The following is a 57,553-nucleotide window of genomic DNA, read 5'->3' on the forward strand; positions in this document are numbered from 1 at the left end:
AACAATCTCAAGTAGATGAGTGTCCTTCTGTCCCTGTCAAAATGATCAAGGCAGACAAATAAATGTAGTGACGGTCTGCAGTACGGGTACACTTCGCGAGCGATAGCGTCCGGCACATTCATTATAGACCATGAACCCGTTTCCATCAATCATTCCAAACCGCGATCTCGGCAGAGTAGATCGGCTCGACCGCTCCTTCATGTTCGAGCAGGAGCGCCCCTTCCTCTGAAATGCCGCGCATCGTCCCGCGTCGTGGTTTCCCAGACGCCGTCAACGTCACCGGTTCGTTCAAATAGGCGGCATGTTCGAGCCAATGAGTGCGCACTGGGCCAAACCCCGACGCGAGGAACAAGTCGTATTCGGTCTCGAGCTCGGCGAGCAAGTGCGCGAGCAACTCGCTTCTTCGATACGTCTGGTTCGTTTCGAGCTTGATGGACGTCGCGCGATGGGCGAGCTCGTCCGGGATGACGTCGCTGTTGACGTTCAACCCGAACCCGAGGATGACGGCTTGAATCCGGTCGCCCTCCGTCTGCATCTCGGTCAGGATGCCCCCGATTTTTTTCCCGTTGAGCAACAAGTCGTTCGGCCATTTTATTGTGGCCGGGATGCCTTGTGCGTGCAAGGCGCGCGCGAACGCGCTCGCCGCCATGAGCGTCAGCTTCGAGGCATCACGAATCGGCAACGCCGGACGCAAGATGACGCTCGCCGCGATATTGACCTGGCTCGGATTATACCAGTTCCGGCCGAGTTGTCCTCGGCCCGCCGTCTGTTCCTCACTGATGACGAGCGTCCCTTCAAGCACGCCCTTTTGCGCCAATTCATGGGCGATGCGTTGGGTCGTGTCGACTTGATCATACGCATGGACGACTTGTCCGAACCGCCCTTTTCGGAACGAGACGAACGCCGGTTCATCGAGCCGGTCCGTCTGGCCGGACAATTGATACCCTTTCCGGGGAATCGTGTCGATCGCATACCCGTCTTGTTTCAACGTCTCGATATGTTTCCAAATAGCGGTACGTGAAATATTTAACTGGCGGGCCAACTCTTGACCGCTCCAGACGGCCCCGTCCTGCAACAGGTTTAATACTTTTCCGCGTGTTGAAGCCATTGTTCGGCCTCCTTTCGTAACGGTTCCGGCTCGTTGGCGAGCTCGCCGTCCAGCACGAGCCGTTCGACATGGGCGAGCACTTGCTTGATGCGCGGACCCCGGGCCCCGATTTCAAGCGCATCCCGTCCGTCGAAGCGAAGCTCCCGGCGCGATTGAATCGACAACTGCCGCTTCAACTGTTCGGCCGTCTCGGGCCGTCCCGACATCTCGAGATACGTCGCCAGCGTCTCCGTCGTCGTCTCATAAATCGTGAACGTATCGAGGCCGGTCGTGAACAACCGGGCGAGCACGTTCGCCTCCCGCTTCAGCGCGTTCGAGCGTTTCCACGGCGTCAGCCAATCGGGCGCGGCGGCATGATGGACGAACAACGCCCAGCCCCCGACCGGATTGATCGGCGTCCGCTTGTCGGCGATGACGCGCTCGATCAGTTCTGCCGACACGTTCGGCAAATACTGATGGATGCCGAGGTCAAGCATCGCCGCGAGCGCTTTTCGATACGCCGGACCGACCATCAGCTTCTCGAACTCGATGGCGACCCGCTCCATCGCGATGTCTTTCAATTTGTGGCCGAGCTCGCGCGAGGCCCGTTGCACGTCGTCGTCGAGCCGGAAATCGAGCTGGGCCATGAAGCGGAACGCCCGCATGATACGGAGCGCATCCTCGTTGAAGCGTTCATACGGGCTGCCGACGGTGCGGATGACACGTGCCTCGAGGTCCATCCGTCCCCCGAACAAGTCGACGACGTTGCCGTCATGGAACGCCATCGCGTTCATCGTGAAGTCACGCCGTTTCATATCCTCCTCGAGCGAGACGCCGAGCGACACGTGATCGGGCCGTCTCGAGTCCGAATACGTCCCTTCTGACCGGAACGTCGTCACTTCGAACGGATGGTGGTCGAGAATGACCGTCACCGTCCCGTGGTCGATTCCGGTCGGCACCGATTTCGGGAACAAGCGCATGACCTCGTCCGGGAAGAGCGACGTGGCAATATCGATATCGTCCGGCAGCGTACCGCGCATGTAATCGCGGACGGCACCGCCGACGATATACGCTTCCCCGCCGTGGGCGTTAATCGTCTCGATAATCCGTTTGGCATATTCCCATTCCGTCATGGGCGCACCACCTGTTCATAGAGTTGTTCATACGCCGAGACGATATCGGCCGAGGCGAACTGTTTGGCCCGTTCGAGCCCGTTCGCGCGGAAACGAGCGTGCAGTTCTTTGTCGAGCAAAATCGCTTCGAGCGCTCTTGTCGCCGCCTGCGCATCGCCACGTTTGACGACGAAGCCTTCCGCGCCGTCGGTGATGACTTCCGGCAATCCGCCCGCATCGCTGACGACCGACGGGACACCCGTCGCCATCGCCTCAAGCGCGACGAGACCGAACGCCTCTTTATCCGATAATAGGATATGGACGTCGCTGATCGACAAGAGCGCTGCCACTTGCTCTTGCTTCCCGGCAAAGATAACTTGCGTCTCGAGGTCCATCTCGCTCACGAGGCGACGCATCGCCCCCATGAGTGGACCGTCACCGACGAGGAGCAGTTTCTTGTGCGGGACGTCCATCTGCTGGAACGCCTCGAGCACGAGGTCGATGCGCTTCACTTGCCGGAAGTTCGAGATATGGATGACGACCCGGTCGTGATCAGACAAGCCGTACCGCTCGCGGAGCGATGTGTCAGCCTGCGGTTGATAGACCGTCTCATCGATGAAGTTATGGATGACGTCGATTGACAGGTCCGACCCGATCCGCTCGAGCGTCTCTTGCTTCAAACTGTCCGAGACGGCCGTGATGGCGTTCGATTGCCGTAAGCCGTACAAAATCGCCGGCTTCAATTCCTCATCTTCTCCGAGCACGGTAATATCGGTGCCGTGGAGCGTCGACACGATCGGCGTCTTCGTTCCCGCCATCTCGCGCCCGAGGGCGGCACAGACGGCGTGCGGCACCGCATAGTGGGCGTGGATGACATCGAGGCCGAACGCCCGGATGACGCTCGCAATCTTCGACGCGAGCGTGATGTCGTACGGTGGATAGCGGAACACCGAATATTGATTGATCTCGACTTGGTGGAACGTGATGTTCGGATGATAGGCGTTCAACCGGAATGGGATGCTCGACGTGATGAAATGGACGTCATGGCCCCGGTCGGCGAGTTTCATCCCCAGCTCGGTGGCGAGAATGCCCGACCCACCGACCGACGGATAACAGAGAACTCCGATGCGTAGACTCATGTGAGCTCACCTGCCCGATGGACGACGTACGGGCGGCTCGTCATCAACCCTTCCGCATAGGCGGTCCCAATCAAGCTGCCGAAATGACGTTCCCGCGCCAATACCCGCTCGAGATAGGCGTCCGTGAGCGGCGTCGCCACGCCGTCGACCGGTGTGAATTGACTGGCGTATGCCCGAAGCGCGTCGAGTTTATGTTCGATCGTCCCCGTGATGTCGATGCAGACGTCCGGTGTCGTATGGGCGTTAATCATATATTGATAGACGCTCGACGGCCGATATGCCGGGACGTCGGGCATGTATTTATGGATGCCGGCGTTAAAGAGCGCCTCCTCGACGAGTCTGGCGCAGGCACCGTGATCGGGATGGCGGTCGATGCCGTATGGATACAGGACGTGTGTCGGACGCTCGGTCCGAATCAACCGGACGATCGCCTCGATTTGCGTGGCGTCCCCGGTCAAGCCCCGGTCTGGGAAGCCGAGATTGATGCGGCGGATGCCGAGCACACGATTGGCCGCTTCAGCTTCGAGGCCGCGTGTGACGACGTCCCCGTTCGAGGACAGTTCCGCCCGTGTCAAATCGACGTACAGGACGTCGATGCCGGCCTCGGTCCATTGGGCGGTCATGCCGGCGATTCCGATTTCGATATCGTCCGGATGGGCCCCGATTGCTACTATTTTCATAAAATCACCTCTTCTGTGAAAAGTATATCGGACTCATCGTGGAATGTCATATGTAGAGGGTAGTCAATCAAGAGGTTTTTCGAGTACGCTACTAGGTGGGAGGTGAACCAAATGACGGTACAATTACCGATTCGGTTTCGCAATATATTCTTTATTTTAATCGGTTCCTTTATTTTCGCGTTCGGCGTCTATCATTTCAACGTCCAAAACAATTTGGCGGAAGGCGGATTCACGGGAATCACCTTGATTCTGCGCGGGTTGTTCGACTGGTCGCCATCAATCACGAACTTGGCGCTCAACATCCCACTCTTTTTCGTCAGCTATAAGCTGCTCGGGCGGACGACGTTCATTTACACGCTCATCGGTACGTTCAGTTTCTCGCTTTGGTACGCCCTTATCGCCAAATACTCGAACTTGATCATCGATTTGACGGACGATATGGTGCTCGCGAGTCTATTCGCCGGTCTTTTCATCGGGATCGGTCTCGGCATCATCTTCAATAATGGCGGGACGACGGGAGGCGTCGACATTATCGCCCGGCTCGTCCAACGCTACGTCGGTTGGTCGATCGGCAAGACGTTCCTCGTCTTCGACTTTTTCGTCATCGTCCTCAGTTTGACGTATCTCGATATCCGCGAGGCGATGTACACGCTCCTCGCCGTCTATATCGGTGCCCGCGTCATCGACTCGATGCAAGAAGGGACCTATGCCGGCAAGGCCGCCATGATCATCAGCGACCATCGTACGGCCATCGCTGACGGGATTCACGCCACGATGAACCGCGGAACGACCCGACTCCTCGCCAAGGGCGGCTATTCGAACAAAGAGCTCGAAGTGCTGTACGTCGTCGTCGGACGAAATGAGGTCAACCGCTTGAAAACGATCGTCAAACAGATCGACCCGCACGCCTTCGTGACGTTCCACCACGTCTATGAGGTCGGCGGTGAAGGGTTCACGTTCGACGAAAACCGTGTACCGCTGAAATAAGTCACGACAAACAACGCCCCGTTCGGATGAACGGGGCGTTTCGTTATGGTTCGATCCGCGTCGACGATGACGGCATCGGCGAGCAGTCGCTCCAGTTCGATGATTTTGGTTTCAATCCGCTCTTGTTCCCGGACCGCCTCTACATACGTCACGTCTTCACGAAAATCACAAAACTTCCGTGCCGTCTTGACACGTTCGAGCGCCTCACGTCGGCTGTCGCCGCGCAACGTCTCGAGCTGTTCTTGTAAGCGGAGTCGCCCCGCTGTCGTCAACTGTGGTCGATGCATCTGCTGCTCCTTTCGAAAACAAAATGTAAAAAAAATCCCGTCACGTGGACGGGACTGATGCTTCTACTCATCACGTGGCATGAAGACGATGAGCGCCAAACGAATCAATTCGGCGACAGCGACGAGTGTCGCGGCCACATAGGTCCAAGCTGCCGCGTTGAGCACTTTACGCGCGCCCGACTCTTCCGTTGCCGTGACGATGCCGTGGCTCGTCAATTCGGCCATGGCGCGTTTCGAGGCGTCGAATTCGACCGGTAACGTGACGAGTTGGAACACGACCGCCCCGAGCATCATGATGACACCGAGTTGGGCGAGGCCCATCGCGCCGAGCAAGAACCCACCTAAGAGAAGCGGGAACGACAAGTTCGACGTGATGTTCACAACCGGGACGAGACGGTGACGGACCCGCATCATCTTATAGTCGGTCGCATCTTGAATCACGTGACCGATCTCGTGGGCCGCAATCGCAGCCGATGAGATCGTCGAACCTTGATACACTTCGCGCGACAAACGGACGACTTTATTGACCGGGTCGTAATGGTCACTCATCAAGCCATCAACCATCTCGATGCGGACGTTATGAACACCGTTTTGTTTCATGATGAAGTCAGCGACTTGTGCACCTGTGACGCCGCTTTGAATCGGTTGTTGGAGAAACTTTTTGTACGTACTTTTCACTCGCATCTGGGCCCATAGCGGGATGAGCATAATCAGTGCAAGATAGAAAATATAGCCACCTAATGACATGTTCTCTATCACCTCTGCGTGTATTTGATAATCTGATTTTACATTCTTATGAACTTATTATCAAGCGAAGTGCGTAGGATGATGTGGTATCCCATAAAAAAACATATTCCGGTCAACCAGAAGGACCCGTACCCGATCCAAGCGATATGTTCAGCGAGCGACGGATAGCGCGGCCACTGCCCGAGCACGTAATCGACGACATCGTTATGGAGGACCCAGATGAGCGTCAAGACGAACGAGCGGATCGTCCATGTCATGAACGGCGCGTACAATAGCGCCTGGAACGCCATCGCCCCGTGTGACACCATCAGCATGACGGCCATGAGCACGGTGAACATCTCCGCATCGGGACCGATTTCCCGCAAGAACAAGATGTTCATGATGACGGCCCATACCCCGTATTTGATGAGCGTCACGAAGGCGAGCGTCTCCATGAGCGGCGACTTCTTGCCGGCAATCCATAACCCGAGCACGACTGTGAAGAAGAGCGATGCCGTCGGACTGTCCGGCACGAACGGCCAATAGATGAGCGGTGTGTCACGGAGCTGGGGCTCATACCAGATGTATCCGTAAATCGTGCCGAACAAGTTGATGAGGAACAGGAGTATCAAGACGAACCGATGGGTGAGGATTGGGCGGATCATATGTATCATTCGTGTATTCCATCCTTTTTTTCTTTATTGTAGCGCAACGGAGGCGAAGTAAAAAGAAGCGTGGCCCGTTAGACGGGCCACGCTTCTTACACCAATCGATTATTGGTTGTTTTCGCCGCCTTCACCGTATGACGCGATGAATTCAGACATGGCTTGGAGATCTTCATCCGAACCGTCCCATTGGCCGGCTGGCATCGTACCGACACCGTTGACCGCGATATCCGCGATCTCTTCGGCCGTGTACTGCGTGCCGACGAGTGCTGGAGCGGCTGCTCCGCCTTCGAGGTTCTGTCCGTGACAGTTCACGCAAGACTGAGCCGAATAAATCTCATAGCCAGGTGCGGCTGTATCGATTTCAGGGCCTTCGCCCGGAACTTCCAAAATCCCTTGTTCATGAACTTGATCCCAGTGTGTCGTTTGGACCGATTCCCACGTCAAGTAGAAAATCGACAAGACGCCGAGCAACATGAAGCTGATCGCGACCGGACGTTTCGCCGGACGGCGTTCGAGTCCTTGGTCGAGCCATGGTGCGATCAAGAGCGCCGTGAAAGCGACCCCTGGCAAGATGACCGTCCCGAGCAAGATCCAATCCCCTGCTGCGAACTGATACTTGAGCAATTGATACAAGAACAAGAAATACCAGTCCGGAAGCGGAATGTATGACGTGTTCGTTGGATCGGCGATGTTTTGGAGCGGTGGGGCCTCGACGATCGTCAAGGCGATGAATCCGATCAAGAAGACCGAACCGACCATCCACTCTTTCAACAAGAAGTTCGGCCAGAACGCTTCCGTGCGTCCTGGGTACTCTGAATAGTCTTTAGCAATATTTTGTTTCCGATTCGAGATTCCTACTCGAGAGTCGGTTACAAATTTCATCCCTTTACCGCGATGCATATCGTTTCTCCTCCTTTTTGTCTTCGAATCGGCTTATAGCGGTCCAGATACCCCTTGTTTACGAATCATCAAGAAGTGGGCTCCGAGGAGTCCGAACAAGGCCGCCGGTAAGAAGAAGACGTGAATGGCGAAGAAGTTCGTGAGCGTCCGTGCGCCGACGATCTCACCACCGGCGAGAAGCGTTTTGGCGATACCACCAATGACCGGGACACTCTCGGCAATTTGAAGTGTAACTTTCGTTGCGAATAACGCTTTCATATCCCACGGTAACAAGTACCCTGTAAGACCGAGCGCCAAGACGACGAAGAACAAGAGAACACCGACGACCCAGTTGAGTTCGCGTGGTTTCTTATACGACCCGGTAAAGAATACGCGGAGCGTATGTAAGAACAACATGACGATCGCAACCGATGCGCCCCAGTGGTGCATCCCTCGAACGATTTGTCCGTGCGCGATCTCGTTTTGAAGATAGTACACCGACGCGTGCGCGTTGATGATGTCTGGTACGTAGTACATCGTCAAGAACATCCCTGACAGAATTTGAATCACGATCGTGAAGAACGTCAGACCGCCGAAGCAATAAACAAATGCTGAAAAGTGATGGGCAGGGTTGACGTGTTCTGGAACTTCATGGTCAGCGATGTCGCGCCATAACGGCGTGATGTCGACGCGTTCATCGACCCAATCATAAATTTTTTGTAACATCGACTATTCCCCCTCTCACAACTGTGCGACTGGACTGCCCAAGTATAGGAAGCCGTCTTTTTCTTCTTTTTCGTAGCGTGCAAGTGGTGCAGTCGGAGGCGTACCGGGAATGTTCGTTCCATCTTTCTCATAGCGACCGAAGTGACACGGGCAGAAGAATTCTGTCGGTCGAGTCGGGTCTCCACCATATCCAACTTGGCAACCGAGGTGCGTACAAATCGGAGACAAGGCGATGATTTCGCCGCTCTCATCTTTAAATACCCACGCCGAAAGCGTTTCTTCAAATTCATACCAAGCATCTTGCGTTTGTTTCTTAAAGTCGACACGTTGCGGCTCAGTCGTGATGTCATCAAGACTGATGACTTTTACTTTATCGCCCGCTCCCGATTTTTTTAAGACCGGATCGATCGCAAAGTTGACCATCGGACTGATCAATGTTGCCGCCATAAAGCCACCTACACCAGTCAACGTATACGTTAAGAACTGACGGCGTGTGACTTTTGACCCATTTTGAGCCATTTCGTTCCCCCCTCATTCGTGTGCATAACCCCATAATTCTTTATGCATTCTTCACAAAAATTTCTCACTCAACAAAATAGTATATCAATAAAACCTCCACGTCAACCGCTTCATGTCGCCATCCAACGGCTCGAAAGCTCCGTGATGACTTGCGTCGCAAAATTTTGAACCATCGTGTGCGACTGCTCGGCGGTCATGCCTTTCAACGCCAGCGGCGGCACGAAAATAATCGGCAGTTCAGAGCCTTTGAAACGCAAATCCGAGGAGATGAACAACACGTGAGTAAACCCGGATGACGTCGCCTGGGCGGTTACTTGTTCGGCGAGCGAACGTCCTGCCTCCACGTCGACATAACTGAGCGTCGGGCTGAGCATCGTCCGTCCGGACAGTTGGCGCTCGGTCTCAAGCGCCACCGCTTGGATGACTTCGTTGCCTTCGGCTTTGCGCACCATGTCCTCATCAAATGCCAGTTCGACGAGCGGGACGACGAGCGTATCGACGTATTGGCGTTCTGTCAGCGACTTCATCGCGTCTAGACCATCGAACCTCATCTTCCTCCTCCTCTCCATTCGACATACATCATTATGTTCATTGTAGCGTACCTACAATCGTTCCCTCTGCGAAACTTATGAACGAAATGTGAAATTATTGTGTATTCCTACGTCATTAATATACCAAAAAACAAGCGCAACCCATAACGGAAGCGCTTGTTTTTATTAAAATAATTTTGAGGCGCGGACTTGATGGAGCTGGCTCGTCAAGTTGCGGAACAATTTCTCGTCTCGTCGGTCGAGCGCCTTATCGATTTCGACGAGCAGACGCTCCTCCTCGAACTGGGCGACCGAGGCGCGAATGACCGTCTGGGCCGACGTCGTCACTTCGTCTTTCACTTCGGCGACAGGTTCAAACGGATTCAATTCCACGATATCAATCCACAGCTCATCAATCATCATGCCTTGAAAGTTCAACTCCACGTAGATGGCGCCGTCGTGGAGCCGGATGTCGTGATACGCTTTCTCGGGATTGACCGTGATGAGGTCACCCCGACGGTAACGGAACGGTTCGCCGTCGAATCCATACGCTGTCATGATCAGACTGCGCGGTGAGACCGAGGCGTTCGTGACGAAGTGAACGTTCCCGAGTTTTTCTGGATGTCTGAGCCAGTAGTCGATAATCCACTTGGCTTCTCGTTTCCGAAGCGTATGATGAGCGAGGAATCGCTTTAAAAATGTTCTTTTCCGCTCGACCATATGACCCCATCTCCTTTATATCGTTTAATCGTGATCCGTTAACCGCTCGAGCCGCTCTTCGAGTGCTTGGCGGTCATCGACATCGACGGTGTGCGCAAGCGTTTGCTCGAGCACTCGTTGCGCTTGATCACGCTGTCCTTCTTCTATCAATAGTGTAGCCCATTCGATCGCAAATGACACGTCCTCTTTATAAACTGGCTCAATCGAGCGGTACAACGTGACGGCCGTCTCATAGTCTTCTAGCTCATAGGCCGCTTTCGCTTTGTACCAAGTCATGAGCGGAGACGTCGAATGTTCTTCGAGCGCATCGATCGTCTCGAGGACGGCCTCCATGTCACCGGCTTCGAACAAGACCGATAAGAGCAGCTCGGTCGCCTGAAGCGATTCGGGGTTCAACGCGAGCGCCTCGCGCAGTTCCGTGACCGCCTCGTCCATCCGACCTTGTTTCAAGAACAGCTTCGCTTTCACCGTGCGCAACTCGTCGTTATAGTCGTCACGGTCGATGCCCTGACCGATTACCTCGAGCGCCTCGTCGAAGCGGCCGAGCTCGTCGAGCGCTTCCGTATAAGGCAAATAGAGCGATGTGAAATCCGGGTCCATCGAACGAAGCGACTCGAACTGTTTGACGGCGATTTCGTCACGACCGATGCGGTGGGCCGTCATGGCGTGCCCGAAAATCGTGTTCAAGTTGCGGTCTTCCGCTTTCTCATACTCATCGAGCGCCTCCTCGAACGAACCGATCATCGTGAGCGCCTCGGCATAATCGGCCTGATAATCGAGTTCTTCCGGCAAGCGCAAGTGCGGCAGACGCGCGTACAGCGGGACCGCCTGCTCGAACGAGCCGATCGAGGCGTACAATTCGGCCAGTCCGTAGATGAGGAGCGGTTCGTCCGGGTTCGTCTCGAGGGCCTCCATCAATTTCTTGACGGCGACCTCATCCAATCCTTGTGATTGATATAAATCCGCGAGGAGGACGAGGCTGCGCATATGCGCCTCTTTGTCCGTCGCATCGATTTTCTCGAGGACGGCGATCGCCTCTTCTTCACGGTCGCTATCCAAGTAGGCCTCGGCGAGCGACAAGGCGACGTGCGGGTTGCCCGCATAATCGACATATAACGCCGCGAGCAACTTGACGGCCCGGTCGGCGAGACCGAGTTCGAGGTAGAGGTCGGCGATGGCCAGACGGTCCTCGTCCGACCCTTCCTTCTCGAGCGATTCGAGATGCATGAGGGCATGCTCCGTCTCACCTTTTTCAAGCATCTCAATGATATGGTTTAATTCTGTTTCGTCTAACATCGTCCAAATTCCTCCTAGCGGCTACTCGTATTGACGTTATTCTATCTCACGACCGAGTCGTTGTAAATCGTCACGGAAGCGCGGGTAACTCACGTCCGCTGCCTCGACGTGGTCAATCGTCACAGATTCCGTCGTCAATAAGTCCGCGATTTGGAGCATCATCGCCAAGCGATGGTCTCCATGCGAAGAGACGCGCCCCCCATGCAATCGGCTCGGATAGACGTCAAAGCCGTCATCCGTCTCGCGAAGGTCGACACCGAGCGCCTTCAACTCGCTCGCGACCGTCTGAATCCGGTCCGTCTCCTTGACGCGGAGCTCGCCTGCGTCCCGGACCGATGATGGGCTCGACGCCTGCGATGCGACGAGGGCGAACAATGGCAACTCATCGATTTGATGTGGGATGGCAGTCCCGTCCAACCGGATGCCGTGGAGTGCGCTCGTCGAGACGGTGACGTCCCCGACCGACTCTTCTCCGAGGGCGCGGACGTTCGTCACTTCAACGTGTGCCCCCATCCGTTCGAGTGTGCGCAAGAAGCCGATCCGCGTCTCGTTCAAACAGACGTCGGTCGTCGTGACGCGGCTATTCGGGACGAGTGCGGCCCCGGCCCACCAAAAGGCGGCCGAGGACGGGTCGGCCGGTACGGCCACCGTCGCGCCTTCCAGGACGGACGGCGTCAATCGAATCGTCCGGACCCCTTCGTCCGAGCTGATGTCAATATCCCCTTTGAACAGCGGTAGCATGCGCTCGGTATGGTCCCTTGACAAGACCGGCTCGCGCACGACCGTCGGGCTGTCCGCGCGCAGTCCGGCCAATAAGATGGCCGATTTCACTTGCGCACTCGCGACAGGCAACGTGTAATCGATGCCCGTCAACGTCCGCCCGTGAATCAGGAGCGGAGCGACGTCACCAGCCAGGTCGGCCCCCATGGCGCGTAGCGGCGCTGTGACGCGTCGCATCGGCCGCTTCGAGAGCGAGGCATCGCCGGTGAGCGTGAACGTACCGTCGTAGCCGGCAAGCAATCCTGCCATGAGACGCATCGTCGTGCCGGAATTCCCGCAATCGAGTTCCGCCGACGTGAGCGATTGGCTACCGGTAATGACCAGGCGATCTGCTTGTTCATCGACTTGCGCGCCCAAACGCCGGATCGCTTCGAGCGTCGACCGGCAATCCTCCCCGAGGAGCGGGTCGTACACCGTCGTCTGTCCGTGCGCCACGGCCCCGAGCAATAACGCCCGGTGCGTGATCGACTTATCGCTCGGTACGCGTATGAATCCGTTCAATCCCATCTTAAAACCATCCTTTCAGCTGTTCGTATGCTTCGGCGAGGCGCTCGGTCGTGACGCTCGCCACGGTCACATCTTCACCGAGCAGGACGAAGCGAATCCGTCCCCTTCGATTCTTTTTGTCGTGCCCCATCACTTCGAGATACGTTTCGAACGGCTGCCAATCGACCGGCGTGACCGCTTGTCGCTTCATGAATCCGGCGAGCGCTTTGGCGCGTGTGACGTCCCCGCCGACCAAGAACGCATACACCATCCCGTATAAGACGGCCTCCCCGTGCGCCAATCGATACGCCTCGACCGATTCGAGCGCATGGCCGAACGTATGGCCAAAGTTCAGCCATGCCCGAACGCCTTGTTCTCGTTCATCGGCCTCGACGATCCGTCGTTTCACTTCAATCCCACGGGCGAGCCACGTTTCCCACTCGAGCGGTCCGTGCGCCAACGCGGTGAACAGGTCGTCCTCGAACGAGTGTCCGAGGACGTAGCGTGACAAGTAGGCGTGCTTGATCAACTCGCCGAGTCCGCTCAATACATCTCGGTCCGTCAACGTCTCGAGACGGTCGACGTTATAGTGGACGCCGGCTGGCTGATAAAAAGCCCCGATGGCGTTTTTCGCGAGCGGGTGGTTGACCGCGACTTTCCCGCCGACGGCCGAGTCGTGGGCGAGCACCGTCGTCGGCACTTGTATGTACTGCAGGCCTCGCATATAGACACTCGCCAGAAAACCGGCCAAGTCGCCAATCATACCGCCGCCAAAGGCGATTACGAGCGTATCCCGGTCACAGCCGGCCGTCAACCCGTCCGCGACAAGACGTTCAATCGTCTCGAGTGATTTTGACCCGTCGCCCGGACGGACGACCGACCAGACGATCTGGCGCGCGTGCGCCTCGAGACGAGCGCGGAACGCCGTCCCATGCAAGCGGTCCACCGTATCGTCCGTGATGACCCAAATGCTCGAACACGAGAAGTAAGGGACGCGGTCGAGCCAGGCGTCCCCTCGTTCCATCGTGACGTCGTACGGTGCCGAGGTGTTCACTCGAATCGTCACCATGTGCGAATCTCCTCGCGATACGCATCGACGCGCGCTTGGATGCGGCCGACCGTATCGTGTCCGAACGTCTCGCACAGCTCACGGGCGAGTTCGAACGCGACTACGGCCTCGACGACGAGTGAGGCGGCCGGGACGGCACAGGCGTCACTTCGTTCGATTTGCGCGAGGAACGGCTCTTTCGTGTCGATATCGACGGATTGGAGCGGCTTGTAGAGCGTCGGGATCGGTTTCATCACAGCGGTACAGACGATCGGCATCCCGGTCGTCATCCCGCCCTCGAAACCGCCGAGATGGTTGCTCAGGCGTGTATAACCGTCCGGACCATAGGCGATCGGGTCCATCACTTCCGACCCTGGGCGATACGCCATCTCGAACCCGTCACCGAACGCGACGCCTTTGATGGCGTTGACGCTCATGACGGCTCGGGCGATTGCCGCATCGAGTTTCCGGTCGTATTGGACGTACGATCCAAGTCCCGGGATGACGCCATGCACTTCTGTACAGATGACACCACCGAGCGAGTCGCCCGCCGCTTTCGCCTCATCGATTCGATGCATCATCGCCTGCCCTGCCGCCTCGTCCATCGTCCGCACCGGTGACGCCTCAATTGTGGCGCGCAACGTCTCGAGCGACTCGTACGAGGCATCGGCCTCGACGCCGCCAATCACTTTGACGTAGCTGACGAGCGACATCCCGACGGCAGCGAGCAATTGTTTGCTGAGGGCGCCGACGGCGACCCGGGCGGCCGTCTCACGTGCGCTCGAGCGTTCGAGGACGTCGCGCAGGTCACGATGATCGTATTTCAAACCGCCGACGAGGTCCGCATGTCCAGGTCTTGGACGGACGACACGGCGTTTGATTTCCACGTCCGCATCGATCGGTTCGGCCTGCATGACGTTCCGCCAATGCGTGTGGTCTTTGTTCTCGATCCAGAACGAAATCGGGGCCCCTGTCGTCACCCCGTGACGAATGCCGGCCCTCACCTCGATTCGATCTGATTCGATTTGCATGCGGCGCCCACGGCCATAGCCGGACTGCCGCTTCGCGAGTTCTGTGTTGATGGCTTGCACATCGACCGCAAGCCCGGCCGGCACGCCCTCGATGATGATTGAAAGTCCAGGACCGTGCGATTCTCCTGCCGTCAAATAACGCATAGCTGTCACCTCACTCTTCAATTTTTTCGTAGAAGAAGCTTTGCTTCATCTTGTAGCCGTATCGCTTCGGTTGAAAGATCTGCTCGGTCCCGCCGACGAACAGGACTCCGCCTGGCCGAAGCGATCGGTGAAACGATGTATATACTTTTTCTTTCGCTTCCTCGGTGAAATAAATCAAGACGTTTCGGCAGACGATCAAATCAAAATTCCGTTCGTACACGTCGGCCAGCAGATTATGTTTTTTGAACGTCACTAATTTTTTGATGTCCTCTGTGATGTAATAGTCGTCGCCGCGGCGGGTGAAGTAACGTTGCCGGAACTCTACCGGCAAGTCGACGAGCGCCCGCTCATGATACTTGCCTTGTTTCGCTTTTTCGATCACCACGTCATCTAGGTCCGTCGCCGTGATTGTGAACTGTGCGGGTGACAAATGTTTCGATAACAGCATCGCCAGCGAATACGGTTCTTCACCGGTCGAGCAGGCCGCGCTCCAAACGCGCAACTTGCCCTGACTCTTGCGGATGAGTTCCGGTAAAATGTCCGTCTCCAGTTGCTGCCAGCGGACCGGGTTCCGATAAAACTCGCTCACGTTAATCGTCATGCGATCCAAAAATTCATCATATAAGCCCCGGTCCGACTCCATCGCTTTGAAGTACTCGATAAACGTGGCATACCCTTTCTTCTCGCGAAGCGCAATCATGCGCCGCTTCATCTGGGCTTCTTTATATAAATTTAAGTCGATCCCCGACTTCAGATAAAACTTTTTTACGAAGATGGCATAATCATTTATCACCAGTTCCAACCTCAATTCTTTCTCTTCTCCTAGATCATGTCGTGCCAAAACGTGCGAAAGCGCTTCAATCCCAATACAAAAAGGGACAGGAGGCCCCCGTCCCTTTTATCGTCATCAAACGTGTGATGCTTCAGTGGCGAACCAGAGTGACAATTCACGCTCTGCGCTCTCCACGCTATCTGAACCATGGATGACGTTTTGTGACATCGTCGAGGCCAAATCGCCACGAATCGTTCCTGGTTGTGCGTCCAGCGGGTTCGTCTTCCCGATCATCAATCGAGAGACGGCGACGATATTTTCGCCTTCCCACTCCATCGCTACAACAGGACCTGACGTTAAGAATTCGACAAGCTCTCCAAAGAACGGCTTTTCCTTATGTTCCGCATAATGCGATTGTGCGACTTCAACCGATGGCGTCAATAGCTCAAGACGGTTCAATGTATATCCTTTGTTTTCGAAGCGCGAGATGATTTCCCCAATCAGACCGCGTTTCACTCCATCCGGTTTTACCATTAAAAATGTCTTTTCCATTCCCCTAATCCCCCTAAATCAATATGTGTACCTTGTACTTTATTAGTGTACACGGTCATCTTGATTATTGAAAGGGTTTACAAGGTGGTTTTTACCATTTTCGTTTCCCGATATACTCGGCGATTTCAATGAGCGAGCGCTTGTCCGGCACGTCCGGCAAGCCATCGAGTCGTTGAATCGCCCGGTTCACGTACCGATCGATTGTCCGCTGGCTTCGCTCGAGCGTCCCGTTGCGTTGCACTTCACGAACGAGCGTATGGGTCGTCGCGTAATCGGATGACTGGTTGACTTGCTGCAATCGGTCAAAGAATTCCGGGTCTTCCGCTGAATAGAAGAGCGGCAACGTTTTGTGACCGTGCTTCAAATCCTCTCCGACCGGCTTTCCGAGTTGAAAGCTTTTCGCGGTGAAATCAAGCAGGTCGTCCGTCATTTGAAACGCCATCCCGATGTCGTAGCCGAACAGCCGCAACTGTTTGACGACTTCGGGTGATGCCCCCGAGACGACGGCCCCGGTCGCGCAACTCGTCTCAATCAAGAGCGCCGTCTTCCGGGCAATCCGATCGAGATATCGTTTCGGGGATTGGCCCCAGTCGTATTGGTCTTGAATCTGATTGATTTCACCGATACAAATCAGTTCCATCGTGTCGGCCATGATTTGCATCACGCGCGGCGAGTCGACCTCAGAAACGAGTCGAATTGCTTCGCCGAACAACGTGTTCCCCGTATACATCGCGACCTGCTCATCATAACGTTCCATGACGGTCGGTTTGCCACGCCGGAGTGTGGCGTCATCGATGACGTCATCATGGACGAGCGAGGCCATATGAATCAGTTCAAGACTCGCCGCCACTTTCGTCAGGCGGATATCTTTCGCTTGACCGAAACCGGCGCTCAGCAATACGAACGCCGGGCGGATCCGCTTCCCGCCCGCATCAAGCAGTTGCTTCGACGCCGCCTCGATGACCGGATGATCCGTATGGACCCGCGTCGACAAGAAGCGGTCGATCTGCTCGATTTCTCGGTTCATGTGGCGATAAAGTCGCTTCAAAGACATCGGTCACCACTTCTTTCCTAGGTGCATGGCACACGCACCGCCGGAGAACGCCTTCACTTCGACTTGTTCGAAGCCTGCCGTCTCGAACATGCGTTTTAGCGTCAACCGATCCGGGAATTGGTCGGTCGACTCTTGAAGCCATTTATATTGATCATATGAGCCGGCGAACACTTTCCCGAATAATGGCATGACCGAGCCGAAATAGAAACGGTACAGCTCGCTAAAGAGCGGCGCTGTCGGTTGGCTCGTCTCGAGACAAACGACCGTCCCGCCCGGCTTCAACACCCGATGCATCTCACGGAGCACCGTCATGTAATCCGGTACGTTGCGAAGACCGAAACCGATCGTCACATAGTCGAATGAGTGATCCCCGAACGGCAATGCCATCGCGTTACCATGGATGAGTTCGATCGTCGGATAAGCGCCCACTTTCTCTTGGCCGACCGCGAGCATATTCTCGGAAAAGTCGAGACCTTTGACGACACCGGTGTTCCCGGCCGCCTCGGCGAGTTGGATCGTCCAGTCCGCCGTCCCGCAGCAGACGTCGAGACATTTCGCGCCTGGGAACACTTGCATGCGACGCATCGTCGCTTTGCGCCACCATTTATGCAAACGGAAACTGATGATCGAGTTCATCGTATCGTAGCTCGGTGAGATTGATTGAAACACGTCATATACTTTTTGCTCTTTTTCTTTCGGTTGCAATACGTAACATCCTTTCCGTTCTAAGCGACAGCGTGCGCCAGGAGCGTCGTTAGCTGTTCTCGTTGATCTTGGCGCAGTACTGTCGCCTTTCGTTCGATGATCGTTTTTCCGTATGTGGTCAAGTAGGATCGACCTATCACCTCAGAAAACGTTTTAATCAATCCGAAGTTCGCTTCCATCCAAGTCGTGACGGGCACGTCCGCATCAAGCGCGAGCGTACATTTCGCCCCATTGACAAGCTGGACCGACCGACCGAAGCGATTGCTATAGTCGGATGGGAACAGAGCCAATATTTTATAAAATTGAGCCGAGGCGAAGTCGCCGGCGAGCACTTTGAGTTGCCGCTCGAGCGAGCCGTTCGGGCAATCCTTTACTTGATCGTGCAGTTCGAGTGCTTGATGTGCAAAATATGTCGCAAGCACGAGCTGACGTTGTTGATTCGATTCGATTTCAATCATCTCGACCATCCAACGAAGTAAAGGCATGTCGACTACGGGTACAATCTCGTGTCTCGTCAAATACGGATGGTTCATGCGTTCTTCGATTTGACGAGCAAGGTCGGTGACAACGGTTTCGTATGTCATCTGTTCCATGCTATCCCCCCTCGTCCTCTTCGTTGTCATTCTGACATAGTATAGCACATTTTTGTCACATTCACGCCATGTGAACTCGCTTTCCGACACAAAAAAAGCCGCCTTTCGGCGACTTATGTATTGCCCATTATTTGACCGCATCTTTAAGCGCTTTACCTGCTTTGAAGGCAGGAACTTTGCTTGCCGGGATTTCGATATCTTCTTTCGTACGTGGGTTGCGACCTTTACGGGCAGCGCGCTCACGAACTTCAAAAGTACCAAAACCGATCAATTGAATTTTATCACCGTTTTGGAGTGCTTCAGTGATAGATTCGAAAGTAGCTTCTACAACTTGTGTAGCTTCTTTTTTCGAAACATTTGCTTTCTCCGCAACTGCTTGGATCAATTCAGTTTTGTTCATCACGATTCACCTCCTCTCACTGAGAGTTTACGGGATTAATCATATCGTACAAACGTTGATATGACAACATTTTTTAAGCAATCGGCCCATATTTGACCCGCTCCGTCGATCAGTTGTTTAAAAACTCGACTTCACCTTGTTCATTAATCGTGTACCCTTGCGAATAAGCCGGGGCGAATGGTGAGTCATTATAGAGCAAATACCGAATGTCCTCACCGACTTTCGGCTCTACATCCGTGTTCTCGAGGGCGTCCTCCAGGTCGGCCCGATAGTCGACAAATAATTGTCCGGTCCCGTCGACGTAAATCGGCAACTCGTTTTCCGTGTACGGGCTCGGGATGCTCGGCTCTTCAGAGACGAAGATGAGGTCGTAATCGACCGTGAATTGATTCTTTCCGAGCGACCCGTCAAACGGGAACTTGCCTTCTTTGGCCCGGAACGCGTTAATGTTCGTCTGCAACTGTTGTAAGCTTTCAGACACCCGTAAATCGATGAGCTTGACCGTCGGCTCCGTCTCGGCGTCCACGAGGACGTATAAGAACAGGCCGCCCCCTTCGAAGCTGTTCGCCGGCGGGTCGGCCAAATAACCGGGCACGAGCCGGGCGAACTCGATCGGATAACGCTCCATGAGCGGCGTCTCGGCCGGTCTTGTTTTAATCGGCAACACCCCGGTCGTCTCCTTGAACGAGTCGACGGCCGTCTGTACCGATGTCAATTGGTCTTCATACGGGACGTTGTCGACCCGGTTCGAATCCGGGAACATACATCCACTGAGCACGGTCGCCGCCAAAAGGCTCGCGACCAAAAGAATCCGTTTCACGTCTTATCCTCCTGTCGGTCCTGAAGCGACCACATAAATCATAATGATCGTCCCAAATAAAAAAATGACGAATGCGATGACGCGGACGAGCGCCGCGAACCATCCCGTTAGTTTCGTATGGCTGACTGCCACCATGAGCGCGGCGATGGCAAACGCCCCGATGCCCGCAAATGAAATCCACATCTTGATGAGTGACGGTGTCACGTTAATCCCCTCGACTTTCTCTATAAATCTTGCTCCGTACATTAGTGTAGCAAAAAAAACAAAGGAACTGAACGAAAACGTCAGTCCCTTTGCTCTAAGTCGCCTTCAAAATGGAACACTTCTTCCATCTCATGCTTCTGTGGGCGTCTCATTAACTTTTGTACTTCATCGTGCGGGCTCTTGCCTTCGAATAACACGTTGTAGAGGGCCTCTGTGATCGGCATCTCGACACCGGCTTCCCGAGCGAGCGTATGCGCCGCTTCACAGGCACGCACCCCTTCCACGACCATGCCCATTTGACCGAGCACGTCTTCGAGCTTTTCACCGCGACCGATCGCGTTCCCGGCACGCCAGTTACGGCTATGCTGGGACGTGGCCGTAACAATCAAATCGCCGATTCCCGTCAAGCCGGAGAACGACGCCGGGTTGGCACCGAGTTTGACCCCGAGTCGGGCAATCTCGACGATTCCGCGTGTCATGAGGGCCGCTTTGGCGTTATCGCCATAACCGAGCCCGTCCGTCATTCCTGCAGCGAGCGCGATGATGTTTTTGAGCGCGCCCCCGTACTCCGCCCCGATGACGTCCGAGTTCAAATACACCCGGAACTGATCGTTCGTGAGCAACTCTTGAATCTCATCGGCCACGTCCAAGTCCTCGCAAGCGATGGTGATGGTCGTCAATTTACGGACGGCCACTTCCTCGGCATGCGTCGGTCCCGTCAAGACACCGATGGCCCGACGTTTCGACGGGTCAATCTCTTCGGCAATAATCTCCGACAGACGTTTATGCGTCTTCGGTTCGATTCCTTTGGCGGCATGCACGAGGACCGTCGGTTCCGTAAGGAGCGCGTTCAATTCACGCGACACCGGACGGATCGCCGAACTCGGGACGACGAGGAACACGATGGAGCGGCCTTTGACCGCTTCCGCCAAGTCTGTCGTCGCCCGAATCGAAGTCGGCAACGGTGCGTCTTTCAAATAGGTCGCGTTCGTGTGTGCCGTGTTGATTTCATGAACGTGATCTTCCTCACGTCCATACAGCAGAACATCATGCCCGTTGTCAGCGAGGACGAGCGAAATCGCCGTTCCCCAGCTCCCCGCGCCGATGACAGCTACTTTTGCCATAGGAGGCACCCCCATTACTAGTTTTTCTGACGAGCCACGATATGAATCGGTGTACCAGTAAAGTCAAATGCGCGGCGAATCTGGTTATCTAGATAACGTTTGTATGAGAAGTGAAGCAACTCTGGATCGTTGACGAACAACACGAACGTCGGCGGCTCGATGGCCACTTGCGTCGCGTAGTTGATCTTGAGTCGTTGTCCTTTGTCCGTCGGTGTCGGGTTCATCGCGACAGCATCGACGATGACGTCGTTCAAGACGCTCGTCGAGATGCGACGGCGATGTGAATCGGCCACTTCTTTGATGACCGGTAGAAGCGTCTGCAACCGTTTCGACGTGAGCGCCGACAAGAAGACGATCGGTGCATAGTCGAGGAACAAGAATTCTTTACGAATCTTCTCTTCCATTTTCTTCATCGTCTTATCGTCTTTGTCGACGGCGTCCCATTTGTTGACGACGAGGACGATGGCTTTCCCTGCTTCGTGAGCGAGTCCGGCCACACGTTTGTCTTGCTCGATGATGCCTTCTTCACCGTCGATGACGACGAGAACGACGTTCGAGCGTTCAATCGCTTTTTGGGCCCGCATGACGCTATAGCGCTCGGTCGATTCGTACACTTTCCCGCGCTTGCGCATCCCGGCCGTATCGATGATGACGTATTCTTGTCCATCCCGTGTGAACGGTGTATCGATGGCATCACGAGTTGTTCCCGCGATGTCCGAGACGATAACTCGTTCTTCTCCGAGAATCGCGTTCGTCAAGCTCGATTTCCCAACGTTTGGACGTCCGATGAGCGAGAACTGGATGACTTCTTCGTTGTACTCATAGTCGTCTTTGTCTGGAGCCAGGTCGAGCACTTTGTCGAGTAGATCTCCGAGACCGAGACCGTGCGTCCCTGAAATCGGGAACGGGTCGCCGAAACCGAGTGAATAGAACTCATACATGAGTTCGCGCATCTCGAAATTGTCGACTTTGTTGACGGCGAGGACGACCGGTTTGTTCGAACGGAACAACAAGTTCGCCACTTCTTCGTCTGCTGCTGTAATGCCTTCGCGTCCGTTCACCATGAAGACGATGACGTCCGCCTCATCGATTGCAAGCTCGGCCTGGTGCCGCATTTGCACGAGGAGCGGCTCATCGCCGACCTCGATTCCGCCTGTGTCGATTAAATGAAACTTACGGTTCAACCACTCACCCGTCCCATAAATGCGGTCGCGTGTAACACCGGGCTTATCATCGACGATCGACACGCGATCTCCGATAATCCGGTTAAAAATCGTGGATTTCCCAATATTCGGGCGGCCTACGATGGCCACTGCTGGAATTCCCATATAAACACCTCTCTAACTTTCATTCAATAAGTCTATCGTTTCTAATTGCAACTGTACTATCATATCACAGGCGAATTTCTGTGACCATACAAAAAGAAGCGGGAGTCTGGCTCCCGCTTGAACGATCGTCTTATTTAGAATCGTCCGAGGTCTCGTCCCCTGTCAATTCAGAGACAGAGAAACCTCCTTGGTCACTATACTCGTCGAGCAACGATTGATCCGCGTCACCGCGTGATGAATCGCTCGACTCGAGCGCGCGCATCGACAACGAGATTTTCTTCTCGTCAAGATGAACGTCGAGTACTTTCACGGTTACTTCTTGGCCTTCTGACAAGACTTCAGATGGTGTCGCGATGTGTCGGTTCGCAATTTGCGAGATATGAAGCAAACCTTCGACTTGCGGCGCCACTTCGACGAACGCACCGAACGTGACGAGACGTTTGACTTTCCCTTCAATCACGTCGCCCGGCTGAATTTTGCCTTCCACCGATTCCCACGGTCCAGGCTGCGTCTCTTTAATCGACAATTTCACTTTCTCATTATCGAGGTCAAGTCCAAGCACTTTCACTTTGACTTTGTCTCCTTCAGTCACAACATCGCTCGGTTTCTCAACTCGGCTATGCGCCATCTCCGAAATGTGGACGAGGCCATCGACGCCGCCGATATCGACGAATGCACCGAAATCTGTGAGACGTTGAACCGTCCCTTCGATGATTTGACCGACTTCGAGCGATTCGAGCGTCTCCGCTTTCTTGGCACTCATTTCTGCTTCGGCAACCGCTTTATGCGACAAGATGACCCGATTTTTCTCGCGGTCAATCTCGACGACTTTAACCGTAATCGGTTTATTCAAGTAGGATGAGAAGTCTTCGACGAAATGGTTCTCTACGAGCGAAGCCGGGATAAATCCACGGATGCCTATGTCAACGACAAGACCACCTTTGACCTTGTCTTTTACCATGACTTCAAACACTTCGCCGGATTCGAATTTCTCGACGATTTGATCCCAAGCTGCCTCGGCATCCACGTCTTTCTTCGAAACGACCACCTCTTCGTCCGTGACCTTTTTCACTTTGACACGGATTTCGTCGTTAACATGGAGTGATTCGTTTAAATCGTCTAAATGCATGCTTGATACTTCGCTGATTGGTAAAATTGCCTCGGTTTTATAACCGATATCGATCAACGCTTGCTTGTCCTCGATTTTGACGACAGTACCGGTCACAATTTGACCTCGATTGATTTCAAAATCAGGCATATCTTTCATTTCTTCGACCATTCCAACACTACCCCCTCACGATGAGTACAAAAAGGAGCGCCCTGAGGCGCTTACACCTAGTATAAACTTCTTATAATTCGAAAGATTTGTCAAGGTGTTATCAGGTTAGTTCCTCTCCTGGCGCGAGATTAAACCTGAAATTAACGAACGTTCCGTGAATGCTGCATGTACAAGTCACCAATCGTCTTCATGATCAAGTCGGCCGCAACTTGAGCGCTCGCCTTGTCCGCTTTCAAACCGCTCATGTCGATCGGTGGCCCGATGACGACTTTCAGCTTCGAGCGGAACTTGTACGTTCCGATGATCGCTACCGGGAGTACCGACGCGTCCGAACGGAGCGCGAAGAACCCGACGCCGGCTTGGGCCTTGCCGAGCGTACCGTCTTTCGACCGCGTACCTTCAGGGAAAATCGAGATCACCTCGTCTTCCTTCAACTTTTGCAAGACGACGCGGAGCGCCTGTCGGTCCCCTTCTCCGCGTGACACAGGAATCTGTCCGGCCCGATTCAAGATGTGTTTCAACACTGGGACGTCAAACAACTCTTTTTTCGCGAAGAAACGGAGCTGCCGCTGTTTCGGCATCGCGCCGGCGAGCATGACCGGGTCCCAGTTCGATTGATGGTTCGAACAGACGATCATCGACCCGTCGAGCGGGACGTTGTCGCGCCCGATATACTCGACACGGAAGCTCAGTCTGCGGATGATATTGACGACAGCTACCGCTAGTCGATACATACCGAACGGTCCATTGTTGAGCGGTTTCATCGTTCAATCACCTGCTTCATCAAATGCTCGATCGCCTCGACGACGCCGTCAATCGACAGCTCGGTCGTATCGAGATAATGCGCATCGTCGGCTTGACGAAGCGGCGCGACCTCACGCTCCGAATCGCGTTTGTCGCGCAAGGCGATCTCGAGCTGTAATTGTTCCAGGTCGCTCGGCAACCCTTTCGCTACGTTCTCCTCGTGGCGACGGCGGGCCCGTTCTTCGACCGTCGCCGTCATGAACACTTTCAAATCGGCGGACGGCAGGACGTGGGTGCCGATATCGCGGCCATCCATGACGATGCCACCCTCGCTAGCGAGGTCACGCTGTAAATCCATGAGGGCATCTCGCACTTCCGGTTGGCGCGCGACGAAACTGACGTTGTTCGTCACTTCGCTCGTCCGGATGACGTCGGTCACTTCGTCAGCGCCATCGAACACGCGTTGGCCGTTCTCGGACGGGACGAGCCGCAAGTCCATATGAGCAATCATCTCGGCGAGTTTCGGTCCATCTTCAAGACCGACCCCGTCTTTGAGGGCACGATACGTCACGGCGCGATAAATCGCGCCCGTATCGATGTAGACGTATCCTAATTTTTTGGCGAGTGTTTTCGCGATCGTGCTCTTCCCGGCTCCGGCCGGTCCATCTAATGCAATCTGTAAAGGTTTATTCATAAAAATTGGGTACCGGCTCATCCCGATACCCGCCTCCTCTCGGTCATTTGTTCCGAGAACATCATACCAGTTTTTTAACGTGAAGAAAATACAGAGCCCGTGCGTTTCCTTGCTTCGAGCTGGGCCCGGAAGCAATAACGTAAAATCGTCTCTTGGTCCCGGTGTGATAACTCTTCGAAACGAAGTGACAATTCTTGTTTCGTCGTCTGTTCGTGAATGCGGACGAGCCGACTCTTGACGCGGAACGTTTGTGGAATCCCGCGGTCGTCATCGATATGGAATGAGACGATGATTGCCTCGTCGACGGCGACCGGGGCCCGATTGGCGATGATGCGCATGCCCCCGGCCGAGACGTCGAGTGACGTCGACTCGAACGACGGGAACGCTTGACCGTCTTCCGCGGACACGGTCACGTGAATCATCTCCGGTACCCGTAAATACTCACGGCGCTGGACACGTTTGATTTTCTTCTCATCCGGCACCGGGAATGCGTAACGAAGCGTCAACTGGGCGTCACTCACCCGTCTCGATATGACGGTGTCGAAGGCGTACAGTTGCTCTTCTCCTTTGAAGAAATAGACGCGCATCGATTCGTCTTCGTGCAAGAAGAACGTCTTTAACGTATCCGTTTCACTTGGGGCCTCGATCCAGACGACTTGATCGTTAATGGCTGCGATTTTCGTCTTTCCTTCTTTTCTCCCTTCGACTTCCACCCGTAACTCTTGACCTACTTTTAACATGAAACGATTCCCCTTTATTCTATTTATATTGGCGATGATTGGAGCGATTAGCGGTGCGGACGAGCAATAAAGCGACCATCCATAAGACGACGATATAGACAACAGCCGGTACTTTGTTCATCGGTTCGACGAGCAAGATGTAGTCGAACATGCCATGCAACAGCGTGGCCGCCATGACAGCGGTGAATAGCCAAAACCGCTCGTGGACGGAATGTTTGGCCCGGCCGAGACAAAACCCCATGACGACGGCGAACAGCGCGTGGCCGCTCACCGGTAGCACGGCGCGCCAGATGGCAATCTCGATTGAGTCGTACACCCATAAATATAGAAAATTCTCTAACGTGGCAAAGCCGAGTGAACAGGCGACCGCATAGAGAATCCCGTCGTAGTAATCATCAAAGACTTTATGTATGTATATTGTATAATAAATCATGAACCATTTAAAAAATTCTTCTAATAGCGCGGTGGCCACGAACGCCTTCCAAAACGGGCCCACGAGCACCCCTTCTTCCACGAACGCATACTGGACGAACATGATCGGAAAGACGAGAATGGCCCCGGCGACGAACGACCGGATCACATAGCCGAGCGGTTCCGCTTCTAGTTCATGTCGGAGATAGAAGTAGGAAAGAAGGGCGAACCCTGGCGCAACCGCAGACAAGGCGATTGCAATCATGATGCATCTCTCCTTTCTCACGTTAAGCATACACTGAAATAGAGGAAAGAAAAAGTAGGGCACGCCTAGAAATTGGAAGAAACGAATAAAAAAGTTGGAGGTCTGTTATGAATCATTTATTACTCATCCACACCGGCGGCACAATCGCCATGTCCCAATCGGGGTCGGGACACGTCATGCCGAGCGAGGTCAATCCGATCGATGCGACGTTGCCAAAAGCGACGGATATCGCCAACATCACGACGAAACACTTCTCAAACATCCCATCCCCGCACATGACGCCTGAAAAAATGCTCGAGCTCGCCCAGTTCATCAATCAACAGCTGACACAAGACACGTACGACGGGGTCGTCATCACCCACGGGACCGACACGCTCGAAGAAACGGCCTATTTCCTTCAAATCACGCTCGGCGCTCCGGTCCCGATCGTCTTGACCGGGGCGATGCGCTCGTCGAACGAGGTCGGCTCCGACGGCGAGTTCAATCTCATCACGGCGCTTCGGGTCGCCCAGAGCGATGTCGCACGCGGCAAAGGCGTGCTCGTCGTCTTCAACGGCGAGATTCATTCCGCCTTCAACGTCACGAAGACGCATACGTCTTCCGTCGACACGTTCAAATCGGTCCACTTCGGGAACGTCGGCATGGTGACGAAAGACCATGTCCTCATCTACAGCCAGCCGACGACGAAACAACCGAAGATGATTTCAACGATCACGAAACGGGTCGCCGTGCTGAAAGTCGTCGCCGGGATGGACCCGGATTTGATTGAGGCCGTGCTCTCGCTCGGTTACGACGGGCTCGTCCTCGAGGTGCTCGGTCAAGGGAACGTTCCGCCATCAATCGTCCCCGCGCTCGAGCTGCTCGTCGAACGTATGCCGGTCGTCATCGTCAGCCGCTGCTTCAACGGCATCGTCCAAGACGTGTACGGCTACGTCGGCGGCGGCCAGCAATTGAAAGAGATGGGCATCATCTTCTCGAACGGCTTGAACTCACAAAAAGCGAGATTGCGGCTCCTCGTCGAACTCGAGGCCGGGTCGTCACAAGCGGTCATGGAGCACAGCTTCAGTTTCCAACAATGAGTTGGTGACTTGCCAACCGATTCGTCCTTCCATACAATGAGGGATGAGGTGATTTCATTGAATAAACACGCTATCGTCGTCGGCGCCGGACCGTGCGGGCTGTCGGCTGCGATTGAATTGGAACGCATCGGCATCTCGTGCACGATTATCGAGCGCGGCAATATCGTCGATGCCATCTATCGGTATCCGACCCATCAGACGTTTTTCTCGTCTGCCAACTTGCTTGAAATCGGGAACATCCCGTTCATCTGTAAAGATTTGAAACCACGGCGTCAAGACGCGCTCGTCTATTATCGGGAAGTCGTCAGCCGGACCGGGCTCGATGTCCATCCGTTCGAGACGGTCGAAGCGGTCGAGCGGACCGAGACCGGTTTCGTCGTGACGTCACGACACGACCGGGACGGCGCCAAAGAGCGTCAGGCCGACTACGTCATCTTGGCGACGGGCTATTACGGTCGTCCCCGTCGACTCGACGTGCCCGGTGAAGAGTTGCCGCACGTCGCCCACTATTTCAAAGAGGCGCATCCGTTCTATCGGCAACGCGTCACGGTCATCGGCGGGAAGAACTCCGCCGTCGATGCGGCCATCGAGCTCGAGAAGGCCGGGGCCCACGTCACCGTGCTCTATCGCGGGGACGGCTACAGTCCTTCCGTGAAGCCGTGGGTGTTACCGACGTTCGACTCGCTCGTCCGTCATGACAAAGTGCGGCTCGAACTCGAAGCGGAAATCGTCCGCATCGAACCGCATTACGTCGTCTATCGCCAACATGGCGAAGAACTGCGGCTTGAGTCCGATCACGTCCTCGCCATGACTGGTTACTTGCCCGACCATGGCCTGTTCGCCAACGCCGGGGTGCACATCGACGAAGAGACCGGTGTGCCGGCATTTGACGAAGCGACGTATGAAACGAACGTCGATGGCCTATTCATCGCCGGTGTCGTCGCGGCCGGGAATGACGCCAACAAAATCTTTATCGAGAACGGCCGCTTCCACGGCCAAGCTATCGCCGAGACGCTTCGGGAACGCAACGGCGTGACGTCATAATCGACATCGAAAAAGGGAGGACCTGATGCCAGGTCCTCCCTTTCGTATGGTATTATACCCAACCGCGGAAGCGCGACGCTTCTGCCATCTTGCGCACGCCGACCATATAGGCGGCGAGACGCATGTCGACCTTACGGGCCGACGAGGTATTGTATACGGTATTGAACGAATGGACGAGCACTTTCTCAAGCTTCTCTTCCACTTCCTCTTCAGTCCAATAGTACCCTTGATTGTTTTGAACCCACTCGAAGTAGGACACCGTCACCCCGCCGCTTGAAGCGAGCACGTCCGGGACGAGCAGGATGCCGCGTTCCGTCAAGATGCGGGTCGCCTCGTTTGTCGTCGGTCCGTTCGCGGCTTCGACAACGATGGACGCCTTGATGTTGTCGGCGTTATCCTCGGTGATTTGATTCTCGATCGCGGCCGGGACCAAGATGTCGCAGTCAAGTTCGAGCATCTCTTTGTTCGAGATGGTGTTCTTGAACAACGTCGAGATCGTCCCGAACGAGTCACGACGGTCGAGCAGATACGGGATGTCGAGTCCGTTCTCGTCATGGATGGCTCCATACGCATCGCTGACGGCGATGACTTTCGCACCGGCGTCATGCATGAACTTCGACAGGAAGCTACCCGCGTTGCCGAACCCTTGGACGACGACGCGAGCGCCTTTCAACTCGATTCCGCGACGGAGCGCCGCTTCTCGAATCATGATGGCGACACCTTTTGCCGTCGCCGTCTCGCGACCGTGCGAGCCACCGAGCACGAGCGGTTTCCCGGTGATGAATCCTGGTGAGTTGAATTCATCGATGCGGCTATACTCGTCCATCATCCATGCCATGATTTGCGAGTTCGTGAACACGTCCGGTGCCGGGATGTCTTTCGTCGGTCCGACGATTTGACTGATGGCCCGAACATAACCACGGCTCAACCGCTCAATCTCACGGAAACTCATCTCACGCGGATCACAGACGATTCCACCTTTACCGCCGCCATATGGTAAGTCGACGATGCCGGCTTTCAAGCTCATCCAGACCGACAACGCCTTCACTTCGACCTCGGTCACGCTCGGGTGGAATCGGATTCCACCTTTTGTCGGTCCGACGGCATCGTTATGTTGCGCACGATATCCTGTGAAAATCTTGGTCGATCCATCATCCATCCGTACCGGGATGCGGACGGTCAACATCCGAAGCGGCTCTTTCAAGAGCTCGTACATCTCTTCTGGATACCCGAGTTTATCGAGCGCCTCGTGTATCACTTCTTGTGTCGATTCAAGGATGTTTTTTCGTTTTTGATGACCTTTTTCTTGATCCGTAATCATGAAGGTTTCCTCCCCTAAATTGTCGATTCTCCCCCAAGAATCAACCTCGTATTCGTTTAAAAGTATATCTGATACGCGCCCAATTTGAAAGGCTTTTACAAAAATAATGAAAGCGTTTTCTAAAATGAAAAAAGAAGGGGGTGCCCCTTCTTACTTTTCAAGCGCGAGTGCGATGAATCGCTCCAACAGTTCACCGTACGAGATCCCGACGGCGCGGGCGCTGTCCGGGAACAGGCTGAGCGGTGTCATGCCAGGCAGTGTGTTCGTCTCTAAAACATAGGCGAGTCCGTCCTCTGACACGAGGAAGTCCGAGCGGGAGTATCCGCTGCAGCCGAGCGCACGGTGCGCTTGAACTGCGGCCGCTTGAACCTCTTCCGTCAAAGCAGCCGGCAACTCGGCCGGACAGACGTGAATCGATCCACCTTCTGAATACTTCGACTCATAGTCATAAAACTCGTTTTTCGGGATAATCTCGATGACCGGGAGCGCGGCTTCAGCACCATGGTTCCCGAGTACAGGGACCGTCAATTCACGGCCTTTGATATATTGTTCGACCAAGACGGCCGTATCGCATGCGAACGCTTTGTCGATCCCTTCACGGAGCATCGTCTCATCCATCGCGATCGTCAATCCGTTCGAAGAGCCTTCTTGGGCCGGTTTGACGACACATGGGAATTCATCGCCCCACTCAACGATTTTCGCGTCGATGTCGTCCCCTGTCTCGATGAGGACGTCACGAGCGATCCGAATGCCGGCAGCGGCGAAGATGATCTTCGCACGGGCTTTGTCCATCGCGAGCGCGGACGCCAACACACCCGAACCTGTATACGGCAAGCCTGCCATCTCCAAGAGTGACTGCACGCGTCCGTCTTCACCGTATTTGCCATGCAAGGCGCTGACGACGACGTCGGCTTGAAGCGTCAACAGCTCATCGGCCCGCTCCGGGTGAAAATCAATGGCCACGACGTCGTGACCTCGTTCTTTGAGCGCTTCAATCATTCCTTTACCACTCGTGAGCGACACTTCACGCTCACCTGATACACCACCATATAATACCGCGACTTTCATCCAATCTCTCCTTCAGCTAGCTACTCCAAAGTTCAAGTTTTATCATACCATGTGTCGGCCGAAAACAATAGAAACAGAACAGTAAAAAAGCCGTACTTACGCGAACGTATCGTACAGCTGTTTCACGGCCTGTTCAGTTTGAATCGTCTTGCCGTACTCCATCATGACGTACGGGCTGACGGTCGTCGTCCGACCGTACTCCGACAAGATGGCGGCCAGACGCTCTTCCACGTCCGGTTTGAGCACCTCGACAAAATGCAGGTAGTACTTTCCCTCATAATGATAGAACGCCCCGCCCTGCTCGGTGTCTCGCATATGCGGGAACAAGCGAATCGAGGCGTTGATGACGTCCTCGATATCGTCAAATTGATAAATCAAATGATGAATCACATCGATGGTGAGCCGAATCTCGACTTGTTCTTGATCCGATTCCGGTACGGGCGCATCGACTTTCTGAACGTCGATGACGAGCCCGTCACGGGGAAACATCGTCACGTTCAAGTCGACGGTCCCTTGCGGCATGAAGCCAAACTCCGCTTCCGCCGTCTCGAGCAATTCCCGCCACAGGTCTTGACCGCTCTCCCCCACGATAGTATCGATGGCGATACCTCGGGTGGACAGGTCGCTCGCGGTCAAATATACCCTTAAATGTTCTTTTGTTTGTTTTTCAAATCTCAAACGAAAACCTCCAAAGAATAATCGATCCTACTTTATAAGCTACTCCCGTTTGAGCGAGCTGTCAAATAGTTGACAACCACTCGGTCCATGCTTCGGGCGTATCCCCGAGGAAGGCCGATCCGAACTCGGACGCGTTCAAACTGACCGCATAACCACCGGCCCCGATGACGAGGTTCGGGTGGTCGGCTTGAATGAACCGCATCGCGTCTTTCAGACCATCGAGGTGTTCCGTCAACGTACATGAGAAAATCAGGCATTTGGCATCGATATCGTGCAATGCCTCGTTCAAATCCTCTTTCGGGAATCCCGCGCCGAGGAAAATCACGTCATAACCATATTGACGCAAGTATAGCGTCACAAACAAGAGCCCAATCTCGTGCATCTCGCCTGGGGCACAGACACAAATGATGCGCGGCAAAAAAGGATTCATCGGCATTTGGAGCGAGAGCGTCGATAGGCGGGCACGCAAAAAGGCCGTCGCAAAATGTTCGTGCGCGATCGTAATCGTCCCGTTCTCCCAACGTGTCCCGATTTCCATCAATAACGGACCGATGATATCTTTCGTAACCTTTTCAAAACTAAACGTATTAAAGGCACGATTAATCAAATCGTGCGCCTTACGTTCATCAAATGAAAGTAATGCCTCGAGCAACCCGTCCATCAGCTCCTCGTCATACAGGCGGGCAGGCTTCGGCTTCGGGGCTTCATGTAGCTGATGAATCGCTTGGGACACGGTCAATCCTTCCCGTTGTTTTTCGACGACCCATTTGATCTTCTCGACGTCTTGGTCGGAATACAATCGATGACCCGAATCGGTCCGGCTCGGAACGATGAATTGATAGCGTCGTTCCCACGCTCGGATTGTGGTCGGGTTGACTCCGGTGAGTGACGCGACCGTCTTGATAGAGTACTTCGGCACAGCAGCCCCTCCTTTCCTACTAGTTCTTCTCTATCAGTATAGACCCATCTGTACGGCTTTACCTGTTTTATTGTGCAAATCTTGTGAGAAATTGGTGAGATTGTGCATATTCACAAGTCCATGAACCTATTCATAAAAAAAATACGACGTTCGCGTCGTATTGTTTAGAAAAAGATGTCGTGACGACCTATATATAAAAATACAAGAATAATGGCAAACATCGTCAATGTCAGCATCATGGCGAGCGGTCGCTTCAGCCAATTGTCGTTCAATTTCTCTTTTCGCTCATGCTCTTGCCGTTCAGCGCGAGATGGCAACGTGTCCACCACTTGTTCACGAAGTGAGTCCGCTTGGTTCCGATGTCGCAACGTGTGCCCTCCTTTACCTTTTTTATCATTTTACTATGATATCAATCAAAGGAAAAGATACGAGCCAACCGATGTTTCCAATCTGTCACATTTTTAGACACAAGTTGTTCCGACGGCGGGAAGTCGATTTCACCGCAGACATCACAACAATCGCTCTGCTTGACCGGCTGCTCCGAGAAATAATTCAACAAATAATCGCGCCGGCACGTCTTGATGAGGGCGTAGTCCATCATCTGCCCCAGTTGACGATACCGGGCCCGCTTTCTATCTTTTACCCAATCCACCGCCTCGGCAAGCGTCCGCTCGGCAAGCATCTGATTCAGCAATCCCCAAACCGGGTCTTCCTCGTTCAACCGCAACAAGCGCGGCAATTGGGCCAGGCTCGTGCCATTGTCCCGTTCAAAATAGGCGAGTCGGATATCTTTGTCTTTCGGATATTGCTGGTCAATTAAGAATTGTTGAATCCGCTCATCCCCATCGGCGTATAACAAGACGGCGAAAGCCGGCTCTCCGTCACGGCCAGCGCGACCAATCTCTTGCATGTACGCCTCAAGCGTGGCCGGGATTTGATAATGGATGACGGAACGGACGTTATCTTTATTGACACCCATCCCGAACGCACTCGTGCACACCATGATTGCGACTTCATCACCTAAAAATTGCGACTGTACGAGGCGCCGGTCCTCGGTCGACATACCGCCGTGATAAAACAAGGCGTCATCGAGATGAAGGGCGAGCGCTTCGGCCTCACGTCGCGTCGCCGTATAGATGACGGCCGGTTTTGGCACGTCGTGGACGAGTTCGCTCAGACGGCGCATCTTATCTTCTGACCCGAGACGTTCCACGATAAGGCGAATCTCGGGACGGTTCGCCGAATGGACGAACTGTGCTGGCGAGAAGAGCGCCAGTTTCTCGACAATGTCTCGTTTCACCGTCTCCGGTGCGGTCGCCGTGACGGCCATACATTGCGGACTGCCAAGCTGTTTGCGCAGTTCACCGAGACGTGCATATTCCGGCCGGAACTCATGACCCCACTGCGAGATACAGTGCGCCTCGTCGACGACGAGCATTTGGATTTTGGTGCGCGCTAGCGCCCGTGTCACGTGCGGCACGGCAAGTTGCTCCGGCGACAAATACAAGAAGCGGTAGCGTTTCAAATGATTTAAAATCTCTTGTTTCTCTTCGAGCGTCTCCATCGATGTCAATCGAGCGACCCCGCGTTCGCCGCGCTCACGGATATGAAGCATCTGATCCTCGATCAGGGACAAGAGCGGCGAGACGATGATCGTCAACCCGTCGTTCTTGATATAGGACGGGAGTTGGAACGTCAATGACTTGCCGGCCCCGGTCGGCATGATGGCGAGCACGTCCTGCCCGTCGGCGACCGCATCGATCACTTCGCGCTGCCCCGGACGGAAACTGTCATAGCCGAACACCCGCTTCAACGTCTTCTCAAACAAATGTCTCACCTCGTTTCAATCGTGCGAACACCAATCGGATTTGATAATAACTGATTCCGTCGACTTGTTCAAAAATCGGTTTGAGCGCCCAGCTCGACTCGTCACGCAACTGCTCGACTTGCTGAATTTGCTCGAGCGGGACGAATTGATCGAGCGGGAATTCGTCCAAGTACATCGCCATCTCGACGACGTGATCCTCAATCGTGCTGGTACGTAACCGCCGCTGTGACTGGACTTGTTGGAACGAGCGGCCGGCCAAGAACTGTTCATACGAGCCCTGCGCCGACAACGTCATCCGATCGCTCGATAAACCGTGGGCGAATCCTAACAGTTTCGCATCGCGTGGCAGTTTCCAGAGGAGCGCATTCCACCCGGCCAAGAAGTAGAGCCGGGCCGTCCGGGCGTCGACGTCGAGAAGGGCCGCGATTTGCTCATACGTATACCCGGTCTCGAACGCTCCCGTGAACCGGTAAACAACGGCGGTCGCATACGGGTCGCCAATCTCTTCAAGCGCCGTCTCGAGCTCGTGGTGGAAACTTTGAATCAACGGTCGCCAGTCGCGCTCGGTCCGCACGATTTGCTTGACCCAACGTTCGGCCAAACGGTCGGCCTGGACCGGATAAAACGTTCGCTCATGCTCGCGCGACATGAACGTCTGCACGAACAGGCTGAGCCGTTTCCAAGTCATCGTCGTATAATCCCGATACTCGCCGCCGAGACGGTCGAACAAGTCGCTGACGGCCTCGGGCGAAGCGAGCATCGCCCCGGCTTCGGTCAAGGTGAAACTCGAGCGGTTGAGCCAGCCTCGCTTCTCGAACGAGGCGAGCAATTTCTCATAGTCATACTTCGTGTAGGGGAACAAGCCAAAAATCGGTTCCAAATCATAAAAAAAGGCATCTTGCAGCGTCGTCGCCGATCGTTTACCGTTCAATACATGAAACAAACTGCGCTCGCTGCGTTCCCCTTTTAAGCGTTGGATGGATAACAACAATACCCCGTCCGCTAAATGAACCATCGTTCCACCTCCTTGTTAAAATTATGCTTCCAAAACGTTATTCGTTTCCTCATTGAAATATTTGGGTATGTAGACTACAATTACTCATAGTCAGTAGAAAACAATTTCTATGCAGAGAGACGAAACGTATGGAGGGTTACAAATGGCAAAATTTACGATTGTTGATAAAGATACATGTATCGCATGTGGGGCCTGCGGAGCAGCCGCCCCGGACATCTTCGACTATGATGACGAAGGCCTCGCGTTCAACTTGATGGACGACAACACGGGGACGATTGAAGTGCCGGATGAATTGTATGAGGACTTGATGGACGCGTTCGAAGGTTGCCCGACCGACTCAATCAAAGTCGCGGACGAATCATTCGACGGCGACGCACTCAAGTACGAATAAGCGAGACATGTGTGCCATCTCGGCGCACATGTCTTTTTTTATCGTGTCGCTTTACGGAAACCGGCCTCCCGCGCCTCCGCTTCTGTACAGAACATCTCTTCCGGGTTCGTCCGCTCATAGCTCGCTCCGCCCGGAACATGATAGATCTTCTCTCCGTCACGATTGATATTCCCTTTTATGTCACACCCGTCTGTGTCTCGCTTCGGCTGGGCCGGCTCAGTCGCCTCGTGGTCGAAACCGTTGCCGGTCACATAGTCCTCTAGACTCCAAATCCCGAGCAACTCCTGACGCGCAGCCCGTTCGACGTCCCGGAACGCATCGATATGTTGCGTGTTCGGTGCGTACACATAGGCGACGCGCGCCAGCCCACGCCGTAACAATTCCTCGTTCAACATCGCATCGTCGTACCAGACATAGGCGAGTGTCCGTTGATAGCGATCATAGCGTCCGACGTCATACTCGAGCGTGATCGTATCCCCTTCTGGCAGCCAACGCTCGACGAACGCTTTTGCATCCTCCCCGAACGGTTGAACCGGCAGCGTCGGATGACTCGTCTCCGGCGTATCGACGAGCAAGAGACGAATCGATTCGGTCGCCCCGTTCTCAAACTCGACTTTGAGCGTGTCTCCGTCGATGACGCGATCGAGCGTGACCGTCTCGGTCTTGCCGAGCGGCTGTGCGACTTGTCTTGTGACCGATGCCGATGGAAAATCGCCCTCGAGTTCGACGAGCGATTCCGGCGGGTCGATTTGTTCAGCGAACCAGTCATCGACAGCGCAACCCGCGAGCGAGATGCTCAGCACGACGGCGATCAGCAGTTGCCACCATTTTTTCAATTGTCTCACCTCTACACCAGTATAACAAAAAAGGTTGTTTGACTTAAGCGTCAAACAACCTTGGTGAAATGGACATTTGTCCTTTTGATGATTAGCGTTTCCCTTTAATATATGGGATACCGACCGATTTCGGTGCATCCGCACGTCCGACGACACCCGCGAGCGCGAGAATCGTGAGCGCATACGGCGCAATCAAGAGCAATACTTGTGGCACGTTGCTAATGATCGGCAAGTTACTACCGATAATCGACAACGCTTGGGCGAAACCGAAGAAGAGACCGGCTCCGAGCGCGCCGAGCGGGTTCCACTTCCCGAAGATCATGGCGGCGATGGCCAAGAAACCTTGACCGACGATTGTCGTCCCACTGAAGTTCGTCGTGACCGTGACGGCGTAGACCGCACCAGCGAGACCGCCGAACGCACCAGAGAGCATGACGCCCATGAAGCGCATTTTCGTGACGTTGATTCCCATCGTGTCAGCCGCCATCGGGTGTTCCCCGACTGAACGGAGACGAAGGCCGAATGGCGTCTTGAAGATGACGAACCAGACGACGAACGCGAGCGCGATGGCGATGAACGACGTGTACTGAACGTTGATGAAGAACATGCGTAACACCGGGATATCCGATAAAATCGGCACGTTCTCTTTCGCGATCCGATACTCGATGAAATCGGTCTGTCCTTTGTTATAGAGGACACGGACGACGAAGATGGCGAGACCGATCGCGAGCATGTTGATGGCGACCCCGAGCACCGTCTGGTCAGCACGCCAGAGAATGGCCGGCACTGCCAAGAAGAGCGAGAAGAGCGCACCGACGACCATGGCGACCAAGAGCGAGATCCAAGGACTGAGACCGCCGAGCCCCATGTTCGTCAACGTGAGCGTCGTGATAATCCCCGTCGCGGCACCGATGACCATGATGCCTTCTAAAGCGATGTTGACGACACCCGAGCGTTCACTGAAGATGCCGCCGAGCGCAGCGATGATGAGTGGAGTCGCATAGGCCAACGCGACCGGAACGACGATATAGAGGACTTCTAAGAAGCTCATTTTTTCTCCACTCCTTTCTTACGATTTCCTTTGACTTTGTCAATCACGTAGTTGAACGCATAACCAGACGCCACGAAGATGACGATGGCGGCGATGATGACTTTGACGAGCTCAGACGGAATGTTGGCGCCGAGCTGCATCGCGAGTCCACCGATGTTGAGGCCGGCGAACAAGATGGCTGCCAAGACGACACCGATGGCCGTGTTCGCTCCGAGAAGGGCGACGGCAATCCCGTCGAATCCGACTCCGGTGAACGAAGCGCTGAGCGTCATGCCGTTGAACGTACCGAGGCCTTCCATCGCGCCGGCGAGTCCAGCGAACATACCTGAGATGACGAATGACAGGATGATGTTGCGATTGACGCTCATCCCTGCGTATTGTGACGCGTGTTTGTTGAAACCGACGGCACGGAGCTCATAGCCGAGCGTCGTCCGTTGCAAGATGTAGTAATAGACGATGGCCGCGAGCACGGCGATGAGGACACCCCAGTGCAAGCGCGAGAACTGTGTCATTTCTTGAAGCCACGGCGACGCGAGCGACGCCGACTCGTTGATTGACTCGGTCCGTTCATTCGTTACCCCGATGACGCTACGCAAAATCGCGTTCGTCGTATAAAGGGCGATATAGTTCATCATGATCGATGTGATAACTTCGTGGACGTGGAACTTGGCCTTCAAGAAACCAGGCACGAACGCCCAGAGCGCTGCTGCGAACATCGCCGCGAGAAGCGCGAGTGGAAGGTGGATGAACATCGGCAAATCGAAATTGATTCCGACGTAAACCGCTGCCACCCAACCGATTAGCACTTGACCTTCGACCCCGATGTTGAAGAGGCCGGTCCGGAACGCGAATGCGACCGCTAAACCTGAGAAGATGAGCGGCGCTGCGGCGCGTAGTGTTTCTCCGATTGCATATGGGCTACCGACCATACCTTCGAACAATGACGAGAACCCTTGAACCGGGTCGTATCCGCCAATCAGCATGACGATTGCCCCGACGAGAAGTCCCATCAAAATCGACAAGAGCGGGATGAGCAGTCGATTGAATCCTAGCTTATTCATACTGTTTCTTCTCCTCTCTTACCGCCGGCCATCAAGAAGCCGAGTTCTTGCTCGGTCGTCTCTTTCGGATCGCGAATCCCGACAATCTTGCCTTCATACAAGACGGCGACGCGGTCCGCGACGTGTAAAATCTCTTCGAGTTCGAACGAGATTAAGAGGACGGCACGTCCTTTTTCACGTTCTTTGATGAGTTGCTCATGAATGAACTCGATCGCTCCGACGTCAAGTCCGCGCGTCGGTTGGGCCGCAATCAACAAGTCAGGCGAGCGGTCGACCTCACGGGCGATAATCGCTTTCTGCTGGTTACCACCTGACAAGGCGCGGGCCGGCACATCGACTGATGGAGTTCGGACGTCAAACTTCTCAATCAACGCTTTCGCTTTCTCCGCCACGGCTTTATAGTTCATCAAGCCCCGCTTCGAGAACGGCTCTTTATAGTACGTCTGCAGGACCATGTTGTCCCGAATCGAATAGTCGAGGACGAGTCCGTGCTTATGACGATCTTGCGGGATGTGCCCGACGCCAGACTCCGTCACTTTACGCGGCGTGAATCCGGTCACGTCTTTCCCGTTCAACAATACTTTTCCAGACTCCGGTTTCTTCAAGCCTGAGATGGCTTCAATCAACTCGGTCTGCCCGTTCCCGTCAATTCCGGCGATGCCGAGAATCTCACCAGAACGAATTTGTAAATCCAAGCCGTCGACGGCTTCTAGTCCGCGACTGTCTTTGACGACGAGTTTTTGGACGTCGAGGACGACTTGCTGTGGATCTGCCTTGGAATATTCCGCATCAAAGTTAACTTCACGTCCGACCATCATTTCAGCCAAACGGTCTTCGTTGACCGTCTCATCGATATCGACGGTGCCGATATAACGTCCGCGACGGATGACCGTACAGCGGTCGGCTACTTGCATGATCTCTTTCAGTTTATGTGTGATCAAGATGATCGATTTGCCTTCCTCAATCAAACGCTTCATGATTTGAATGAGTTCTTGAATCTCTTGTGGCGTCAATACAGCGGTCGGCTCATCAAAAATCAAAATCTCAGCGCCCCGATAGAGCGTCTTCAAAATTTCAACACGTTGTTGCATCCCGACCGAGATATCTTCAATTTTGGCATCCGGATCAATGCGGAGGCCGTATTGTTCCGAGATGTCCATCACTTTTTTACGTGCCGTGGCCCGGTCGACCGTCAATCCACTCTTTGGCTCTGAGCCGAGGATGATGTTCTCGGTCACAGTGAACTTCTCGACGAGCATGAAGTGTTGGTGTACCATACCGATTCCAAGGTCGTTGGCGATGTTCGGATTCTCAATGTTCACTTTCTCCCCGCGCACGCGGATCTCCCCGCCTTCCGGCTGATAAAGACCGAATAGGACGTTCATGAGCGTCGATTTTCCGGCACCGTTCTCGCCGAGCAACGCATGAATCTCGCCTTTACGCAATTGGAGGGTGATATTGTCGTTGGCAACGAACGTTCCGAACTCTTTGCGAATATTGAGCATTTCAATTACATATTCCAAGAAAGTCCACCCCTAACTTTAAGTAAAGGGAGACCGCATGGGTCCCCCCTAACTCAATGAATTATTTTACTGTTTTCATGAACTCTTCGAACTCAGCGTCAGTCGCTGGAGCCGTGATGTCTCCATCGATCAACTGTTGACGGTACTCATCAACTTTTGTGAGGACGTCAGCTGCAACGTTCTTATCCGAAGTCTCAGCAATCCCTACGCCATCATCTTTCAACGAGAACTCAACGATTTCGCCGGCAGGGAACTTATCTTCCATTGCAAGTTTCGATACTTCGTAAGTAGCCGTGTCAACACGTTTTACCATTGAAGTAAGCGTTACGTTTTCTGGAAGACCTTCTTCGTACTGGTCACGGTCAACACCGATGACCCATACATCTTCGCCGTTCTTCTTACGGTTTTTCGCTTCTGTGAATACCCCTACCCCTGTACCACCTGCTGCGTGATACACGATATCAGAACCTGCTCCATACATACCTGAAGCGATGGCTGTACCTTTTTCAGCTGAGTTGAAGTCTTCCGCGTACTTCACGTCGATTGTCGCATCCGGGTTAACGGCCATGACACCAGCTTTGTAACCGTTCTCGAACTTCTTGATCAAGTCAGATTCAACGCCGCCGACAAATCCGACTTTGTCAGTTTTCGTAGTAAGACCTGCGACAACACCGACGAGGAACGAACCTTCTTGCTCTTTGAACGTGATCGATGCGACGTTTGGTGCATCAACGACCATATCGACGAGCGCGAAGTTGTTGTCTGGGAACTGTTCAGCAACTTTTTGGATGTCTTCTCCCATCAAGAAGCCGATTCCGTAAATCAAGTCGAAGTTATCGCGTGCCAATTGCTGCAAGTTCGGCTGGTAGTCCGCTTGTTTCGATGATTGAAGATATTTGAAGCCTTCGTTTTCAGTCAAGTTGTTGTCTTTCCCGAACTTCGTAAGACCTTCCCAAGCTGATTGGTTGAACGATTTATCGTCGACACCGCCAGTATCGGTTACCATCGCTACTTTGAAGTCGCTACCTTCGCCGCCGCCTTCGTTGTTTGAAGCACCTTCATTGTCATCCCCGCCACATGCTGCGAGTACTGTTGAGAGTGTGAGACCTGCTGCTAAAGCTGAGAGAATCGTTTTTTTCTTGTTCATCGTCGTGTTTCCCCTTTCGGATCATAACAATTAAGGTTGTCATGTCATCAGTAGTCTTTACACCGGTATAAGAAAGCGCTTTCACGCTGTTACCCAAAAATAACCGTTTCCAGATAAAACGAACGTGCTTAGACGCGTTTGCGAACGACGTGGAAGTCGAAGCGGTCCGCTCGGAAAAAGTTCGCCGAATCGAGCAGCGGTAAGTCGCTCTCATCGTAGTGCAACTGCTTTAATGCCAGTAACGGTTGGTCCGTTTGAAGTTGCGTCGAGATTTCTGCGTTCACATTCGGTTCGATGTGCGTGATCGCATAAGCGACCCGACGTCCTACCTCTTGTTCGAGCGCATCAAACAACGACTTTCCTTCCGTCAACGCTTTAGGATTCGAGACGAGGTGTGCCGGAATTTTATCGACACAGTATACAACTGGCGTCTCGTCTGCATAACGAATCCGGACAATCCGATAAATCGGTGAGTTCGGTTCAATTTTCAGACGCTCGGCTTCTCTCTCGGTCGCTAGAACCTTTTCGGCCACCAATACTTTCGTTCCTGGTGTCATCTTGGCGCGCATAATCATGTCCGTGACACTGAACAGTTCTTCAATCCCAGAAGTGAACGGAGGTTTTGAACTGATGAATGTTCCGACGCCATGTTTCCGCACGACAAATTTCTCGTCTTCGAGGATACGAAGGGCTTCCCGGAGTGTCGCTCGACTGACTCCTAGTTGCTTCGACAACTCGAACTCTGAAGGGAGCTTCTCTCCTTCACGATAGACACCATCGTCGATATCTTGCTTGATTTTCTCAATCACGCGAAGATAGAGCAAGCGATGATCGAGCTTGATCGACATGGGCCTCACCACCTTTACCTATTCTAACCAGTGCTCAGACATCTGACGTATGAATGTCCTTGCCAATATTAAGTATAGGGATTCGAGAATTAGAACGCAATACTTTTTGTTCGGAATCAGGGAAATATTTTAATGTGAAGGGATTATGTATACCTCTTAGTCTATATTACCTGTTGTTGAGCCGTTTGAAAAGAAAACGTAAAATGTAAACGGTATTAAAAAATGAAAGCGGTTCAACGTTTTTAGTAGTATGTCTTAATGGATCAAATAGGTCAGATGTGCTATATTAGTTCATATTAACAGGATTCCCTACTGGGACAACCTGTTCGAACCAATCGATTTCAAAATACATAAAAAAACGAACGATTAGGAATGATTCTACCTAATCGTTCGTTTTATTTTTTATACTTCAGGTTGGTTGATGAGCACTTTGCGTGGCTTCGAGCCTTCTGACGGCCCGACATATCCAGCCTGCTCGAGCGAATCGATCAATCGGGCGGCCCGATTGTACCCGATGCGGAATCTTCGTTGAATCATCGAAGTGGATGCCGTCTCTTGCGTCAAGATGAATTGAACGACTTCTTCGAATAACGAATCGTCCGAGTCGATTGTAGTGACTTCCTCTTCTTTTGGCATCATCGCCTCGACATATTGGGCCCGTTGTTGGGCGATGACGTGATTGACGACCGTTTCGACTTCTTGATCCGAGACGAACGCGCCTTGGACACGAATCGGTTTGTTCATCCCATTGGCGAGCATGAGCATGTCACCCCGTCCGAGCAACTTCTCGGCCCCGCCACCGTCAAGAATCGTCCGTGAATCCGTTTGTGACGAGACCGCGAACGCAATTCGTGACGGGATGTTCGCTTTGATGACACCGGTTATGACATCGACCGATGGACGCTGCGTGGCGAGCACCATATGAATCCCGGCTGCCCGCGCCATCTGGGCGAGACGCATAATCGCGTCCTCGACGTCGTTCGAGGCGACCATCATCAAGTCGGCCAATTCATCGACGATGACGACGATGAACGGTAGGCGCTTCGCATCCTCATCGTCGGACTTGTCGACGAGTTCGTTATAGCCTTCGATGTTCCGGACGCCATAGCGGCTGAACAACTCATAGCGCCGCTCCATCTCGGCGACGACTTGTTTGAGCGCTTGGGCCGCTTTCTTCGGATCGGTCACGACCGGCGTCAACAAGTGCGGGACACCGTTATAGACGTTCAACTCGACCATTTTCGGGTCGATCATCATGAGCCGGACCTCATCAGGACGCGTCCGCATCAAGAGCGACACGATCATGCCGTTGATACAGACCGATTTCCCGGAACCGGTCGAACCGGCGACGAGCAGATGCGGCATCTTGTTCAAGGCGATCGTCACCGTCTCGCCGCTGATACTGCGGCCGAGGGCGACGAGGAGCGGCGACTGTTCACGCTTGACCGGATCGGCCTCGAGCACTTCACGGAGACAGACCGGCGCCACTTCCTGGTTCGGCACTTCAATCCCGATGGCCGCTTTGCCCGGAATCGGTGCCTCGATCCGAATATCTTTCGCGGCGAGGGCGAGGGCAAGGTCGTCACTGAGCGAGGTGATGCGACTCACTTTGACCCCGATATCCGGTTGCAGTTCATACTTCGTCACGGTCGGACCGAGATGAATCTTCAATACTTTCACGCCGACACCGAACGATTTGAGCGTTTGGACGAGTTTCGTCGCGTTCGCTTTCAAGCGGGCGTTCTCGCCGGACAAGTCGGTGACGACCGGTTCACTGAGAATCGAGAACGTCGGTAGCTCATACGTGTCCGACACGTCTTGTGACGCCGTCATCATCATATCTTCGGTCGGCAGGTCGGCCACTTCTTCCGACGGTACCGTCTCGTCCACTTTCGGACGCTTCTCGGCGACGACTTTCTCGCTGAACCCGACGATCGGGATATCATGCATCGTCACCGCGTCCGCCTCGGGCTCGGCTTCGGCAGGTGTCGGCTCGACCTTCGCCGGGGACGGGACGGCCTTCTGACGCTTCACTGGGGCCGGTTTGACCCGTTCCCGGTCGTGCCACTCTTGCTTGATGGCCGTACCCGTCTCAAGTAACCGTGAAGCCATCGTCCGCCAAATCGTCGGCGACAATAGGGAAATCCCGATGATCATGCAGAGGGCGCCTAAAAAGATAATCCCGAAGTCGGAGAGCAAGTATTGGTTGAGTTGATAGAGCGACCCGTTAATGGCGCCTCGTTCGGCCCCCCACACCAAATCCCCGAACATGAGGAACGACGTGAACAACAATAGGATTCCGGTTCGTTGCATCGGGCGAAACTCGTTTAGAAAGACGAGCAACGTGAACGCGATTGCCAAATACGTCAGTGCCCCCCAGCCCCCGAACAACGTCGTCGCGAGGAGCGACGTCTGATTGCCAACCCATCCGAAATCAAACAGGGAGAAGATGAACGCCGTGATCGACAGGACGAAGGCGATCCAGCCATATGTACGCAATGGGATGGGCTGTTTTTTCGCACGTCTCGTCGCCGGTCGCTTCCGCTTCACCGGGGTTTTTCTCGTTTTTTGTGCCACCTTAGATTCCTCCTAAAAAAACAAGGCAAAAGTCTGATGACTTTTGCCTTAATCTCAATTCCTTAAATCTCCATGATGATCGGCAAGATCATCGGACGACGTTTTGTCTGCTCGTACAAATAGACGCTGAGCCGTTCGCGGATATTTGATTTCAACTCGGTCCAATCACTTCCAGCTTGGAGACTCTTCTCAATCTGTTTCGTGACGATGCGGTTCGCTTCTGAAATCATCTCTTCCGATTCACGCATATAGACGAATCCGCGCGAGATGAGTTCAGGTCCTGAAATCAATTTCTTCTGTTTCCGGTTCAACGTGACGACACAGAGCACGACACCATCTTGTGACAAGAGACGACGGTCACGCAACACGATATTCCCGACGTCCCCGACGCCGATCCCATCGATTAAGACGTTTCCGGCCGGCACTTTGCGGCTCATCCGGGCTTTGCGGCCCGTGAACTCGACGACATCCCCTTTTTCGACGATGAAGATGTTGTTCGATTTCACACCGACTTGCTCGGCGAGTTTCGAGTGGGCCATCTGCATCCGGTACTCCCCGTGAATCGGGAGGAAGTATTTCGGTTTGACGAGGTTCAACATGAGCTTGAGCTCTTCGGCCGAACCGTGTCCCGAGACGTGTACTTTACGTTGGTTATAGATGACGTTGGCGCCCGAGCGGAAGAGCAGGTCAATCGTCTTCGAGACCGACTTCTCGTTCCCTGGAATCGGTGTCGCCGCGATGACGACCGTATCGTTCAAGCGGATGTTCACTTGTTTATGGGCGTTGCGCGCCATGCGCGTCAAGGCCGCCATCGGCTCACCTTGCGAACCAGTCGTCAAGATGACGACTTTGTTGTCAGGCAAGCGATTCACTTGTGAAAGCTCGACGAGCGTCTTCGGCTTGAAGCGCAAATAATTCAGCTTCTGGGCCACTTCGACGATGTTGACCATGCTGCGGCCGACGACGGCCACTTTGCGGTCGTTCGCTTCGGCTGCCGCGAACACTTGTTGCAGACGATGCACGTTCGAGGCGAATGACGCGACGATGACGCGACCTTCGGCTTGATAGATGACATCGTTCAACTCGGCGCCGACGAGCGATTCCGAACCGGTTTGACCCGGACGTTCCGCGTTCGTCGAATCTGACAAGAGGCAAAGGACGCCTCGTTGGCCGATTGCCGCCAACTTATTGAAGTCTGACTGCTTCCCATCGACCGGTGTGTAGTCAAACTTGAAGTCGCCCGTATGAACGATGGCGCCTTGTGACGTTTGGATACAGACCCCGACACAATCCGGGATCGAGTGGTTGACGCGGAAGAAAGTGATGAAATGATCAGCGATAGTCAATTTCGTTTTGGCGTCAATCAATCGGAGGTCGACTTCTTTCAATAAGCCGGCCTCTTTCAATTTGAGCTCGATTAAACCGAGCGTCAATTTCGTCCCATAGACGGGAACGTGTTTCAAATCACGGAGTACGTAGCTGAGTCCACCGATATGGTCTTCGTGACCGTGGGTGATGAAAATCGCGCGTACCCGATCTTTATTTTCTTTCAAATACGTAATGTCCGGGATGACGATATCAATCCCGAGCATCTCATCGCCTGGGAACATAAGGCCGGCATCGATGACGAAGATGTCGTCGTCTAGTTCCACGACGTACATGTTCTTCCCGATTTCGCCCACGCCTCCAAGCGCAAAGACGCTAACGTTCTCTGTCTTCTTCTTTGACACTAACAAAAACCTCCTAGATGTTGCATATTCTGTTTCGTCCACTTATCGCTACTGAATATTGTATCGGAAAACTGCTGATATGCCAACATTTCCGTTCAATCGACGAGAGGTTTCATCACATCGGCAAGCGGCATCGTCGCTTTGTCATCCGGGCGTTTCCCCGAAGCGAGCTGACGAATCGACAAACCGAAGTCCATTTGTAAGTGTGGATAATCCGGAAAACTTCTCCAATCCCCGCCCCATTCGAAGCCGAGCGCCTTGCCGAGTTCCCCTAGTTCTTGCCAATCCGGTTCATCCGACCGGTTATGGTCCGACTCCAAATCATAGTCGGCCCGATTGTTGTGAATGATGACGAAGTCGACGGCAAGCCCATAGTTATGGTAGCTCTCGCCCGCTTTGGCGTTCGTCACGACTTGACCTGCTTTCGAGCGACCTTGGGCATAGAGGGCGTTCTGCTCATCGGCTGAACGATATCCCGACGTCAGGCGAACCTCGAGTCCGAGGCACGAATAGGCCAGACGCACGAATGATTCGCTCCGCTCGCGCACGTGCGGATGCAGTTTCGCGAACGCCTTCTCGCTACGCTCGACGATGACCGCTTCCGAGCGCGCGTTGCGCTCACACATCCCTGCCTCGAACGTCGGTTCATCGACCCATGGCACCGGCCCCGGACGTGACAACGTGTACGCTAAAACGATTCCGATTAAAAAAGCCGTCATCGCGAACGTCAAGACGCCGGTCCACTTCATCGGCGCAACCGTTTACGGAGTCCTTTGACGAGCGGTAATCCTGTTTCCAGAGCGAAATAGAGCGGACGGTTCAAGACGAGATCGAACTCGCCGACCTTCTCGATCATATCGCTGCCCCAACCGGATTTGAACGCATATAGACCCGCATACTCATCGTCGGCGTCGGTACTGCCCGATACGCCACCGAAATCGTAGCGTTCGGCCCCGCTCGCCTTGGCCGCTTGCATCATCGTCCATTGCATGAGGTGGTTCGGCATGAAGTCACGGAACTCGTTCGAAGATGCGCCGTACAAGTAATACGAGCGTCGTCCGGCTAACGTCAGCAGACCGCCCGATAAGACGAGCCCGTTCGGATACTTCTCATGTAACTCGTTCAGTTCCGGCAACGCGGCTTTAATCTTTTCAATCTGTTCGCCCGTCTGTTTTTGGCGGTTCAACAGACTCGTCCGTTTCTTCTCGACCGTCTCCGTCTCGAGAGAACGTTCAATCTTGGCGAGATCACGTTCCGCTTTTTCGAGCGTGCCCATCTGCTGGTCGAGCGCGAGCTTCGGTTCCAATTTCGTCAAGAACAGGCGTGCGTCCCCTGGCTGCAGGCAATCGTATAAGTTCTCGAAATAATCGAGACCGCGGATGGCAAAACCGTCGCGCTCGCCCGTCACTTTCATCAAGTCGGCGAACGTCTTGAGCCCATCGCGACCGACTTCCGTGCAGACGATTCCTTTCCGCTCTGCCAAACGTACGTTATAGCGGAACTTATGATGGAATTTGCCGAAAATCTCTTTTTCGCTCGGACGCAAGTCCGTCTCCATCGTAAACCGGGGCTGGGCGTAATCGAACCCACCACCGTATCCTTTATGGCTAAAACCGAGGCTCGCCATTTCCGTCAACAGGCCTGGCACTTCGTCGCGGTCGATATTCGGATCGATTTTCACGGTGATCGCTTTGTTCGCTTTGGCGACCCGTTTCGCTTCTTCGGTCAACGCGGTCAGCGACGCCACATCGTCGTAGTCGACGACGAACCCGCGCGGCGCATAGCAGAGCGTGAACGGGAGTTTCGGTACGCGTTTGAACAACAGTAACGCGACCCCGCTCGTCACACCCTCGGTCGCGACGGCGATGCGCTCAGCGAACCAGCCGTTTTGTCGTTTGACGTTTGCCCAACTTGAGAGTTGAAGCAAATCCCCACGGTCATGTGTTTTGACGAACTCGTCATGCTCTTTCTCTGTCAAGGTGATCGGTTGTACTGCCATAAATCATGATTCCTCCGTCTTCAAAATTGTCGCTCGGACGATCGCTTCTTCATCTAGCGGAATTTTCTCATTGCCAATGATTTGATACTTCTCATGTCCTTTGCCGGCCAAGACGACGATGTTATCAGACTCGGCCAATTTGGCCGCGTAGCGGACCGCTTCTTCGCGATCCCCGATTTCAACGAAATTGTCATGGGTCATTCCGGCAGCGATGCCGCTCGTGATCGAGTCATACGCTTCAAAGCGCGGGTCATCCGTCGTGATGACGACCGTTCCCGCATATTTCGAGGCCATCTCGCCCATCGTCGGTCGCTTCGTGACGTCGCGATTGCCGCCTGTCCCGATTAAGAAGACAATCTTCTCTTTCGGCACGCCGACGAGCGACTTCAAGCATTGCTCGATGCCGTCCGGGGTGTGGGCGTAATCCGCATAGACGTTATAGCCCGGCACATCGAGGCGTTGCATCCGCCCTTTGGCCGGATGGATCGCTTCGAGCGCCTGGACGATTTCAGGTAAGCGATAGCCTGCCGCGAGCAGGCAGCCTGTCGCGAGCAAGATATTATACACGTTGAAGCGGCCGATGAATTGAACCGTCAACGGATGGCGCTCTCCTTGATAGTTGAGGCAAAAGCTCGTCTCTGACAGCGTCTGAACGATATCCGAAGCCGTCACGTCTGCCATCGTGTCAATTGCGTAAGTAATGACTCGTGCCCCTGTCATCGTCTCGTACAGCTTACTGTACGGGTCGTCTGCGTTCAGCACGGCGACCTTGTGACGTGACGCCATCTGACCGAGCTGTGCGAACAGTAAGCCTTTCGCTCGCGCATAGTTCTCGAACGTGCCATGGAAATCGAGATGGTCGTGCGTCAAGTTCGTGAATCCTACGATATCAAAGTCCGTCCCGATGACGCGGCCGAGTTCAAGACCGTGCGATGACACTTCCATCATCACATCGGTCACGCCTTCTGCGTGCATCCGGGCGAGCAACTGTTGCAGCTCCGAGCTTTGTGGCGTCGTGTTTTTACTTGGGACGACCGTATCGTTGATGCGGACCTCGACCGTGCCAATCAAGCCGGTGCTATGACCGAGCTCGGTGAGGACGTCGCGAAGAATCGTCGTGGTCGTCGTCTTGCCGTTCGTTCCCGTGATCCCGAACAGACGCATCTGTTCAGACGGATACTGATAGAACGCCGACGCTAAGAGACCGACCGATCGCGTGCTGTCGCGCACGATCAAGTTCGGTACGCTTAACGAGAGCGGACGCTCGCTGACGACGGCTACGGCCCCTTTATTGACCGCCAGTTCGGCATAGTCATGCCCGTCGACCGTATAGCCTTTGATGGCGACGAACAACGTCCCAGGGACGACTTCACGCGAGTCGGTCGTCACATGGGTCACGGGGATGGATTCTAAGTTTGGTTGATTGATTAATTGAATGTGTTTAGCTAAATCCGTTAAGTTCAAGTCTTTCCCTTCTTTCACCTGTTCCTGTCCAAAGTAAAGAATACCTCTTAATCAGTGTAGAGAACTTACAATTCGGTTTCAAGTCAGTCTTCGGACGGAAGGACATAAGATTTGGCAGGGGCGTGGCTGAGCACCTCTCTGATTAAGGCGTTGACACCATGCACATCGATGCGGTCGATTTTGGCGAGCACTTCATTTAAGTCCTCGACATCGTCGAGCAGGACGAGGTTGCGCCCGTTCCGGTTCATGCGGGCACTCGTGCTCTCATTGCCAAGGACGAGCGACCCTTTCAATTGGCGCTTTCCTTTTTCGACTTCCTCGTCGGACAAACCGTCCGCTACCAACGTCGCGAGTTCGCGCGTCATAATCGTCTCGACTTGGGCGAGCGTATCGGGGGATGTCCCGATATAGATCGTGAACGTGCCGTGATCGTCGAACGTCGTGTAGTAGGAGTAAATCGAATACGCCAACCCTTCTTCTTCTCGAATCGACTGGAAGAGGCGCGATGACATCGTCGCGCCGATGGCATTGTTCATCAAGGCCAAATGCGGCAGACGGTCATCTTTGGCGGCAATCGCCTCAAAGTTCCAACAGTGGTGCGCTTGCTCCGTCTCTTTTTGTTTTTTCATCACGTCGCTATATAACATCGGTGTCGTCGATTCTTTCGGTGATTCCCCTGATGGGAGGTCGGCAAACCTTGTCTTGACCGCCTCGATCAATTCTTCGGTCACGTGCCCGGCAATCGATACGACGACACGATTGCCCGTGTACGTCGAAGCGACGTAACGGAGCAATTGCTCCCGCGATAGGCCGAGGACGCTCGCTTCCGTCCCGAGAATCGGTTCGGCGAGGATGTCATCCTTGTAGACGGCTTTCGCGAGCAGCTCGTGGACGAGGTCTTCCGGTGTGTCTTCATACATTTTAATTTCTTCTAAGACGACCCGCTTCTCTTTCTCGAGCTCCGTCTCGTCAAATAACGAATCGAATAGCATGTCAGCGAGCGCATCGAACGCGATGACCGCATGTTCATCAAGCGTCTTCACGTAATAGCACGTGTGATCTTTCGACGTGAACGCGTTGACGCTGCCCCCGAGCTCATCAAAGAACGACGCGATTTCTTTGGCCGTTCGTGTCTTAGTGCCTTTGAACAACATATGTTCAATCAAATGGCTGATACCGATCTCGGTCATATCTTCGGTCCGGGTCCCGGCTTTGATGAAGACGCCGGTCGACGTGCTGCGGACATCCGCCATCGGTTCAATCACGATGCGGACGCCGTTGTCTAATGTGATCCATTCCATGTTATCACTCCTATGAAAAAGGCCATCGCACCAGACGATGGCCATCATGATTAGTTTGTCGAGCGTGGCGGACGACGGTCTCCGTCACGACGCGGTGGACGGCTGTCACGTGGTGGACGGCTCTCGCGCTGCGCTTTACGTTTCGCTTCGTATGCTTCGCGTTCTTCCGGTGACAATCCTTCAAGGATGAGCACTTTGTGCGAGGCATTGACTCGGCCTTTGTCGTCAATCTCCGTCACACGGACTTTGATTGTATCGCCGAGTTTCACGACGTCTTCTACGTTCGCGACACGGTCTAAGCTGAACTCAGAGACGTGGACGAGCGCGTCTTTCCCTTTGAACAATTCGACGAACGCGCCGAACTTCTCGATGCGGCGGACCGTCGCATCGAACTCTTCGCCGACGACGACTTCACGGACGATGTCGCCGATGAGGGCCATCGCCATATCGATGCCATCTTGGTCGGTCGACGCGATGAAGACCGTCCCGTCTTGCTCGATATCGATTTTGACGCCCGTTTGGTCGATGATGCTGTTGATCATCTTCCCGCCCGGTCCAATCACATCGCGGATCTTGTCCGGATTGATCGTCATCGTCACAATTTTCGGTGCATACTTCGACAACTGCGGACGCGGTGCGTCGAGCGTCTCAAGCATATGGTTCAAGATATGGAGACGGCCTGAACGAGCTTGTTCGAGTGCCTCTTCCAAAATCTCACGCGTGATTCCGGCGATTTTGATATCCATTTGGAGCGCCGTGATCCCGTCTTTCGTTCCAGCGACTTTGAAGTCCATGTCGCCGAGGTGATCTTCGAGTCCTTGGATGTCCGTGAGGACCGTGTAATGTTCGCCTTCCATGATGAGGCCCATCGCAATCCCGGCAACCGGTGCCTTGATTGGAACCCCTGCATCCATGAGAGCGAGCGTCGAGCCACAGATTGACGCCTGTGAACTTGAACCGTTCGACTCGAGCACTTCCGAGACGAGACGAATCGTGTACGGGAAGTCAGCTTCTTTCGGGATGACCGGGAGCAATGCACGTTCTCCGAGGGCACCGTGACCGATTTCACGACGACCAGGCGCACGCACCGGACGAGCTTCTCCGACCGAGAACGGTGGGAAGTTGTAATGGTGCATGAAGCGCTTGTTCTCTTCAAGACCGATGCCGTCGATGATTTGCGCATCTCCGATGACGCCGAGTGTCGCGACCGACATGACTTGTGTTTGTCCACGAGTGAACAAGCCGACGCCGTGGGCACGTGGCAATAAGCCCGTCTCCGACGCAAGCGGACGGATGACTTCCGGACGACGACCGTCCGGACGAACTTTTTCGACCGTGATGAGACGGCGGACTTCATCTTTGACGAACTTGTTCAAGATGCCAGACACTTCTTTCAACTTGGCCGGCTCGTCGACGAGGCGCTCTTCGTAGATGGCGACGTACTTGGCGATCACTTCGTTGATCGCTTCGTCACGCGCATGCTTCTCTTCGACTTGGACCGCGGCAACGATTTCTGGACGAGCTGCTTCGAGCTCAGCCGTCAAGGCGTCGTCAAACTTCGATACCGTGTATTCGAACTTCGGTTTCCCGACAGCTTCGACGATTTCCGTTTGGAACGCAACCAATTTCTTGATCTCTTCATGACCGAACAAGATCGACTCGAGCATGACGTCTTCCGGTACTTCATTGGCGCCTGCTTCAACCATGTTGATCGCAGTTGCCGTTCCGGCGACTTGGAGTTCGAGGTCTGTCTGTTCGAGCTGAGCCGTCGTCGGGTTGACGACGAACTCACCGTTGACGCGTCCGACTGTCGCTCCGGCGATCGGGCCATCGAACGGGATGTCTGAAATCGAGAGTGCGATTGACGTTCCGAGCATACCGGCCATCTCAGCCGAGCAGTCCGGGTCGTTCGACATGACGTAAATCATCACTTGGATATCGTGACGGAAGCCGTCCGGGAAAAGCGGACGGATTGGACGGTCGATGAGACGCGATGTCAAAATCGCGTTCTCCCCAGGACGACCTTCCCGACGGAGGAAGCCTCCTGGAATCTTACCGACCGAGTATAGTTTTTCTTCATAGTTGACCGTGAGCGGGAAGAAATCTAAATCCTTCGGCGCTTTCGATGCTGTGACCGTGGCGAGCACGACCGTGTCCCCATAACGGACGAGTGCCGAGCCGTTTGCTTGTTTCGCAAGTTGGCCGACTTCTACAGACAGCGGACGACCGCCCCATTCTGTAGAAAATACTTGTTTCGTACCTAACATGAACATTCTCCTCTCAAACCTTATCTAGTTTATTATGTAACTCATTCATATGAATGTCTAATGATTTTCCTCCTAAAAAAGAAGAAACGGACTAGGAACAAGTGTCCCAGCCCGTCACATGGTCCGTTCGGATTAACGACGGAGACCAAGGCGTTGAATCAATTCACGGTAACGTGTAACGTCCTTGTTACGAAGGTACGTAAGCAAGTTACGGCGACGTCCAACCATTTTCAAAAGACCGCGACGTGAGTGGTGGTCTTTCTTGTGTGTACGAAGATGATCGTTTAAAGTGTTGATTTGTTCAGTCAAGACTGCAACTTGAACTTCCGGTGAACCAGTGTCACCTTGTTTTGTCGCGTATTCCGCGATGATTTCGTTCTTACGTTCTTTTGAGAGTGCCATTGCCTCTCCACCTCCATTTAATAGAAAATTGCCGCGTTGCCGAGCCGACGTTGGTGAATCGATCAGCCAAGCGAAGCGGTGTACTTTGCGTACCAAAATAGGATACCGTACCACCCATCCAAAGTCAAGACAGGATTGCCCGAGCGGCCGTCTCATCTTGCTTGAGTTGGGCGATGAGCGAATCGAGTCCGTCAAACGCCCGCTCGTCCCGTAAATAGTGCATCCATTCGATTTCAATCAATTGTCCGTATAAATCTTCCGAGAAGTCGAACAAGTGGCTCTCGATGGACACGTCACCGGTCGCATAAAACGTCGGACGCCGCCCGACGTTCGTCATCGCGTCGAACGTCCGGCCATCTTGCAGCCGGACACGCGTCGCGTAGACACCGAGACGCGGCATGACGTACGAGGCATCCATGACGACGTTCGCCGTCGGATAACCGATTGTCCGGCCGCGGGCATCCCCGTGGATGACTTCCCCACAGATGACGTACGGTGTACCGAGCAACTCGCTCGCCACATCGACGTCTCCGGCACCGAGCAATTGACGGATCCGTGTCGATGACACTTTCTCGCCGCCGCTCGTCTGCTCGGCGACGACCGAGGTCGTGAAGCGACCACGCGCATGATACGGTAGCGTCTCCATCGTCCCTTCCCCGAATTTACCGTACGAATAGTCGAAGCCTGCCGTCACGTGGACCGCGCCGGCATCAATCAAATAGTCATCCACGAATTGTTGCGGTGACAGGCTCGCCAACTCTTTCGTGAACGTGATGACGATGCACCGTTCGACACCGAGCGCGGCAATTCGGTTCAATTTGCGTTGGAGCGGTGTGATGTATCGGACCGCATCCGGTTTGTTCGATAACACTTGTTTCGGGTGCGGGTCGAACGTAATGACGGTCACGGGCACGTCAAGCTGTTCCGCCTGCGCTTGCGCATGCCGAATCACGGCCTGATGTCCGGTGTGGACGCCGTCGAAAAATCCGAGCACCATGACCGAAGGGACCAGGTCAGGTGTCTCCGGATACGTCAGATGGATCGTTTCCATAACTTCAATCTCCCCTTTAGTCGATGGTCAACATGACCTCGACAGTTGCGTCTGTTGTTCCGTCAAGCCGTCGATAGAGGGCAAGTGGAATTCCTTCTTCATTATAGACAGTAAACAGTTCAAATTCGAGCGAGACGTCGTTCAAACGACCCCCGTTGCGAATATACCGTTCCCGATTGGCTGGAATCGTCATGGCAGGCCAACGTTTGATGACCTCTTCGAGCGGGATGAGATGGTTCATCCGCTCTTCGACCGTCTCGAGGTCGGCGAGTTGTTGCAATGTGACGGCGCCCGTCTCCTCGAACGAACCGGACCGGGTCCGTCGCAAGTCGCTTATGTGGGCCGGATAGCCGAGCCGCTCCCCGATTTGCACGGCGAGCGTCCGGATGAACGTCCCTTTGCCGCACTCGACATCAATCCGGAAGCGGCAGACGCCGTCTTCGATGACCGGCTCCGTCGTTCGGACGAGACGATGAATCTCGACGATGCGGCGCGGCCGTTCCACCGTCTGACCTTTGCGGGCGTATTCGTAAAGTTTCTTACCGTTCACTTTGACGGCCGAGAAGTACGGCGGGATTTGCTCGATTTTCCCGGTCAGCGTCTCGAGGACCCGATCGATGTCCGCGGCCGTGAACGCCTCCGGACCGACTTTACGCGTCTCGACGACCTCGCCGTGGGCGTCCTCGGTCATCGTCGCCGTCCCGATGGTGATTTCCGCGGCGTAGCGTTTGCCTTCATCGGTCAGAAAACGTGACAACTTCGTCGCCCGTCCGAGACAAATCGGTAGGACACCGGTCACTTCCGGGTCGAGTGTGCCGGTATGTCCGACTTTTTTCGTTTGGAACAATTTACGGAGCTTGAACACACAGTCGTGGCTCGTCATGCCGCTGTCTTTATCTAAAATCAGTACACCTGTTGGTTCCATCTGAATTCCTCCCATCAAAAAAGGGGAGACGCGAGTCCCCCCTTCAATTTATTGGTCGTTCCGATTTAAGTCACGAATCAATGAGTCGATATGGCTACCATATGCGACCGATGAATCGTATTCGAACGACAATTCTGGCGTTTTACGAAGACGGATGCGGCTCCCGATCTCGCGGCGAATGAATGCGCTCGCCTTATCGAGACCAGCTTGCGTTTCAGCCTTCACCGTGGCGTCGTCTCCGAGCACCGTGTAGTAGGCTGTCGCTTGCTGCAAGTCTCCCGTCACATCAACGCTCGTGATTGTAGCGTTCTTCGTACGTGGGTCGTTGACTTCACGGAGCAAGATATCTGTAATCTCTTTACGCATCTGCTCTGCGACGCGTTGGGCACGAATGTTCATACGTGTTCCCTCCTCGCTTTATTTACGTTCGACTTCTTTCATGATGAACGCCTCGATGACGTCCTCCACTTTGATGTCGTCGAACTTCTCTACTTTAATCCCACACTCGTAGCCTGCCGCGACTTCTTTGACGTCGTCTTTGAAGCGACGGAGCGTATCGAGTTTTCCTTCGTACACAACAATCCCGTTACGGATGATGCGGACGCCGGCGTCGCGTGAAATTTTACCTTCTGTGACGTAACAGCCGGCAATCGTACCGACTTTCGAGACTTTGAAGACGTCACGGACTTCAACTTGTCCTGTGATTTCTTCAACGAACTCAGGGTCGAGCATCCCTTTCATCGCGCTCTCGATTTCATCGATGGCGTTATAGATGATCCGGTGCAGACGCATTTCAACATGCTCTTGCTCGGCCATCGACCGGGCGTTCCCATCTGGGCGGACGTTGAATCCGATGATGATCGCATTGGCCGCCGAAGCGAGGATGACGTCACCTTCTGTGATGGCACCGACACCTTGGTGAACGATGTTGATTTTGACGCCTGCGACGTCGATTTTACGGAGTGAACCAGCGAGTGCTTCAGCCGAACCTTGAACGTCTGCTTTGATGATGACGTTCAAATCTTTGACTTCGCCTTCTTGAATACGGCTGAACAAGTCGTCGAGACTCACTTTAGCCGATTCGCGACGCTGTGACTCGAGGTAACGTTGGTAACGTTTTTCCCCGATTGCACGTGCTTTCTTCTCGTCTTCAAACACGATGAACTGGTCACCGGCTTGTGGGACGTCGTTCAATCCTGTGATCTCGATTGGAGTCGATGGACCGACTTCTTTCACACGACGACCGATATCGTTGACCATGGCCCGGACGCGTCCGAACGTGCTACCGACGACAATCGAGTCACCGATGCGGAGTGTCCCGTGTTGAACGAGAAGCGTAGCGACTGGACCGCGGCCTTTGTCGAGCTTCGCTTCGATGACCGAACCGCGAGCTGGCATTTCTGGCGTCGACTTGTACTCTTCGACTTCTGAGACGAGTAAGATCATCTCGAGCAACTCATCGATTCCTTCGTCCTTCAAAGCTGAAATCGGTACGAAA

Annotated in this window: 60 protein-coding genes (1 of these 60 only partly in view); 4 read left to right on the forward strand and 56 right to left on the reverse strand. The window is 54.1% G+C overall.

All coding sequences use genetic code 11. The annotated features are described in order from the left end of the window. Window positions 1-145 precede the first annotated feature (145 nt). Genes KNP83_RS07490 through bshB1 form a run of 4 tightly spaced genes read right to left on the reverse strand, consistent with a single transcriptional unit; the run spans window position 146 to window position 4,018 of the window. Complete coding sequence (locus KNP83_RS07490; protein WP_214761957.1) at window positions 146-1,108, reverse strand: biotin--[acetyl-CoA-carboxylase] ligase; 963 nt, start codon at window positions 1,106-1,108, stop codon at window positions 146-148. Next, entirely contained in the window at window positions 1,081-2,220 is a 1,140-nt protein-coding gene (locus KNP83_RS07495; RefSeq protein WP_214761958.1) for a CCA tRNA nucleotidyltransferase, read from the reverse strand. Before KNP83_RS07495 ends, KNP83_RS07490 begins: the two co-directional genes overlap by 28 nt. Further along, complete coding sequence (gene bshA, locus KNP83_RS07500) at window positions 2,217-3,338, reverse strand: N-acetyl-alpha-D-glucosaminyl L-malate synthase BshA (RefSeq protein WP_214761959.1); 1,122 nt, start codon at window positions 3,336-3,338, stop codon at window positions 2,217-2,219. The genes KNP83_RS07495 and bshA overlap by 4 nt, the downstream gene beginning before the upstream one ends. Continuing rightward, on the reverse strand, window positions 3,335-4,018 hold the full coding sequence (gene bshB1 / locus KNP83_RS07505) for a bacillithiol biosynthesis deacetylase BshB1 (RefSeq protein ID WP_214761960.1): 684 nt from the start codon (window positions 4,016-4,018) through the stop codon (window positions 3,335-3,337). The genes bshA and bshB1 overlap by 4 nt, the downstream gene beginning before the upstream one ends. A 111-nt stretch (window positions 4,019-4,129) precedes the next feature. Between bshB1 and KNP83_RS07510 the strand changes: the two genes are divergently transcribed. Next, window positions 4,130-5,005 (forward strand): YitT family protein, encoded by an 876-nt coding sequence (locus KNP83_RS07510; protein ID WP_214761961.1) that lies wholly within the window; start codon window positions 4,130-4,132, stop codon window positions 5,003-5,005. Here the strand turns inward: KNP83_RS07510 and KNP83_RS07515 are convergent. From KNP83_RS07515 to prsW, 27 genes are all read right to left on the reverse strand, one after another. Continuing rightward, window positions 4,948-5,292: a GreA/GreB family elongation factor gene (locus KNP83_RS07515; protein WP_214761962.1), complete on the reverse strand. Its 345-nt coding sequence runs from the start codon at window positions 5,290-5,292 to the stop codon at window positions 4,948-4,950. The genes KNP83_RS07510 and KNP83_RS07515 overlap by 58 nt on opposite strands. 63 nt (window positions 5,293-5,355) lie before the next feature. After that, on the reverse strand, window positions 5,356-6,039 hold the full coding sequence (locus tag KNP83_RS07520) for a zinc metallopeptidase (protein ID WP_128122633.1): 684 nt from the start codon (window positions 6,037-6,039) through the stop codon (window positions 5,356-5,358). Window positions 6,040-6,077: 38 nt separating this feature from the next. Next, complete coding sequence (locus KNP83_RS07525; protein WP_214761963.1) at window positions 6,078-6,692, reverse strand: DUF1405 domain-containing protein; 615 nt, start codon at window positions 6,690-6,692, stop codon at window positions 6,078-6,080. A 99-nt stretch (window positions 6,693-6,791) separates the two neighbouring features. Then, window positions 6,792-7,586: a menaquinol-cytochrome c reductase cytochrome b/c subunit gene (locus KNP83_RS07530; protein ID WP_021067210.1), complete on the reverse strand. Its 795-nt coding sequence runs from the start codon at window positions 7,584-7,586 to the stop codon at window positions 6,792-6,794. A 33-nt stretch (window positions 7,587-7,619) separates the two neighbouring features. Then, a complete protein-coding gene (qcrB, locus tag KNP83_RS07535; RefSeq protein ID WP_128122636.1) occupies window positions 7,620-8,291 on the reverse strand; it encodes a menaquinol-cytochrome c reductase cytochrome b subunit in 672 nt (223 codons plus the stop codon). Between the two features lie 15 nt (window positions 8,292-8,306). After that, a complete protein-coding gene (locus tag KNP83_RS07540; protein WP_021067208.1) occupies window positions 8,307-8,810 on the reverse strand; it encodes a QcrA and Rieske domain-containing protein in 504 nt (167 codons plus the stop codon). Window positions 8,811-8,920: 110 nt separating this feature from the next. Next, window positions 8,921-9,361 (reverse strand): DUF2487 family protein, encoded by a 441-nt coding sequence (locus KNP83_RS07545; RefSeq protein ID WP_214761964.1) that lies wholly within the window; start codon window positions 9,359-9,361, stop codon window positions 8,921-8,923. A 165-nt stretch (window positions 9,362-9,526) separates the two neighbouring features. Continuing rightward, window positions 9,527-10,060, reverse strand: a complete 534-nt coding sequence (locus KNP83_RS07550) for a ReoY family proteolytic degradation factor (protein WP_021067206.1) — start codon at window positions 10,058-10,060, stop codon at window positions 9,527-9,529. Between the two features lie 24 nt (window positions 10,061-10,084). Further along, window positions 10,085-11,356 carry a tetratricopeptide repeat protein gene (locus tag KNP83_RS07555; RefSeq protein ID WP_214761965.1) on the reverse strand — a complete coding sequence of 424 codons (1,272 nt, stop codon included), beginning with the start codon at window positions 11,354-11,356 and terminating at the stop codon, window positions 10,085-10,087. Between the two features lie 36 nt (window positions 11,357-11,392). Then, the gene (aroA, locus tag KNP83_RS07560; protein ID WP_214761966.1) at window positions 11,393-12,643 is read right to left on the reverse strand and encodes a 3-phosphoshikimate 1-carboxyvinyltransferase; all 1,251 of its coding nucleotides are present in this window, start codon (window positions 12,641-12,643) and stop codon (window positions 11,393-11,395) included. A gap of 1 nt (window position 12,644) precedes the next feature. After that, a complete protein-coding gene (locus KNP83_RS07565; protein WP_214761967.1) occupies window positions 12,645-13,691 on the reverse strand; it encodes a 3-dehydroquinate synthase in 1,047 nt (348 codons plus the stop codon). Continuing rightward, on the reverse strand, window positions 13,685-14,845 hold the full coding sequence (aroC, locus tag KNP83_RS07570) for a chorismate synthase (protein WP_214761968.1): 1,161 nt from the start codon (window positions 14,843-14,845) through the stop codon (window positions 13,685-13,687). Before aroC ends, KNP83_RS07565 begins: the two co-directional genes overlap by 7 nt. Before the next feature lie 10 nt (window positions 14,846-14,855). Beyond that, window positions 14,856-15,635: a CheR family methyltransferase gene (locus KNP83_RS07575; RefSeq protein WP_214762390.1), complete on the reverse strand. Its 780-nt coding sequence runs from the start codon at window positions 15,633-15,635 to the stop codon at window positions 14,856-14,858. Between the two features lie 117 nt (window positions 15,636-15,752). Next, a complete protein-coding gene (gene ndk, locus KNP83_RS07580) occupies window positions 15,753-16,169 on the reverse strand; it encodes a nucleoside-diphosphate kinase (protein ID WP_214761969.1) in 417 nt (138 codons plus the stop codon). 91 nt (window positions 16,170-16,260) lie between these two features. Beyond that, window positions 16,261-17,223 (reverse strand): polyprenyl synthetase family protein, encoded by a 963-nt coding sequence (locus tag KNP83_RS07585; protein WP_214761970.1) that lies wholly within the window; start codon window positions 17,221-17,223, stop codon window positions 16,261-16,263. Window positions 17,224-17,226: 3 nt separating this feature from the next. Next, complete coding sequence (locus KNP83_RS07590) at window positions 17,227-17,928, reverse strand: demethylmenaquinone methyltransferase (protein WP_214761971.1); 702 nt, start codon at window positions 17,926-17,928, stop codon at window positions 17,227-17,229. A gap of 20 nt (window positions 17,929-17,948) precedes the next feature. Beyond that, on the reverse strand, window positions 17,949-18,521 hold the full coding sequence (locus tag KNP83_RS07595; protein ID WP_214761972.1) for a heptaprenyl diphosphate synthase component 1: 573 nt from the start codon (window positions 18,519-18,521) through the stop codon (window positions 17,949-17,951). A gap of 127 nt (window positions 18,522-18,648) precedes the next feature. Beyond that, window positions 18,649-18,921 (reverse strand): HU family DNA-binding protein, encoded by a 273-nt coding sequence (locus KNP83_RS07600; protein WP_021067196.1) that lies wholly within the window; start codon window positions 18,919-18,921, stop codon window positions 18,649-18,651. Window positions 18,922-19,030: 109 nt separating this feature from the next. Then, window positions 19,031-19,741, reverse strand: a complete 711-nt coding sequence (locus tag KNP83_RS07605) for a hypothetical protein (RefSeq protein ID WP_214761973.1) — start codon at window positions 19,739-19,741, stop codon at window positions 19,031-19,033. A gap of 3 nt (window positions 19,742-19,744) precedes the next feature. Continuing rightward, the gene (locus KNP83_RS07610; RefSeq protein WP_021067194.1) at window positions 19,745-19,945 is read right to left on the reverse strand and encodes a DUF2768 family protein; all 201 of its coding nucleotides are present in this window, start codon (window positions 19,943-19,945) and stop codon (window positions 19,745-19,747) included. Window positions 19,946-20,025: 80 nt separating this feature from the next. After that, a complete protein-coding gene (locus KNP83_RS07615) occupies window positions 20,026-21,069 on the reverse strand; it encodes an NAD(P)H-dependent glycerol-3-phosphate dehydrogenase (RefSeq protein ID WP_214761974.1) in 1,044 nt (347 codons plus the stop codon). A gap of 17 nt (window positions 21,070-21,086) precedes the next feature. Beyond that, window positions 21,087-22,397, reverse strand: a complete 1,311-nt coding sequence (gene der, locus KNP83_RS07620) for a ribosome biogenesis GTPase Der (protein WP_214752188.1) — start codon at window positions 22,395-22,397, stop codon at window positions 21,087-21,089. Window positions 22,398-22,527: 130 nt separating this feature from the next. Further along, on the reverse strand, window positions 22,528-23,676 hold the full coding sequence (rpsA, locus tag KNP83_RS07625) for a 30S ribosomal protein S1 (RefSeq protein ID WP_214761975.1): 1,149 nt from the start codon (window positions 23,674-23,676) through the stop codon (window positions 22,528-22,530). A gap of 140 nt (window positions 23,677-23,816) precedes the next feature. Further along, a complete protein-coding gene (locus KNP83_RS07630) occupies window positions 23,817-24,440 on the reverse strand; it encodes a lysophospholipid acyltransferase family protein (protein ID WP_214761976.1) in 624 nt (207 codons plus the stop codon). Continuing rightward, window positions 24,437-25,114, reverse strand: a complete 678-nt coding sequence (gene cmk, locus KNP83_RS07635) for a (d)CMP kinase (protein WP_214762391.1) — start codon at window positions 25,112-25,114, stop codon at window positions 24,437-24,439. Before cmk ends, KNP83_RS07630 begins: the two co-directional genes overlap by 4 nt. A 74-nt stretch (window positions 25,115-25,188) precedes the next feature. Beyond that, window positions 25,189-25,854: a flagellar brake protein gene (locus KNP83_RS07640; RefSeq protein WP_214761977.1), complete on the reverse strand. Its 666-nt coding sequence runs from the start codon at window positions 25,852-25,854 to the stop codon at window positions 25,189-25,191. Window positions 25,855-25,873: 19 nt separating this feature from the next. Further along, window positions 25,874-26,530, reverse strand: a complete 657-nt coding sequence (prsW, locus tag KNP83_RS07645) for a glutamic-type intramembrane protease PrsW (RefSeq protein ID WP_214761978.1) — start codon at window positions 26,528-26,530, stop codon at window positions 25,874-25,876. A gap of 107 nt (window positions 26,531-26,637) precedes the next feature. Here prsW and KNP83_RS07650 point away from each other — a divergent pair, with 107 nt between their 5' ends. After that, window positions 26,638-27,609 carry an asparaginase gene (locus KNP83_RS07650; protein WP_214761979.1) on the forward strand — a complete coding sequence of 324 codons (972 nt, stop codon included), beginning with the start codon at window positions 26,638-26,640 and terminating at the stop codon, window positions 27,607-27,609. A 36-nt stretch (window positions 27,610-27,645) separates the two neighbouring features. After that, window positions 27,646-28,653 carry a YpdA family putative bacillithiol disulfide reductase gene (locus KNP83_RS07655; protein WP_214762392.1) on the forward strand — a complete coding sequence of 336 codons (1,008 nt, stop codon included), beginning with the start codon at window positions 27,646-27,648 and terminating at the stop codon, window positions 28,651-28,653. A 52-nt stretch (window positions 28,654-28,705) separates the two neighbouring features. On the opposite strand, the gene KNP83_RS07660 is transcribed toward KNP83_RS07655, so the two are convergent. The 7 genes from KNP83_RS07660 to KNP83_RS07690 all read right to left on the reverse strand — a co-directional run bounded on the left by KNP83_RS07660 (window position 28,706) and on the right by KNP83_RS07690 (window position 35,482). Next, window positions 28,706-29,974: a Glu/Leu/Phe/Val family dehydrogenase gene (locus KNP83_RS07660; protein WP_021067184.1), complete on the reverse strand. Its 1,269-nt coding sequence runs from the start codon at window positions 29,972-29,974 to the stop codon at window positions 28,706-28,708. Window positions 29,975-30,124: 150 nt separating this feature from the next. Continuing rightward, window positions 30,125-31,042, reverse strand: coding sequence for a D-alanine--D-alanine ligase (locus KNP83_RS07665; RefSeq protein WP_214761980.1), 918 nt, complete (start codon window positions 31,040-31,042; stop codon window positions 30,125-30,127). Window positions 31,043-31,138: 96 nt separating this feature from the next. Continuing rightward, window positions 31,139-31,720: an adaptor protein MecA gene (locus KNP83_RS07670; RefSeq protein ID WP_214761981.1), complete on the reverse strand. Its 582-nt coding sequence runs from the start codon at window positions 31,718-31,720 to the stop codon at window positions 31,139-31,141. 61 nt (window positions 31,721-31,781) lie between these two features. After that, window positions 31,782-32,639, reverse strand: a complete 858-nt coding sequence (locus tag KNP83_RS07675) for a MerR family transcriptional regulator (RefSeq protein WP_214761982.1) — start codon at window positions 32,637-32,639, stop codon at window positions 31,782-31,784. Window positions 32,640-32,803: 164 nt separating this feature from the next. After that, entirely contained in the window at window positions 32,804-33,007 is a 204-nt protein-coding gene (locus KNP83_RS07680; RefSeq protein WP_214719577.1) for a hypothetical protein, read from the reverse strand. Between the two features lie 41 nt (window positions 33,008-33,048). Then, on the reverse strand, window positions 33,049-34,476 hold the full coding sequence (locus KNP83_RS07685; protein WP_214761983.1) for a RecQ family ATP-dependent DNA helicase: 1,428 nt from the start codon (window positions 34,474-34,476) through the stop codon (window positions 33,049-33,051). Then, a complete protein-coding gene (locus tag KNP83_RS07690) occupies window positions 34,460-35,482 on the reverse strand; it encodes a YpbB family protein (RefSeq protein WP_251139282.1) in 1,023 nt (340 codons plus the stop codon). The genes KNP83_RS07685 and KNP83_RS07690 overlap by 17 nt, the downstream gene beginning before the upstream one ends. 142 nt (window positions 35,483-35,624) lie before the next feature. Here KNP83_RS07690 and KNP83_RS07695 point away from each other — a divergent pair, with 142 nt between their 5' ends. Next, complete coding sequence (locus KNP83_RS07695; RefSeq protein WP_021067177.1) at window positions 35,625-35,873, forward strand: ferredoxin; 249 nt, start codon at window positions 35,625-35,627, stop codon at window positions 35,871-35,873. Window positions 35,874-35,911: 38 nt separating this feature from the next. Here KNP83_RS07695 and KNP83_RS07700 read toward each other — a convergent pair whose 3' ends face one another. From KNP83_RS07700 to infB, 18 genes are all read right to left on the reverse strand, one after another. Beyond that, complete coding sequence (locus KNP83_RS07700) at window positions 35,912-36,718, reverse strand: thermonuclease family protein (RefSeq protein WP_214761984.1); 807 nt, start codon at window positions 36,716-36,718, stop codon at window positions 35,912-35,914. Between the two features lie 82 nt (window positions 36,719-36,800). Continuing rightward, window positions 36,801-37,760 (reverse strand): ABC transporter permease, encoded by a 960-nt coding sequence (locus KNP83_RS07705; RefSeq protein WP_214761985.1) that lies wholly within the window; start codon window positions 37,758-37,760, stop codon window positions 36,801-36,803. Continuing rightward, window positions 37,757-38,821, reverse strand: a complete 1,065-nt coding sequence (locus KNP83_RS07710) for an ABC transporter permease (RefSeq protein WP_214761986.1) — start codon at window positions 38,819-38,821, stop codon at window positions 37,757-37,759. The genes KNP83_RS07705 and KNP83_RS07710 overlap by 4 nt, the downstream gene beginning before the upstream one ends. Beyond that, window positions 38,818-40,344, reverse strand: a complete 1,527-nt coding sequence (locus tag KNP83_RS07715; RefSeq protein ID WP_214761987.1) for an ABC transporter ATP-binding protein — start codon at window positions 40,342-40,344, stop codon at window positions 38,818-38,820. The genes KNP83_RS07710 and KNP83_RS07715 overlap by 4 nt, the downstream gene beginning before the upstream one ends. A gap of 61 nt (window positions 40,345-40,405) precedes the next feature. Beyond that, window positions 40,406-41,491: a BMP family lipoprotein gene (locus tag KNP83_RS07720; RefSeq protein WP_214761988.1), complete on the reverse strand. Its 1,086-nt coding sequence runs from the start codon at window positions 41,489-41,491 to the stop codon at window positions 40,406-40,408. A gap of 128 nt (window positions 41,492-41,619) precedes the next feature. Next, window positions 41,620-42,339 carry a GntR family transcriptional regulator gene (locus tag KNP83_RS07725; protein ID WP_214761989.1) on the reverse strand — a complete coding sequence of 240 codons (720 nt, stop codon included), beginning with the start codon at window positions 42,337-42,339 and terminating at the stop codon, window positions 41,620-41,622. A gap of 402 nt (window positions 42,340-42,741) precedes the next feature. Next, window positions 42,742-44,916 carry a DNA translocase FtsK gene (locus KNP83_RS07730; protein WP_214761990.1) on the reverse strand — a complete coding sequence of 725 codons (2,175 nt, stop codon included), beginning with the start codon at window positions 44,914-44,916 and terminating at the stop codon, window positions 42,742-42,744. A 62-nt stretch (window positions 44,917-44,978) separates the two neighbouring features. Continuing rightward, a complete protein-coding gene (locus KNP83_RS07735) occupies window positions 44,979-46,646 on the reverse strand; it encodes a ribonuclease J (protein ID WP_021067169.1) in 1,668 nt (555 codons plus the stop codon). Between the two features lie 95 nt (window positions 46,647-46,741). Beyond that, window positions 46,742-47,395 (reverse strand): M15 family metallopeptidase, encoded by a 654-nt coding sequence (locus KNP83_RS07740; protein WP_214761991.1) that lies wholly within the window; start codon window positions 47,393-47,395, stop codon window positions 46,742-46,744. Beyond that, entirely contained in the window at window positions 47,392-48,645 is a 1,254-nt protein-coding gene (locus KNP83_RS07745) for a lipid II:glycine glycyltransferase FemX (protein WP_214761992.1), read from the reverse strand. Before KNP83_RS07745 ends, KNP83_RS07740 begins: the two co-directional genes overlap by 4 nt. A 3-nt stretch (window positions 48,646-48,648) precedes the next feature. Then, the gene (locus KNP83_RS07750; RefSeq protein ID WP_251139284.1) at window positions 48,649-50,109 is read right to left on the reverse strand and encodes a UDP-N-acetylmuramoyl-L-alanyl-D-glutamate--2,6-diaminopimelate ligase; all 1,461 of its coding nucleotides are present in this window, start codon (window positions 50,107-50,109) and stop codon (window positions 48,649-48,651) included. A gap of 83 nt (window positions 50,110-50,192) precedes the next feature. Next, window positions 50,193-51,410, reverse strand: a complete 1,218-nt coding sequence (locus tag KNP83_RS07755; protein ID WP_214761994.1) for a M16 family metallopeptidase — start codon at window positions 51,408-51,410, stop codon at window positions 50,193-50,195. A gap of 50 nt (window positions 51,411-51,460) precedes the next feature. Beyond that, entirely contained in the window at window positions 51,461-53,677 is a 2,217-nt protein-coding gene (gene pnp, locus KNP83_RS07760) for a polyribonucleotide nucleotidyltransferase (RefSeq protein WP_214761995.1), read from the reverse strand. A 132-nt stretch (window positions 53,678-53,809) separates the two neighbouring features. After that, window positions 53,810-54,079, reverse strand: a complete 270-nt coding sequence (rpsO, locus tag KNP83_RS07765; RefSeq protein ID WP_015881433.1) for a 30S ribosomal protein S15 — start codon at window positions 54,077-54,079, stop codon at window positions 53,810-53,812. 124 nt (window positions 54,080-54,203) lie between these two features. After that, entirely contained in the window at window positions 54,204-55,130 is a 927-nt protein-coding gene (locus KNP83_RS07770; protein WP_214761996.1) for a bifunctional riboflavin kinase/FAD synthetase, read from the reverse strand. Window positions 55,131-55,146: 16 nt separating this feature from the next. Further along, the gene (gene truB / locus KNP83_RS07775) at window positions 55,147-56,055 is read right to left on the reverse strand and encodes a tRNA pseudouridine(55) synthase TruB (RefSeq protein ID WP_214761997.1); all 909 of its coding nucleotides are present in this window, start codon (window positions 56,053-56,055) and stop codon (window positions 55,147-55,149) included. Between the two features lie 48 nt (window positions 56,056-56,103). Continuing rightward, on the reverse strand, window positions 56,104-56,454 hold the full coding sequence (gene rbfA / locus KNP83_RS07780; protein WP_021067161.1) for a 30S ribosome-binding factor RbfA: 351 nt from the start codon (window positions 56,452-56,454) through the stop codon (window positions 56,104-56,106). Window positions 56,455-56,472: 18 nt separating this feature from the next. Next, on the reverse strand, window positions 56,473-57,553 hold the end of the coding sequence (gene infB / locus KNP83_RS07785) for a translation initiation factor IF-2 (RefSeq protein ID WP_214761998.1). Its footprint extends 1,154 nt past the window's final position; the window shows 1,081 of its 2,235 coding nt (coding positions 1,155-2,235); the start codon falls outside the window, past its right edge; it ends in the stop codon at window positions 56,473-56,475.

Source organism: Exiguobacterium sp. s146, assembly GCF_018618415.1.
In the GTDB taxonomy this organism is placed as follows: Bacteria; Bacillota; Bacilli; order Exiguobacteriales; family Exiguobacteriaceae; genus Exiguobacterium.

Excerpts from the sequence above, each read along its gene's own strand:
- KNP83_RS07595 (WP_214761972.1), bottom strand. The coding sequence starts at position 18,521 with ATGGAACAGATGACATACGAAACCGTTGTCACCGACCTTGCTCGTCAA.
- KNP83_RS07520 (WP_128122633.1), bottom strand. The coding sequence starts at position 6,039 with ATGTCATTAGGTGGCTATATTTTCTATCTTGCACTGATTATGCTCATC.
- bshA (WP_214761959.1), bottom strand. The coding sequence starts at position 3,338 with ATGAGTCTACGCATCGGAGTTCTCTGTTATCCGTCGGTCGGTGGGTCG.
- KNP83_RS07545 (WP_214761964.1), bottom strand. The coding sequence starts at position 9,361 with ATGAGGTTCGATGGTCTAGACGCGATGAAGTCGCTGACAGAACGCCAA.
- KNP83_RS07615 (WP_214761974.1), bottom strand. The coding sequence starts at position 21,069 with ATGGCAAAAGTAGCTGTCATCGGCGCGGGGAGCTGGGGAACGGCGATT.
- KNP83_RS07585 (WP_214761970.1), bottom strand. The coding sequence starts at position 17,223 with ATGTCTTTGAAGCGACTTTATCGCCACATGAACCGAGAAATCGAGCAG.
- KNP83_RS07510 (WP_214761961.1), top strand. The coding sequence starts at position 4,130 with ATGACGGTACAATTACCGATTCGGTTTCGCAATATATTCTTTATTTTA.
- rpsO (WP_015881433.1), bottom strand. The coding sequence starts at position 54,079 with ATGGCACTCTCAAAAGAACGTAAGAACGAAATCATCGCGGAATACGCG.
- KNP83_RS07515 (WP_214761962.1), bottom strand. The coding sequence starts at position 5,292 with ATGCATCGACCACAGTTGACGACAGCGGGGCGACTCCGCTTACAAGAA.
- KNP83_RS07530 (WP_021067210.1), bottom strand. The coding sequence starts at position 7,586 with ATGCATCGCGGTAAAGGGATGAAATTTGTAACCGACTCTCGAGTAGGA.
- aroA (WP_214761966.1), bottom strand. The coding sequence starts at position 12,643 with ATGGGATTGAACGGATTCATACGCGTACCGAGCGATAAGTCGATCACG.
- KNP83_RS07650 (WP_214761979.1), top strand. The coding sequence starts at position 26,638 with ATGAATCATTTATTACTCATCCACACCGGCGGCACAATCGCCATGTCC.
- KNP83_RS07755 (WP_214761994.1), bottom strand. The coding sequence starts at position 51,410 with ATGGAATGGATCACATTAGACAACGGCGTCCGCATCGTGATTGAACCG.
- bshB1 (WP_214761960.1), bottom strand. The coding sequence starts at position 4,018 with ATGAAAATAGTAGCAATCGGGGCCCATCCGGACGATATCGAAATCGGA.
- KNP83_RS07710 (WP_214761986.1), bottom strand. The coding sequence starts at position 38,821 with ATGAATAAGCTAGGATTCAATCGACTGCTCATCCCGCTCTTGTCGATT.
- KNP83_RS07495 (WP_214761958.1), bottom strand. The coding sequence starts at position 2,220 with ATGACGGAATGGGAATATGCCAAACGGATTATCGAGACGATTAACGCC.
- ndk (WP_214761969.1), bottom strand. The coding sequence starts at position 16,169 with ATGGAAAAGACATTTTTAATGGTAAAACCGGATGGAGTGAAACGCGGT.
- KNP83_RS07740 (WP_214761991.1), bottom strand. The coding sequence starts at position 47,395 with ATGAAGTGGACCGGCGTCTTGACGTTCGCGATGACGGCTTTTTTAATC.
- KNP83_RS07655 (WP_214762392.1), top strand. The coding sequence starts at position 27,646 with ATGAGGGATGAGGTGATTTCATTGAATAAACACGCTATCGTCGTCGGC.
- KNP83_RS07550 (WP_021067206.1), bottom strand. The coding sequence starts at position 10,060 with ATGGTCGAGCGGAAAAGAACATTTTTAAAGCGATTCCTCGCTCATCAT.
- KNP83_RS07660 (WP_021067184.1), bottom strand. The coding sequence starts at position 29,974 with ATGATTACGGATCAAGAAAAAGGTCATCAAAAACGAAAAAACATCCTT.
- der (WP_214752188.1), bottom strand. The coding sequence starts at position 22,397 with ATGGGAATTCCAGCAGTGGCCATCGTAGGCCGCCCGAATATTGGGAAA.
- KNP83_RS07565 (WP_214761967.1), bottom strand. The coding sequence starts at position 13,691 with ATGGTGACGATTCGAGTGAACACCTCGGCACCGTACGACGTCACGATG.
- KNP83_RS07725 (WP_214761989.1), bottom strand. The coding sequence starts at position 42,339 with ATGTCGATCAAGCTCGATCATCGCTTGCTCTATCTTCGCGTGATTGAG.
- KNP83_RS07690 (WP_251139282.1), bottom strand. The coding sequence starts at position 35,482 with ATGGTTCATTTAGCGGACGGGGTATTGTTGTTATCCATCCAACGCTTA.
- KNP83_RS07630 (WP_214761976.1), bottom strand. The coding sequence starts at position 24,440 with ATGAAACCGCTCAACAATGGACCGTTCGGTATGTATCGACTAGCGGTA.
- KNP83_RS07665 (WP_214761980.1), bottom strand. The coding sequence starts at position 31,042 with ATGAAAGTCGCGGTATTATATGGTGGTGTATCAGGTGAGCGTGAAGTG.
- rpsA (WP_214761975.1), bottom strand. The coding sequence starts at position 23,676 with ATGGTCGAAGAAATGAAAGATATGCCTGATTTTGAAATCAATCGAGGT.
- qcrB (WP_128122636.1), bottom strand. The coding sequence starts at position 8,291 with ATGTTACAAAAAATTTATGATTGGGTCGATGAACGCGTCGACATCACG.
- KNP83_RS07640 (WP_214761977.1), bottom strand. The coding sequence starts at position 25,854 with ATGTTAAAAGTAGGTCAAGAGTTACGGGTGGAAGTCGAAGGGAGAAAA.
- KNP83_RS07525 (WP_214761963.1), bottom strand. The coding sequence starts at position 6,692 with ATGATACATATGATCCGCCCAATCCTCACCCATCGGTTCGTCTTGATA.
- pnp (WP_214761995.1), bottom strand. The coding sequence starts at position 53,677 with ATGTTAGGTACGAAACAAGTATTTTCTACAGAATGGGGCGGTCGTCCG.
- cmk (WP_214762391.1), bottom strand. The coding sequence starts at position 25,114 with ATGAATAAACCTTTACAGATTGCATTAGATGGACCGGCCGGAGCCGGG.
- KNP83_RS07490 (WP_214761957.1), bottom strand. The coding sequence starts at position 1,108 with ATGGCTTCAACACGCGGAAAAGTATTAAACCTGTTGCAGGACGGGGCC.
- truB (WP_214761997.1), bottom strand. The coding sequence starts at position 56,055 with ATGGAACCAACAGGTGTACTGATTTTAGATAAAGACAGCGGCATGACG.
- KNP83_RS07695 (WP_021067177.1), top strand. The coding sequence starts at position 35,625 with ATGGCAAAATTTACGATTGTTGATAAAGATACATGTATCGCATGTGGG.
- KNP83_RS07745 (WP_214761992.1), bottom strand. The coding sequence starts at position 48,645 with ATGGCAGTACAACCGATCACCTTGACAGAGAAAGAGCATGACGAGTTC.
- rbfA (WP_021067161.1), bottom strand. The coding sequence starts at position 56,454 with ATGAACATTCGTGCCCAACGCGTCGCAGAGCAGATGCGTAAAGAGATT.
- prsW (WP_214761978.1), bottom strand. The coding sequence starts at position 26,530 with ATGATTGCAATCGCCTTGTCTGCGGTTGCGCCAGGGTTCGCCCTTCTT.
- KNP83_RS07770 (WP_214761996.1), bottom strand. The coding sequence starts at position 55,130 with ATGGAAACGATCCATCTGACGTATCCGGAGACACCTGACCTGGTCCCT.
- KNP83_RS07540 (WP_021067208.1), bottom strand. The coding sequence starts at position 8,810 with ATGGCTCAAAATGGGTCAAAAGTCACACGCCGTCAGTTCTTAACGTAT.
- KNP83_RS07600 (WP_021067196.1), bottom strand. The coding sequence starts at position 18,921 with ATGAACAAAACTGAATTGATCCAAGCAGTTGCGGAGAAAGCAAATGTT.
- KNP83_RS07705 (WP_214761985.1), bottom strand. The coding sequence starts at position 37,760 with ATGAGCTTCTTAGAAGTCCTCTATATCGTCGTTCCGGTCGCGTTGGCC.
- aroC (WP_214761968.1), bottom strand. The coding sequence starts at position 14,845 with ATGCGTTATTTGACGGCAGGAGAATCGCACGGTCCTGGACTTTCAATC.
- KNP83_RS07555 (WP_214761965.1), bottom strand. The coding sequence starts at position 11,356 with ATGTTAGACGAAACAGAATTAAACCATATCATTGAGATGCTTGAAAAA.
- KNP83_RS07720 (WP_214761988.1), bottom strand. The coding sequence starts at position 41,491 with ATGAACAAGAAAAAAACGATTCTCTCAGCTTTAGCAGCAGGTCTCACA.